The organism is Saccharopolyspora sp. NPDC002376 (assembly GCF_053593195.1).
The window spans coordinates 1-44,144 of record NZ_JBSFBZ010000061.1 but is presented as its reverse complement, the minus strand read 5'-3'; the positions used below and the strand labels follow the sequence as shown (position 1 = coordinate 44,144).

40 protein-coding genes are annotated in these 44,144 nt (G+C 67.3%); 20 read left to right on the top strand and 20 right to left on the bottom strand.

What is annotated here, in order from left to right:
* Positions 1 to 53: 53 nt before the first annotated feature.
* The 4 genes from ACWCO2_RS30580 to ACWCO2_RS30565 all read left to right on the top strand — a co-directional run bounded on the left by ACWCO2_RS30580 (position 54) and on the right by ACWCO2_RS30565 (position 5,626).
* On the top strand, positions 54 to 1,226 hold the full coding sequence (locus tag ACWCO2_RS30580) for an MFS transporter (protein ID WP_450131259.1): 1,173 nt from the start codon (positions 54 to 56) through the stop codon (positions 1,224 to 1,226).
* 230 nt (positions 1,227 to 1,456) lie between these two features.
* Complete coding sequence (locus tag ACWCO2_RS30575) at positions 1,457 to 2,527, top strand: mannonate dehydratase (protein WP_450131256.1); 1,071 nt, start codon at positions 1,457 to 1,459, stop codon at positions 2,525 to 2,527.
* Positions 2,528 to 2,906: 379 nt separating this feature from the next.
* On the top strand, positions 2,907 to 4,178 hold the full coding sequence (locus tag ACWCO2_RS30570) for an aspartate aminotransferase family protein (protein ID WP_450131255.1): 1,272 nt from the start codon (positions 2,907 to 2,909) through the stop codon (positions 4,176 to 4,178).
* A 251-nt stretch (positions 4,179 to 4,429) separates the two neighbouring features.
* The gene (locus tag ACWCO2_RS30565) at positions 4,430 to 5,626 is read left to right on the top strand and encodes an ATP-binding protein (RefSeq protein WP_450131254.1); all 1,197 of its coding nucleotides are present in this window, start codon (positions 4,430 to 4,432) and stop codon (positions 5,624 to 5,626) included.
* A 74-nt stretch (positions 5,627 to 5,700) separates the two neighbouring features.
* Here ACWCO2_RS30565 and ACWCO2_RS30560 read toward each other — a convergent pair whose 3' ends face one another.
* The 6 genes from ACWCO2_RS30560 to ACWCO2_RS30535 all read right to left on the bottom strand — a co-directional run bounded on the left by ACWCO2_RS30560 (position 5,701) and on the right by ACWCO2_RS30535 (position 11,508).
* Entirely contained in the window at positions 5,701 to 8,067 is a 2,367-nt protein-coding gene (locus ACWCO2_RS30560; protein WP_450131253.1) for an ATP-binding cassette domain-containing protein, read from the bottom strand.
* Positions 8,068 to 8,376: 309 nt separating this feature from the next.
* Entirely contained in the window at positions 8,377 to 8,787 is a 411-nt protein-coding gene (locus ACWCO2_RS30555) for a VOC family protein (RefSeq protein WP_450131252.1), read from the bottom strand.
* Between the two features lie 10 nt (positions 8,788 to 8,797).
* A complete protein-coding gene (locus ACWCO2_RS30550; protein WP_450131251.1) occupies positions 8,798 to 9,235 on the bottom strand; it encodes a helix-turn-helix transcriptional regulator in 438 nt (145 codons plus the stop codon).
* A gap of 86 nt (positions 9,236 to 9,321) precedes the next feature.
* The gene (locus ACWCO2_RS30545; RefSeq protein ID WP_450131250.1) at positions 9,322 to 10,479 is read right to left on the bottom strand and encodes an epoxide hydrolase family protein; all 1,158 of its coding nucleotides are present in this window, start codon (positions 10,477 to 10,479) and stop codon (positions 9,322 to 9,324) included.
* 174 nt (positions 10,480 to 10,653) lie between these two features.
* Positions 10,654 to 10,803, bottom strand: a complete 150-nt coding sequence (locus ACWCO2_RS30540) for a hypothetical protein (protein ID WP_450131249.1) — start codon at positions 10,801 to 10,803, stop codon at positions 10,654 to 10,656.
* Positions 10,804 to 10,875: 72 nt separating this feature from the next.
* Entirely contained in the window at positions 10,876 to 11,508 is a 633-nt protein-coding gene (locus ACWCO2_RS30535; protein ID WP_450131248.1) for an NAD(P)-dependent oxidoreductase, read from the bottom strand.
* An 81-nt stretch (positions 11,509 to 11,589) separates the two neighbouring features.
* On the opposite strand from ACWCO2_RS30535, the gene ACWCO2_RS30530 reads away from it, so the two are divergent.
* Entirely contained in the window at positions 11,590 to 12,165 is a 576-nt protein-coding gene (locus ACWCO2_RS30530; RefSeq protein ID WP_450131247.1) for a TetR/AcrR family transcriptional regulator, read from the top strand.
* 159 nt (positions 12,166 to 12,324) lie between these two features.
* Here the strand turns inward: ACWCO2_RS30530 and ACWCO2_RS30525 are convergent, their stop codons facing one another.
* The 3 genes from ACWCO2_RS30525 to ACWCO2_RS30515 form a co-directional block, all read right to left on the bottom strand.
* Positions 12,325 to 13,584 (bottom strand): amidohydrolase, encoded by a 1,260-nt coding sequence (locus tag ACWCO2_RS30525; RefSeq protein WP_450131246.1) that lies wholly within the window; start codon positions 13,582 to 13,584, stop codon positions 12,325 to 12,327.
* Positions 13,585 to 13,767: 183 nt separating this feature from the next.
* Entirely contained in the window at positions 13,768 to 16,590 is a 2,823-nt protein-coding gene (locus ACWCO2_RS30520) for a penicillin acylase family protein (protein ID WP_450131245.1), read from the bottom strand.
* Positions 16,591 to 16,692: 102 nt separating this feature from the next.
* Positions 16,693 to 17,766 (bottom strand): LysR family transcriptional regulator, encoded by a 1,074-nt coding sequence (locus ACWCO2_RS30515; RefSeq protein ID WP_450131244.1) that lies wholly within the window; start codon positions 17,764 to 17,766, stop codon positions 16,693 to 16,695.
* A 513-nt stretch (positions 17,767 to 18,279) separates the two neighbouring features.
* On the opposite strand from ACWCO2_RS30515, the gene ACWCO2_RS30510 reads away from it, so the two are divergent.
* Positions 18,280 to 18,861: a hypothetical protein gene (locus ACWCO2_RS30510; protein ID WP_450131243.1), complete on the top strand. Its 582-nt coding sequence runs from the start codon at positions 18,280 to 18,282 to the stop codon at positions 18,859 to 18,861.
* A gap of 86 nt (positions 18,862 to 18,947) precedes the next feature.
* Here ACWCO2_RS30510 and ACWCO2_RS30505 read toward each other — a convergent pair whose 3' ends face one another.
* Positions 18,948 to 19,811, bottom strand: coding sequence for a fumarylacetoacetate hydrolase family protein (locus ACWCO2_RS30505; RefSeq protein WP_450131242.1), 864 nt, complete (start codon positions 19,809 to 19,811; stop codon positions 18,948 to 18,950).
* A 216-nt stretch (positions 19,812 to 20,027) separates the two neighbouring features.
* Complete coding sequence (locus ACWCO2_RS30500; RefSeq protein WP_450131241.1) at positions 20,028 to 20,489, bottom strand: MarR family winged helix-turn-helix transcriptional regulator; 462 nt, start codon at positions 20,487 to 20,489, stop codon at positions 20,028 to 20,030.
* Between the two features lie 76 nt (positions 20,490 to 20,565).
* Here ACWCO2_RS30500 and ACWCO2_RS30495 point away from each other — a divergent pair, with 76 nt between their 5' ends.
* Positions 20,566 to 21,330, top strand: coding sequence for a dioxygenase family protein (locus ACWCO2_RS30495; protein ID WP_450131240.1), 765 nt, complete (start codon positions 20,566 to 20,568; stop codon positions 21,328 to 21,330).
* 6 nt (positions 21,331 to 21,336) lie between these two features.
* On the opposite strand, the gene ACWCO2_RS30490 is transcribed toward ACWCO2_RS30495, so the two are convergent.
* Positions 21,337 to 22,125, bottom strand: coding sequence for an IclR family transcriptional regulator (locus ACWCO2_RS30490; protein ID WP_450131239.1), 789 nt, complete (start codon positions 22,123 to 22,125; stop codon positions 21,337 to 21,339).
* A gap of 148 nt (positions 22,126 to 22,273) precedes the next feature.
* Between ACWCO2_RS30490 and ileS the strand changes: the two genes are divergently transcribed.
* The gene (gene ileS, locus ACWCO2_RS30485; RefSeq protein ID WP_450131238.1) at positions 22,274 to 25,399 is read left to right on the top strand and encodes an isoleucine--tRNA ligase; all 3,126 of its coding nucleotides are present in this window, start codon (positions 22,274 to 22,276) and stop codon (positions 25,397 to 25,399) included.
* Between the two features lie 313 nt (positions 25,400 to 25,712).
* Here ileS and ACWCO2_RS30480 read toward each other — a convergent pair whose 3' ends face one another.
* The 3 genes from ACWCO2_RS30480 to ACWCO2_RS30470 form a co-directional block, all read right to left on the bottom strand.
* On the bottom strand, positions 25,713 to 26,522 hold the full coding sequence (locus ACWCO2_RS30480; protein ID WP_450131237.1) for a S1 family peptidase: 810 nt from the start codon (positions 26,520 to 26,522) through the stop codon (positions 25,713 to 25,715).
* Positions 26,523 to 27,132: 610 nt separating this feature from the next.
* Positions 27,133 to 27,792, bottom strand: a complete 660-nt coding sequence (locus ACWCO2_RS30475; RefSeq protein ID WP_450131236.1) for a response regulator — start codon at positions 27,790 to 27,792, stop codon at positions 27,133 to 27,135.
* Positions 27,785 to 29,047, bottom strand: coding sequence for a sensor histidine kinase (locus tag ACWCO2_RS30470; protein WP_450131235.1), 1,263 nt, complete (start codon positions 29,045 to 29,047; stop codon positions 27,785 to 27,787). The genes ACWCO2_RS30475 and ACWCO2_RS30470 overlap by 8 nt, the downstream gene beginning before the upstream one ends.
* Positions 29,048 to 29,257: 210 nt before the next feature.
* On the opposite strand from ACWCO2_RS30470, the gene ACWCO2_RS30465 reads away from it, so the two are divergent.
* From ACWCO2_RS30465 to ACWCO2_RS30455, 3 genes are all read left to right on the top strand, one after another.
* Entirely contained in the window at positions 29,258 to 30,721 is a 1,464-nt protein-coding gene (locus ACWCO2_RS30465) for an ArnT family glycosyltransferase (RefSeq protein WP_450131234.1), read from the top strand.
* 79 nt (positions 30,722 to 30,800) lie between these two features.
* Positions 30,801 to 31,307: a PH domain-containing protein gene (locus ACWCO2_RS30460; protein ID WP_450131233.1), complete on the top strand. Its 507-nt coding sequence runs from the start codon at positions 30,801 to 30,803 to the stop codon at positions 31,305 to 31,307.
* Entirely contained in the window at positions 31,304 to 32,806 is a 1,503-nt protein-coding gene (locus ACWCO2_RS30455; RefSeq protein WP_450131232.1) for a PH domain-containing protein, read from the top strand. Before ACWCO2_RS30460 ends, ACWCO2_RS30455 begins: the two co-directional genes overlap by 4 nt.
* Before the next feature lie 180 nt (positions 32,807 to 32,986).
* Here ACWCO2_RS30455 and ACWCO2_RS30450 read toward each other — a convergent pair whose 3' ends face one another.
* The gene (locus ACWCO2_RS30450) at positions 32,987 to 33,181 is read right to left on the bottom strand and encodes a DUF397 domain-containing protein (protein WP_450131231.1); all 195 of its coding nucleotides are present in this window, start codon (positions 33,179 to 33,181) and stop codon (positions 32,987 to 32,989) included.
* Positions 33,182 to 34,030, bottom strand: a complete 849-nt coding sequence (locus tag ACWCO2_RS30445; RefSeq protein WP_450131230.1) for a helix-turn-helix domain-containing protein — start codon at positions 34,028 to 34,030, stop codon at positions 33,182 to 33,184.
* A 711-nt stretch (positions 34,031 to 34,741) separates the two neighbouring features.
* Between ACWCO2_RS30445 and ACWCO2_RS30440 the strand changes: the two genes are divergently transcribed.
* Complete coding sequence (locus ACWCO2_RS30440; protein ID WP_450131229.1) at positions 34,742 to 35,785, top strand: hypothetical protein; 1,044 nt, start codon at positions 34,742 to 34,744, stop codon at positions 35,783 to 35,785.
* 71 nt (positions 35,786 to 35,856) lie between these two features.
* Here ACWCO2_RS30440 and ACWCO2_RS30435 read toward each other — a convergent pair whose 3' ends face one another.
* A complete protein-coding gene (locus ACWCO2_RS30435; protein ID WP_450131228.1) occupies positions 35,857 to 37,590 on the bottom strand; it encodes a pyruvate dehydrogenase in 1,734 nt (577 codons plus the stop codon).
* Between the two features lie 226 nt (positions 37,591 to 37,816).
* Here ACWCO2_RS30435 and ACWCO2_RS30430 point away from each other — a divergent pair, with 226 nt between their 5' ends.
* Together ACWCO2_RS30430 and bcp are read left to right on the top strand one after the other, a co-directional pair.
* Positions 37,817 to 37,984: a hypothetical protein gene (locus ACWCO2_RS30430; protein WP_450131227.1), complete on the top strand. Its 168-nt coding sequence runs from the start codon at positions 37,817 to 37,819 to the stop codon at positions 37,982 to 37,984.
* A 52-nt stretch (positions 37,985 to 38,036) separates the two neighbouring features.
* Positions 38,037 to 38,510 (top strand): thioredoxin-dependent thiol peroxidase, encoded by a 474-nt coding sequence (gene bcp, locus ACWCO2_RS30425; RefSeq protein WP_450131226.1) that lies wholly within the window; start codon positions 38,037 to 38,039, stop codon positions 38,508 to 38,510.
* A gap of 264 nt (positions 38,511 to 38,774) precedes the next feature.
* Here bcp and ACWCO2_RS30420 read toward each other — a convergent pair whose 3' ends face one another.
* Positions 38,775 to 39,533 (bottom strand): sulfite exporter TauE/SafE family protein, encoded by a 759-nt coding sequence (locus tag ACWCO2_RS30420; protein WP_450131225.1) that lies wholly within the window; start codon positions 39,531 to 39,533, stop codon positions 38,775 to 38,777.
* A 136-nt stretch (positions 39,534 to 39,669) separates the two neighbouring features.
* Here ACWCO2_RS30420 and ACWCO2_RS30415 point away from each other — a divergent pair, with 136 nt between their 5' ends.
* From ACWCO2_RS30415 to ACWCO2_RS30405, 3 genes are all read left to right on the top strand, one after another.
* Positions 39,670 to 41,097 (top strand): carotenoid oxygenase family protein, encoded by a 1,428-nt coding sequence (locus ACWCO2_RS30415; protein ID WP_450131224.1) that lies wholly within the window; start codon positions 39,670 to 39,672, stop codon positions 41,095 to 41,097.
* A gap of 67 nt (positions 41,098 to 41,164) precedes the next feature.
* On the top strand, positions 41,165 to 41,989 hold the full coding sequence (locus tag ACWCO2_RS30410; RefSeq protein WP_450131223.1) for an NACHT N-terminal Helical domain 1-containing protein: 825 nt from the start codon (positions 41,165 to 41,167) through the stop codon (positions 41,987 to 41,989).
* The gene (locus ACWCO2_RS30405; protein ID WP_450131222.1) at positions 41,970 to 42,455 is read left to right on the top strand and encodes an SMI1/KNR4 family protein; all 486 of its coding nucleotides are present in this window, start codon (positions 41,970 to 41,972) and stop codon (positions 42,453 to 42,455) included. Before ACWCO2_RS30410 ends, ACWCO2_RS30405 begins: the two co-directional genes overlap by 20 nt.
* Positions 42,456 to 42,617: 162 nt before the next feature.
* On the opposite strand, the gene ACWCO2_RS30400 is transcribed toward ACWCO2_RS30405, so the two are convergent.
* Positions 42,618 to 42,830: a hypothetical protein gene (locus ACWCO2_RS30400; RefSeq protein ID WP_450131258.1), complete on the bottom strand. Its 213-nt coding sequence runs from the start codon at positions 42,828 to 42,830 to the stop codon at positions 42,618 to 42,620.
* A 409-nt stretch (positions 42,831 to 43,239) separates the two neighbouring features.
* Here ACWCO2_RS30400 and ACWCO2_RS30395 point away from each other — a divergent pair, with 409 nt between their 5' ends.
* From ACWCO2_RS30395 to ACWCO2_RS30385, 3 genes are read left to right on the top strand one after another with little or no spacing between them, the layout of a single operon-like run.
* The gene (locus ACWCO2_RS30395) at positions 43,240 to 43,617 is read left to right on the top strand and encodes a DUF5753 domain-containing protein (protein ID WP_450131221.1); all 378 of its coding nucleotides are present in this window, start codon (positions 43,240 to 43,242) and stop codon (positions 43,615 to 43,617) included.
* On the top strand, positions 43,590 to 43,787 hold the full coding sequence (locus ACWCO2_RS30390; RefSeq protein ID WP_450131257.1) for a Scr1 family TA system antitoxin-like transcriptional regulator: 198 nt from the start codon (positions 43,590 to 43,592) through the stop codon (positions 43,785 to 43,787). Before ACWCO2_RS30395 ends, ACWCO2_RS30390 begins: the two co-directional genes overlap by 28 nt.
* Positions 43,788 to 43,802: 15 nt before the next feature.
* On the top strand, positions 43,803 to 44,003 hold the full coding sequence (locus ACWCO2_RS30385; protein ID WP_450131220.1) for a DUF397 domain-containing protein: 201 nt from the start codon (positions 43,803 to 43,805) through the stop codon (positions 44,001 to 44,003).
* Positions 44,004 to 44,144: the final 141 nt, after the last annotated feature.

The window sequence follows — 44,144 nt, the reverse complement described above, 5'->3', positions numbered from 1 at the left end:
GACGCCCCGCGAAGTCCACAACGAGTACCTGAACCGGCGGCAAGCAGCATGAAATAGCTATCAAGGAAGCTGTCCGGAAAACGCGAGGCGGCCCAGGCCTCGTTCTCGGACTGTTCTTTCTTACCTACGCCATCGGCCAACTCCCGGTCGGCGCGCTGATCGACCGGGTTGGCGCGAAGCGAATGTTCGCCGTTGGCGGCCTCCTGTGGAGTGCCGCGACGATGGCGACCGCGTTCGTGCGCGGCCCGGGCAGCCTCGCCGCGGCTCGGCTGGCGTTGGGCGCCGGTGAGGCCCCGGGCTACCCGGCGTCCGCGAAGGTCGTTTCGAACTGGTTCCCGCGCCACGAACGTGGCTTCGCCAACAGTATTTGGGATAGCGGTGCCAGGGTCGGCACCGCACTCACCCTTCCGGTGGTGGCGTTTCTGATCGCGTCGTACAACTGGCGCGTGGCGTTCGTCGTGACGGGCGCGCTCGGGCTGGTGTGGGTGTTCGTCTGGGTGAAGCTGTATCGAGAGCCCCGGCAACATCCCAAGATCACCGAGGCCGAACTGGAATACATCACCGCAGGTGGAGCACGACTGGACGACGCCGATCCGTCCGAACAACCGGTGCGTTGGCGTGACCTGTTCCGCTACCGGACGGTGTGGGGGATGATGCTCGGGTTCTTCTGCCTGGCCTACGTCATCTACTTCTTCATCACCTGGTTTCCGAGCTATCTCGTGCAAGAACGCGGCTTCGATCTGCTCAAGTTGGGCATCTACGGTGCGCTGCCGGGGATCTTCGCGATCGGTGGCAGCCTGCTAGGTGGGTTCACCTCGGACTGGCTGGTTCGCCGTGGCTGGAGTATCAACCGTGCTCGAAAGACCTGCCTCGTCGGTGGCCTGCTGTGCTCGTCCGTGGTCGCGCTGGCGGTGTTCGTACCGTCGGCGTGGAGCGCATTGGCCCTGCTGTCGTTCTCATACTCCAGCCTGGCTTTCGCCGGTGCGAGCCTCGCCTGCTTGCCGGCGGACGTCGCACCGCGAGCGGGGCAGGTTTCCTCGCTGGCGGGCATTCAGAACTTCGCGTCGAATATCGCCGGATTCAGTGGTTCCTTCATCACCGGTCTACTGGTGTCGGTGAGTGGTTCCTACGTCGTACCGTTGATCGTTTCGGGTGCTATCGCCGTCGTCGGCGCACTCTGTTTCGGGGTGGTCATTCGACGCGTAGAACCGCTCGGAATTCGGTAGTGGCCGTGCTCATGGCTGTCACCGTCGGCTCTCACACCACTCGGTGCCGTCACCGGCGGCAACGGGCTCGGGCGCCGCCGGTGACCGGCCGAGTGCCCAGATCGCCGACCGGATGTGCTTGGTCATGGCGGACCGCGCCTGTCGACTGGAGCGGGCTTCGATGGCAGCGGCAGGCTCGCGGCGGCCGAACGTATCCAGCGGAACTCATGGCGAGAGATTGGGGAATTGGCGTGAAGATTGGGCTCGGTCTGTACCAGCACATGTTGACTTCGGAAAACCTCAAGTTCGCTCGGCAGGCCGGCGCGACGCATATCGTCGCCCACTTGGTCGACTACTTCAGCGCGGGGCCGCGGATTCCCGCGTCCGTCTCACGAGAATCCGGCTGGGGTCCGACGCGAAGGGTCGGCAAACCGTGGACTCTCGATGAGATCGAAGGGGTCAAGTCGTTGGTTGAAGCCGAGGGACTCACCCTGCACGCGATCGAAAACCTCGACCCGGGTCATTGGCACGATGTCTTACTCGGCGGCCCGTACCGCGATGAACAGCTCGACCAGGTGCTGGAGAGCATTCGTCTCCTTGGTCAGGCCGGCATACCGTGTCTCGGCTACAACTTCAGCCTCGCCGGTGTCTGGGGGCACGTCACCGGCCCGTTCGCCCGTGGCGGCGCCGAGTCGATCGGTTTCGACGCCGAAAAGGTCCGGGAGCAGCCGGAGATTCCGCGGGGCCAGGTATGGAACATGACCTACGACGACTCATGCGGAGACGAGACGATCGGTGCCGTCGACGCGGACACCATGTGGGCACGGCTGTTGGCGTTCCTCGACTCGGCCGTCCCGGTCGCGGAAGCGGCCGGCGTGCGGCTCTGTGCTCATCCCGAGGACCCGCCAATGCCGCGGTTGCGCAACATCGCCCGGGTACTGACCAGCCAGGACGCCTTACAGCGTCTGGTTGATCATCGGCCAAGCCGCAGCAACAGTCTGGAGTTCTGCCAAGGCACCGTCTCGGAGATGCCGGATGTTGACGTGTACGACGCGATCGCCACCTTCTCCCGGCAGGACCGCATCGGCTACGTCCACTTCCGCAATGTCGTCGGCAAGCTTCCGCGATATCGCGAGGTCTTCATCGACGAAGGCGACGTCGACATGTTCCGGGCCCTGCGGACCTACGCCGAGAACGGCTATGACGGCGTGTTCATCCCGGACCACACCCCGCAGCTGAGCTGCGCCGCTCCCTGGCACGCGGGGATGGCCTACGCCCTGGGCTATCTGCGTGCCGCGATGCGTGCGGTCGACGCGATCTGACGATTCGATGGCTATCGGTTCCTCGCGCCCCGTCAGTTCAGCCGACAACGCGATGATCAGCGGGTATCAATCGTCCGTATAGGACTTTCCGGAACAGGTTCCTGGCTCAACGGCATACGGCTACGAAGGGGCACCTGCCACGCGCTATTGCTGGAACCCTTGCTTCTGCTCCTGCGGGAGCCCGCACCACCATAGGTCGCTGCTCTCGTAGGCCTGCCAGCCCCAGCGTTCGATCACCTCGTCCACAGTCACCCTGAACGGAACTGATGATCGCCATGCTGACAGTAGTAGCGAAACAAATGGCGCTAGGTTCTTACCACCATCGCCGCGCACGAACTGGTGGTGGACGCGCGGTCCTCGGCGTCCGTAGGTTCGGGCCATGTTGGACGACACTGCACAGCACTTGATCCGCTACTCGGGGCGTGGGGGCTTCAGCCCTGAGGTCATCGACCGGGCCTCGGGGACCACTGTGGTCACCGAGGACGGGCGGGAGCTGCTCGACTTCACTTCTGGGCAGATGAGCGCGATCCTCGGACATTCGCATCCGGAGATCGTCGCGACGATCCGGACGCAGGCCGAGCGGCTCGACCACCTCTACAGCGGGATGTTGAGCCGGCCGGTGCTCGAGCTCGCCGAGCGGCTCGCGGGGACGTTGCCCGCTCCGCTGGACAAGGCGATGTTCCTGTCCACCGGGGCGGAGGCGAACGAGGCCGCGATTCGGATGGCCAAGCTGGTCACCGGCAAGTACGAGGTCGTCTCGTTCGCCCGGTCCTGGCACGGGATGACGCAGGCCGCCGCGAACGCCACTTACAGCGCCGGGCGCTCCGGGTACGGGCCCGCCGCTCCCGGCAACTTCGCGCTGCCGGTCCCCGACCGGTTCCGGCCCGACATCGTCGACGCCGACGGGAACCTGGATTGGCACCGTCAGCTCGACCTCGGCTTCACCATGATCGACGCCCAGTCGGTCGGCAGCCTCGCGGCCTGCATCGTCGAGCCGATCCTGAGCAGCGGCGGCGTCATCGACCTGCCGCCGGGATACCTGGCCGCGCTGCGGGACAAGTGCCACGAGCGGGGCATGCTGCTGATCCTCGACGAGGCCCAGACCGGCCTGTGCCGCACCGGCGATTGGTACGCCTTCGAGCGTGACGGCGTCGTCCCGGACATCATCACCCTGTCCAAGACGCTCGGCGCCGGACTGCCGCTCGCAGCCGTGCTGACCAGTGCGGAGATCGAGCAGCAGGCGCACGAACGCGGGTTCCTGTTCTTCACCACGCACGTCAACGACCCGCTCCCAGCAGCCGTCGGCAACACCGTCCTGGACGTGCTGACCCGAGACGGTCTCGACGCCAGGGCCCGCGAGCTCGGCGACCGGCTCAGCGGTGGGCTGAAGGAGCTCGCCAGGACTCACACGGTGATCGGTGACGTCCGCGGTCGCGGCCTGCTGGTCGGCCTGGAGCTGGTCACCGACGGGGCCGACGAGCTCGGCGCCGCCGTCACCAAGCGGTGCGCCGAGCTCGGCCTGCACATGAACATCGTGCAGTTCCCGGGCATGGGCGGAACGTTCCGCATCGCCCCGCCGCTGACCGCCGCGGAGTCCGAGATCGACCGAGGCCTGGAGATCCTCGACAAGGCCCTGACCGACCGGGCCTGATCGTTGTGCACCAGGGGTCCGGGCGGCCTGTCCCCTGGTGCACCGCCCACCCTTCGGGCCAGCACATCCGACTCCCGACGCCACTTGATCATGTGCAAACGCGATATCGAACCGTGTGCAAACGTGATATTCGATCATGTGCAAGTGTGATATCGGATCGTGTGCAAAAGTGATAACGTCCAGGTGTGACGGGGTATAAGCCACGAATCGTTGACCGCATCGTGCGGGGTTCTCTGGAGACGTTTGGTGCAGTGGTCCTTCAAGGGCCGCGCGCTGTCGGCAAGACGACCACTGGACTGCAGGTCGCCGCGAGCAGCATCCGCCTCGATTCCTCACCGGAGCTGGCAGCTCTGGCTGAAACCTCGCCCCGCACCGTTCTGTCAGGCGACGCACCTAGGCTTCTCGACGAGTGGCAGCTCGCGCCAGTTCTGTGGAACGCCGTGCGGCACGAGGTTGACCAACGGGCAGTACCCGGCCAGTTCATCCTGACCGGCTCGGCGACTCCACCTGACGACATCACCCGGCACAGCGGTGCTGGCAGGTTCCGCCGAGCGACGCTGCGCCCCATGACCCTTGCCGAGAGCGGGGAGAGCATCGCCGCTTTCACCCTCGCCGACCTGTTCGACGGTGTCGCAATCGGCGGGTTCGGCGGCCCAACGGTTGAGGACTACGCAGACCTGGTGGTGCGCGGCGGCTGGCCTGCGCTCGTTGCGCAGCCCACCCGTTCAGCGCACGACTACCTCACCAGCTATCTGGACGACGTCGCACGCGTCGATCTGGCCGAAGCTGGCGTCAGCGTCGACCCGATGCGGGTAAGCGCCCTCATCAGGGCGCTCGCGCGGAACGTGTCCACCGAGATCTCAGCCAGCGAACTCAGCAAGGAGGCGGAGATCGGCGAAGCGGGCTCCGGGGTGTTGTCAGCGCAGGCCGTCCGCAAGTACCTGGATGCGCTGTCCCGCGTGTTCGTCGTTGAGGAACAGCCGGCCTGGACCACCCACTTGCGGTCGAAGATCCGGCTGCGGACAGCACCCAAGTGGCACTTCATCGACCCGTCACTGGCCGCCGCGGCATTGGGGGCCAGCCGACGAGCACTCCTGGACGACCTCAATGCCCTGGGCCTGCTCTTCGAGTCGATGTGCATCCGCGACCTGCGCGCGCATGCGGATCAACTGGGCGGAGCGGTCTATCACTATCGGGATGGATCTGGGCTCGAGGTCGACGCCATCGTCGAGCTGAGCGACGGCCGCTGGGCTGCTTTCGAGATCAAGATGGGTGGCGCCAAGAACATCGACAAAGCCGCCGCCAATCTCACCGCTCTGGCGGGCAAGGTCTCCGAGAAGAGGTCCGGCCAACTCTCGTCGCTCAACGTCCTCACCGCGGGAAATACCAGCTACACGCGGGCAGATGGAGTCAACGTCGTGGCTCTCGGGCATCTCGGCATCGCCTGACCCGGACGATGGAAGGCGTGCCCTACTCGGCGGGCACGCCTTCGCTATGCTCGATCATCGTCGCCACTACGCAGTCACGCGTCGGCGTACTCCGCCAGGTGCTCGCCGGTGAGGGTCGAGCGGTCCTTGACCAGGTCTGCCGGCGTGCCCTCGAAGACCACCCGACCACCGTCGTGACCTGCGCCGGGACCGAGATCGATGATCCAGTCCGCGTGCGCCATGACCGCCTGGTGGTGCTCGATCACGATCACCGACTTGCCCGCGTCGACGAGCCGGTCCAGCAGCGCGAGCAACTGCTCGACGTCGGCGAGGTGCAGCCCGGTGGTCGGCTCGTCGAGGACGTAGACGCCGCCCTTCTCCGACATGTGCGTGGCCAGCTTGACCCTCTGCCGCTCGCCGCCGGACAGCGTGCTCAGCGGCTGGCCGAGACGAAGGTAGCCGAGCCCGACATCGGTGAGGCGCCGCAGGATCTTGTGCGCCGCCAGGATTCGGCTCTCCCCGTCGCTGAAGAACTCCTCGGCCTGCGCCACCGACATCGCGAGCACCTCGCTGATGTCCTTGCCCCCGAGCTTGTACTCCAGCACCGCGGACTGGAACCGCTTGCCCTCGCACTCCTCGCAGGTGGTCGCCACCCCGGCCATCATCGCCAGGTCGGTGTAGATGATGCCCGCGCCGTTGCAGCCGGGGCAGGCGCCCTCCGAATTCGCGCTGAACAGCGCCGGTTTCACGCCGTTGGCTTTGGCGAAGGCCTTGCGGATCGGGTCGAGCATGCCGGTGTAGGTCGCCGGGTTGCTGCGTCGCGAGCCGCGGATCGCGGTCTGGTCCACCTCGATCACCCCGGCGTCGCGTGGGATCGAACCGCGCACGAGCGAACTCTTGCCAGATCCCGCGACCCCGGTGATCACGCACAGCACCCCGAGCGGGACGTCGACGTCGACGTCCCGCAGGTTGTGGGCGTTCGCGCCGCGGATCTCCAACTCACCGCTGGGTTCGCGCACCTGCGCCTTGAGCTTGGTCCGGTCCTCCAGGTGCCGACCGGTCACGGTGTCGCTGGCCCGCAGCCCCTCGACGTCGCCCTCGAAGCAGACCGTGCCGCCCGCGGTCCCGGCACCGGGCCCCAGGTCGACGACGTGGTCGGCGATGGCGATCGTCTGCGGCTTGTGCTCGACGACGAGCACCGTGTTCCCCTTGTCCCGCAATCGAAGCAGCAGATCGTTCATCCGCTGGATGTCGTGCGGGTGCAGGCCGATGGTGGGCTCGTCGAAGACGTAGGTGACGTCGGTCAGCGAGGACCCGAGGTGCCGGATCATCTTGGTGCGCTGCGCCTCGCCGCCCGACAGCGTCCCGGACGGGCGGTCCAGCGAGAGGTAACCGAGGCCGATCTCCACGAACGAGTCGAGGGTCTGCTGCAAGTTCTCCAGCAGCGGCCCCACCGACTTGTCGTCGAGGCCGCGGGTCCACTCGGCCAGGTCGCTGATCTGCATCGCGCACGCGTCGGCGATGTTGATCCCGGCGATCTTCGACGACCGCGCGGTCTCGCTGAGCCGGGTGCCGCCGCATTCCGGGCAGTCGGTGAAGGTGATCGCCCGGTCCACGAACGCCCGGACGTGCGGCTGCATCGACTCGCGGTCCTTGGACAGCATCGACTTCTGCAGCTTCGGGATCAGGCCCTCGTAGGTGAGGTTGATGCCCTCGACCTTGATCTTGGTCGGTTCCTTGTGGAGCAGGTCGTGCAGCTCTTTCTTCGTGAACTTCCGGATCGGCTTGTCCGGGTCGAAGAAACCGCAGCCGCCGTAGATCCGGCCGTACCAGCCGTCCGCGCTGTAGCCGGGGACCTTGAACGGCCCCTCGTTGATCGACTTGGTGTCGTCGTAGAGCTCGGCGAGGTCGAAGTCGCTGACCTGGCCCCGACCCTCGCAGTTCGGGCACATGCCGCCGAGGACGCTGAACTCGCGCCGCTCCTTCACGGTCTTGCCGCCGCGCTCGAACTTGACCGCCCCGGCCCCGCTGACCGAAGCAACGTTGAACGAGAAGGCCTGCGGCGAACCGATGTGCGGCTTGCCGAGCCGGCTGAACAGGATGCGCAGCATCGCATTGGCGTCGGTGGCAGTGCCGACCGTGGATCGCGGGTCGCTGCCCATCCGCTCCTGGTCGACGATGATCGCGGTGGTCAGCCCGTCGAGCACGTCGACGTCGGGCCGCGACAGCGTCGGCATGAAGCCCTGCACGAAGGCGCTGTAGGTCTCGTTGATCATCCGCTGCGACTCGGCGGCGATCGTGCCGAACACCAGCGAGCTCTTGCCCGAACCGGAGACCCCGGTGAACACCGTCAGTCGACGCTTCGGGATCTCGACGCTGACGTCCTTGAGGTTGTTCACCCGCGCACCGTGCACGCGGATCAGGTCATGGCTGTCAGCGACTTGCAGCGCGGACTTGCTCATCGGTGTCTCCATCTGTTCGCGGAACCCGCAGTCTCATCCATCGAACCAGCCGGTTCGGAGTACCGGCCAGCAGCCCGTCTTCGATCCTTGTTTCGGTCTTCGTCTTTGAAACGCCGAAGGCGTTTAGCCCACCCCCGCAACTCGCACCGCCGCGGGTTCTCAGACTGTGCCCGCCCGACTTGGGCTCTTGGCGAGGACAGCCCTTTTGCCGTGTATTTGGCATACATAAAAAAGGGATCCCGCAGCCAGGCGGCGTCTGAGGTTCCGCCACCCGCACCGCCACGCAAATTGAGGATGGAAACAGGTTTTTCAGCGCAGCTCGTTGATTCGGATCAGGTTGCCCGCTGGGTCGCGGACTGCGCAGTCACGTCGGCCGTAGGGCTGTTCGGTGGGTTCCTGGACGATCTCCGCGTTGCCGGTCTGCAGCTTCTCGAACGTGCCGTCGAGATCCGGGGTGGCCAGGTTGATCATGGCGAAGGTGCCCTTGGCCATCATCTCGGCGATGGTGCGGCGCTCGTCGTCGGTGATGCCGGGGCTGGCGGCCGGAGGGTACAGCACGATCGACGTGCCCGGCTGCCCCGGCGGGCCGACCGTGATCCAGTGCATGCCGCCGTAGCCGACGTCGTTGCGGACCTCGAAGCCGAGGGTGTCCCGGTAGAAGGCCAGCGTGGCCTCGGGGTCCTCGTGCGGGAGGAAGGCTTCGGAAATCGTGATGTTCATGCTGGCAACGCTAGGGCTGGCCGGGCGCCCGCGCTTCTCGATTCCTGATCGGTCTGGTGACCTGCTTGGCCACGCAGGACGGCATCCCCGCGGTCGCCTCCGCCGCCTCGCGCCGGTAGCGGCTGGGCGACATGCCGACCAGCTCGGTGAAGCGGGTGCTGAAGGTGCCCAGCGACGAGCAGCCGACCTCGAAGCAGACGTCGGTGACGCTGAGGTCTCCGCGCCGCAGCAACGCCATCGCACGCTCGATGCGCCGCGTCATGAGGTAGCTGTAGGGCGATTCGCCGTAGGCCCGCCGGAACTGCCGGCTGAGGTGTCCGGCGGACATGCCGACGCCCCGGGCGAGCGCCTCGACGTCCAGCGGCTGGGCGTACTCCCGGTCGATCCGATCACGAACCCGACGCAGCAGCGCGAGATCGCGAAGCTGCACATCGGATGCACTGGTCACCCCCGAAATCCTGCCACTCCTCCCCACCTCGCCCAACCCGATCGGAGCAACACCACTTCGACATCGAACGGGAGTTCGGCCATGGGTCAGCGGAGCTTGCGGAAGAACGTGCGGACGTCCTCGACCAGGGCTTCCGGCGCCTCCATCGACAGGAAGTGCCCGCCTTCGCCCAGCTCGGTCCAGTGCACGACGTGGTGGTCGCGCTCCGCCCAGCGGCGGATGGTCACGTCGTGGGCGGACACCAGCACACCGGTCGGCACCGTCCCGCGCTGCGGCGCCCAGTCACCGCCGCTCCAGTCGGCTGCGGAGATCTCCTCGTAGTAGATCTGCGCTGCCGAGGCCGCTGTGCCGGTCAGCCAGTAGAGCGTGACGTCAGTGAGGATGCGGTCGCGGTCGACGGCGTCCTCGGGCAGTCCGTCCGCAGGCTCGGTTAGCTCCTTGAACTTCTCCACGATCCACGCCAGCTGACCGACCGGTGAGTCGTGCAGACCGTAGGCCACGGTCTGCGGCCGCTTGGCGTTGCACTGCAGGTATCCGTCGTTGAAGTTCTGCATCGAGTCCCAGCGCTGCTGCTCGACCTCGGTGAGCCCGTCCAGCTCGCCCTCGACCCCGGCCGGGAACGTGAGCAGCGCATTGAGGTGGATGCCCAGCACCCGCTCCGGATCCTGCTGCCCGAGCTGCGGACCGACCCACGCACCGGCGTCATAGCCCTGTACACCGAACCGCTCGTAACCGAGCTGCGCCATGAGCTGCAGCAAGATCCCAGCCATCCGCGCCGCGTTCATCCCCGGACCGGCCAGCGGCGTGGAGAAGCCGAAGCCGGGAAGCGACGGAATCACCAGGTGGAAGGCATCCGCCGGATCGCCGGCGTGCGCTCGCGGATCGCTCAGCGGGCCGATCACGTCGAGGAAGTCGACCACCCCGCCCGGCCAGCCGTGCAGCAGCAGCATCGGCGTGGCGTCCGGTTCCGGCGAGCGCACGTGGAGGAAGTGCAGGTTCTGGCCGTCTACGGTGGCGGTGAACTGCGGGTGCTCGTTCAGCTCCGCCTCGTGCGCCCGCCAGTCGTAACCGGTGCGCCAGTATTCGACGAGCTCCTTCAGGTAGTCCACCGGAACGCCCCGGCTCCACCCGACCCCGGGCAGCTCGTCCGGCCACCGGGTGTTGGCCAACCTGCCCCGGAGGTCGTCCAACTGAGCGTGCGGAACGTCAATGCGGAAGGGGCGAATGCTTGCTGTGCTCGGCATGCCCGGAACGCTACGAACCTTCCAGGACAGCTCCGGTCCTCCATCGCCCCTGTTCCAGTGCCTGTTTTTGATCCTTTGCCTTTGACGCGCCGAAGGCGCATAGCTCCCTCGACGCTTGCACCGCCGCGGGTTCTGACCGCTGGCTGTTATGGGCAAAACTGACACCCCAGCTCACTAGCCGACAGTGAAGTGCTTGGCGTCGCCCGGATTCTCCAACTCGTCGAGGACCGCCACGGCGAGATCCTCCACGGAAATCCGGGATGCGCCGTCGGAATCGGGGTGCCCGCGCTGGACGGCTTCGGTGGTCACGTGCGAGCCGACCATGCGGTGGCTCCGACGATGACGATATTCATGCGGCTTTAGCTGAATTCTGTTGTGTGCCTTGGACTTCCGACGTCAGTTGGCGATGGCGATCGCGGTGCGGATCGAGGTGTTGTCGGCCAGGTTTCGGAGGATGCAGTCAGCCAGGTCTGCGCGGGAGACCTTGTTGCCGCCGCGGACGGTTCGGTCGACGGCAGTGCGGTAGCGGCCGGTGCGCGGGCCTTTGGTGAGCATCGGCGGGCGGAGGATCGTCCAGTCCGCGCCGCTGGCCCGCACGACCTCCTCCATGTGCCCCATGTCGGTCCACGGGTGCTTCAGGAAGCGCCACAGGATCGGCTTGACCAGGTGCTTGGTCAGCGCACCGTCGCCTTCGGTGATCATGCCGCTGTTGCTGACCACCAGGAACCGGCGGACTTCAGCCTCGTCCAACGCCTTGAGGATGCTGGCTGTGCTGTCGGTCTGCACCGTCGTCGGCCCCTTCACGTTGGACGAGCCGATCGCCGAGATGACGGCGTCCCGACCGGCGATGTGCGGGCGTATGTCCGCCGGATCCATGACGTCGGCGCGGACTACCGTCAGCTCCGGGTGCTTGAAGGTCACCTTCGCCGGGTCCCGCACCACCGCCGTGACCTGATAACCAGCCGCGCAGGCCTGCTCGATCAGCTGCTTCCCAGTGCCGCCGGTTGCGCCGAAGATCGTGATCCGCATCGTTCCACCCCTTGGTTGGTGAGTGCTTACTAACTACTATAGTTAGCGAGCACTCACCAACTTGTCAACGGAGGGGCCGCCGTGGGAACCCGCGACCGGATGCTCGACGCCGCCGCGCACGTGATGCGCACGCGCGGCCTGGCCCGCGCCACCACCAAGGAGATCGCCAAGGAGTCCGGTTTCTCGGAAGCCGCGCTGTACAAGCACTTCCGCGACAAGACCGACCTGTTCCTCGCGGTGCTCCAGGAACGCGTTCCGGGCAACCTCCGCGCTCTGCTCACCGGTCTGCCCGAACGCGCCGGACGCGGAGAACTGCGAGCCGTCCTGGAGAAGGTCACGACCGAAGCGATCGAGTTCTACACCGAAACGTTCCCGATGGGAGCCTCGGTGTTCTCCGAGCCGACGCTGCTCTCCGCCCACCGCGAAGTCCTGCGGGAACGAGGCATGGGCCCGCACGTGATCCGCGAATCCCTCGCGGCCTACCTCGCAGCCGAGCAGCAGGCGGGAGCGCTCAAGCGGGACGTGGATCCGGAATCAGCAGCAGCACTCCTGCTCGGCGCCTGCTTCCAAAGCGCCTTCCTGACCCACTTCACCGACACCCCCAACCCAACCCCGGACAACCTCGTCCAAACCCTCCTCGAACCCCTGATCAGCTGACCGGAAACAACTACGGCCGCCCGGTCCGGGCGGCCGTAGGACTTGCTGTACTTCGTACAACCATTGCTCATTGGCTCTTGGCCCGTAGCTCGAGCCGACGCCAAGCGAAACTCGATTGCACGTGGTTCCTCGCGAGATCACGCCCTCCCGGTTCCTGTGTCAGCGGGTGCTGAGCCAGGTGAGGGATGCTGTGGTCATCGCGGTGATGCCGGTGGTCATGGTTGGTTCGATCACCGGGGCGAAGAACGGAGAGTGGTTGGACGGGACGTCCCGGCTGAGGGTGCCCGCTTCGCGGGCCGCCAGGTACTTGCCCCGCTCGACGCCGCCGAAGAACCAGTAGCAGGTCGGCACGCCGGCTTCCGTGCCGAACAGACCGACGTCCTCGCTGCCGGTCACCGGGTCGATCGCCAACACCCGCTCCGCGCCGAGCTGCTCGCGCATCCCCTTCGCCGTCCGCTCGGTCGCTTCCTGGTCGTTGACCAGCACCGGAAAGTCCGCGAGCCGCTCGAACTCCGGTTCCTTCTCGGCCCCGGACGCCGCTGCCTCGGCGCGCACGATGCGCTTGACCGCCTCGATCACCCGCTCGCGGACCTTCTCGTCGAAGCTGCGGATGTTGACCCGGAGTTCGGCCTGGTCCGGGATGATGTTGTCCTTCGTGCCCGCACGGATCGAACCGACCGTGACCACGGCCGTGTCGCGGCCGGAGACCTCGCGGGAGACCACGGTCTGCAAGCGCATCACCGTCGCGGAGGCCATCACCACCGGGTCGATGGCGTTCTCCGGCTGCGAGCCGTGCGCTCCGCGCCCGAACATGGTGATCTTCAGCCCGTCGGCCGCCGACATGCTGGGACCGCTGACCATGCCCACGGTGCCGGCCGGGAACGGGAAGACGTGCTGGCCCAGGCAGACGTCCGGTTTCGGGAAGCGGTCCAGGAAACCGTCGTCGAGCATGGCCCGCGCCCCGCCGCCGATCTCCTCCGCCGGCTGGAACACCGCCACGATCGTGCCGGACCACTGCTCGCGGGAGTTGACCAGCAGGTCGAGGGCGCCGAGCTGGCAGGTGACATGCATGTCGTGGCCGCAGGCGTGCATCACCGGCACGTCGTTGCCGTCCAGATCGGTGCCGCGCTGCGTGCTGGCGTAGTCGAGCCCGGTCTGCTCCTGCACCGGCAGCGCGTCGAAGTCCGCGCGCAGCAGCACCGTCGGGCCGTCACCGTTGCGGAGCACGCCCACAACACCCGTGCGCCCCACGCCCGTGGTCACTTCCAGGCCGAGCTGCTCCAGGCGCCGCGCGACCTCGGTAGCGGTGCGGTGCTCCGCGAAGGAGAGCTCGGGATGGGCGTGCAAGTCCTTGTAGAGCCCGGTGAGATCGTCCCGGATGTCGCCGATCCGCCCCAGCACAGCACCCAGATCGCCCACAGCAACCTCCCCAACATCGACACCGCGATGCTCCCACGCAACCTCACCGGCCACAGAAGAGCAAGGCTGAGACCAACTACCCCACAACGACTTCCAGAACCACGTTCCGCCTGCTAGGCACCCGTGAGTCTTTTGCGTCGCCGCAGCAACCCAAAAGACTCACGAGCCATGACCAGGCAGAACTCAGCGGTGGGCGGGGAACTCGACGACCTGCTGGTAGGTGGGTCGGTTCTGCCAGCTGATCTTGTCCTGGGCGATGCCGCCGATCTTGCTGTGGATCACCGCGTCCGCGCACCACTGGTCGCCGGGCTCGCAGTCCGCATCGCCCGGGTAGGTCTGGCCCGCCGGGGTTTCCGCTGCCTGGCGCAGGGTGTCCAGCAGCATCGAGCGGCACGCCGCCGGGTCACCGCCACCGCACAGCGGTTCGCCGAACCCGCCTGGCACCTGATCGCCCAGCGCTGCGCGGACGTCCTTGGACACCTGCCCGTACCAGCCGTACTGGAACGACGAGCCCTGGTGGCCCTGGCCGACGTGCAGCCCAGGTTCGCCGTTCTGCCAACCCGAGGGTGACTCGTTGATCTGCATCATCCCGGTCAGCGCGTCGTAAGCCGGGGCGCCCAGCGACGGCTCGAACTGGCCGCGCACCAGCAGCGGCCACCACGCGTCCAGCAGTTCGATCGCTTCGGCGTGCGCGTAGTGGCGGCTGCCCGGTTCGGTCTCGACCCGCCTGCCGCCGTCGGCCAGCCAGGTCCGGAGCTGGTCGACCAGCGCTGCGGTCTCGGGGTCGGTGATCGGTTCGCGGTCGATCAGGCGCAGCAGGTCCGGCAGCACCCGTTCAGCGCGCAAGTCGGTCACGCCCGCTTCGGCCATCGCCTGCGTCAGCGTCACGCGGTTGAACTTGCCGCCCGCTTCGATGCGTTCGCGGACCCGGGAGTCGAGCAGGTCGCCGCGCTGCACCGCGTTCTTCTCCGCCCGGGCGCCCGCAGTTCCCGGCGCCTGCTTGTTGTTCCAGCTGGTGTAGTAGTCCTGGTTGATCGAGTTCGGGTGCTGGTCGAACCGGGTGTAGCTGGCGGTGTTGTCGGCCGGGTTCCAGCCGTCCCACTCGTAGGCCGGGTCGCCGGCGATCGGCATGCTCGGGTCGACCACCGGTTTGCGCACCACGTTCGCGCCGGAGTTGAAGTAGGCGGTGTCGGTGGCGTCGGCGTAGAACCAGTTGAAGGTGTAGTTGACGTCGTGCGCCGCGCGCTGGAAGTCCTGCGCCGAGGTGATCGCGCCCGGGTCGTTGAACTCCTGGAACCCGATGATCGAGTCCACCTCGTGCAGGAACGTCGAGCGCGCCAGGGCGAACGCGACCGGCTTGCCGTCGACGGTGGCCCGGTGGGTCACGGGGCCATAGCTGGTCCGGAACGACACCAACCGGTAGGAGCCTTCGGGAGTGCTGTCACCGAGATTCGGCTTCCAGGCGTTCTCGCGCTCGACCGTCTGCATCGGCACGCACTCACCGCGGAACCGGTACGCGTTGGAGTCGACCGTGGCCGGACTTCCATCCGGTTCGCACAGCTCGACGGCGTAGGTGTCGATCAGGTCCTGGGACGCGGTGGTGGCACTCCAGGCGTAGTCCTGGCCACGCCCCAGCAAGGTGTAGAAGCTCAGCCCGGCGAACGAGGCGCCCTTGGACGAGATCCCCGGCCCCTGCAGCTCTTGCAAGGTCAGCAGCTGCGGCGAGAAGTAACCGGTCTGCGGTCCGAACACTGCCACCGGGTGGCCGCTCTCGGTGTGCGCGCCGGAAACGACGAGCGCGTTGGACATGCCGCGCGGTTCACCCATCCCCTCCGGGACCACGCCGTCGTCGAAGATGCCGCGCAGGCTTTCCACCGGATCATCGGTGGTCGGCGGCGGGTTGCTGCTCTCCGCCCGGGCGGCCGGTTCCGAGGGCTGAGCCGCCGAGCCGGTGGGGTCGAAGACGAGCTGCTGCTCGACCACCGAACCGGGATCCGGCAGCACCACGCCCTCCGGGTTCTCCGGCGCCTCACCGTACGGGAACGTCTGTCCATCATGGATGGTGCTGATCGCTTCTGGATCGTTCTCGGCGCGGAACGCCGCCCAGATCTCCTCACCGCGCTCCGGACCGAACCGCTCGTGCAGCGACATCCGGGCGACCGCGTTCTGCACCTCGTTGCCGCCACCCCCGCCGAACTGGGCACCGACCAGCGAGGCCAGCGTGACCAGGTCGGTCAGCTTGAAGGGCTCGATGCGGCCTTCGTTGGTGATCGCATCGACCTGCCCGGTGGCCACGTACTCGCCGGGGAAGTAACGCCCCTGGTACGACTGCTCGACGTAGGCGTTGATTCCGTCCACATAGGACTGCGCATCCTCGAGCGCCCGCCGGCCGCGCTCACCCTGCGAGGCAACGGAGTCGATCTGCTGCTGCAACTCCTGCTCGGTGTAGGGCGAAGCCGCGAAGAACTGCTGCTCCAGCTGCCGATTCGACGGCGCACCACCGGCGAACGGCGTCACCTCGCCACGCCCGGCCCGGCGCATCACGTCCATCAGGAACAGCTTGTCCTCGGCGGCGGCGTAGCCCGCGCCGAACGCGGTGCCCGAGCGCGTGGTCCCGTAGATGTGCGGGATGCCCGCGGTCTTGTCCCGGACGACGGTGACGTCCTCGCGCGGCTGGTAGGTCTTCTCGACGTCGTCGGGCCGCACGCCGAAGGAGTTGTCGTTGAAGAACTCCTCGATCGTGCCCGTCGTCAGCTTCGAGTAGCCGCCGACGAGCGCGTCGTACTTCGCCATCTGGTCGTCGGAGTGCGGCGGGCGGACGCCCAGCAGCATGTGCGCGACGAGTTCGGCGAAGGTGGCGTTGCCGTTCTGGCCGGGTGGGAGGACGTGGTGGCACTGCTCGCGACAGTAGTCCGGCACAGGGTCCGGTTCAGCCGAGGCGGGCGGCGCGACCAGCAGGGATGCGGTCGCGGCCGCGGCTGCAAGGGCGGCAGTGGGACGCAGCATGCCAGGTCCTCTCGGTCGATCTTCGCGACCCAGACGCTAGCCACCGCGCACCGAATTTGAAAGACATTCACGTTCACCTTGCCCCGAACGGCGCATCGGACGTCAAGACGCCACCGCAGGCCGGTGCTCACCGCGCTTCCACTTGGCGTTCTCGAGTTCCAGTGCCCGCCAAAGCAGGTTCAGGGGATGGTCGGCGCCGTAGCTCTGCCGCTCGCCGCGCCGGGTGAAAGCCCCCACCAGCACGTGCATCTTCGGTCCCACGTCGTTGACCAGGTCAACTGTGCGCAGCCCTCGACCCTCCGGTAATCGCCCGTCGTCGGCCGCCTCCCCGACCCCGCGGGTGACGATCATGCAGCCGTGCAGCAGTTCCGAGCGCAGCAGGTCGAATCCGTAGCGCACGTCGTCGATCTCCGCGGCGATGTCGAGCTTCTCGCGGTAGTCGGAACCGAACCAACCGCGCAGGAATCCGGAGATCAGCCCGCTGGCCGGGATGACCAGCGGCAGCGAGTGCAGCTGGCTGGCGAGCATCGGCCGGTTCGGCAACTGTTCCACGGACAAGTTCGTCACCAAGCTCAGCCCGCTGCGCCGCCACTCCAGCACGTCCACATCGGCCAGCGCGTTCTCGTTTCCCCCGACCAGCACGCTGCCGCAGACCAGATCCGCCTGCTTCGTCCGCAATGCACCGATCAGCTCGCGAGTTCGCAAGTGCGTCACCCGCAACTCCACGCCGTGCTCGGCGAATTCCTTCGCGACGTGCTCTCCGGCATTGGCGAGAAACCCGAGAGTGAACCGAGTGGTGCCGACAGTAATCGTTTCGCCACGCAGTCGTCGCGATTCGTGCACGCCGTCGAGCCAGTCGCGCAACGTGTTCCGCGCGATCTCCACGAAGGCCTCTCCGGAATCGGTGAAGAGCACGTTCTTCCCGCGCCCCTGCTTGATCACCAGCGGTTCACCGCACAGCTGCTTGAAGTTCCGGTTCAGCGTGTCGATCTGCTTCTGCACGCTGGACTGCTCGCGCCCCAGCGAACGCGCTGCCGCCAGCGCCGTTCCGACCTCGTGCACCAGCACCAACGTGCGCAACTGGTCCATCGTGGTGTCGAGCAGAGCTCCTGGGGATTCGAGCAATCGACTGCGCAGGTCGCTCGCGGACAGACTGGCGGTTCCGACTAACGGCACGGCATGCAACCTTTCGGTCTCCTCCTATTGCGCCGAAGTGTAGTGCGCCGAACTGATCCACACTCCAGCACAAATGATCTGCGGAATTCTTCTGCGAATCGCTGGAAATCCCTGCGACAGCGGTGCAATGATCTGCTTCGTCCCCAACGGCGGTCCTTCCGTGACCGCCCCGGTTCGGTTAGACCGATCGGCGTATTCGGGGCAGTTCGCACTATCGCAGGTACGCGGATGCGTGAGCCGCTGCCTGCCCCGGAGAGGATTCGCAGCACCATGTGCAGCACCACCGTCGTGCCGCCCCCCCTGGCGCGACGTCGAACAACGGCTTCCTGCGCAGCGCGTGGGCCCGCACTGCGCAAGTCGTGGATCGCCGACGGCGCGCGGTGGCCACCCCGGCCACCAGCTCGGCGATCCGCACGAACACCCCGGCCGCCGGGAGCGGCCAACTCCGGTGCCGGTGCCGCAGATCCTCTCGACACCCCCTTTTCTCATTCCCTGGCAAGGAGAAACCCAGTCGTGACGTACCAACAGACCGCTCCCCCGCAGTTGGCCCCGGTCAGCTTAAAGCGCCCCGGCACGCTGCTGGCGTTCGTCATCGCCGGTGCGGTGTCGGCGCTTTCCGGCATCGCGGCCGCGATCCACATGATCGCCGGCGGCACGGCACTGGCCGAGCAGTACGCGACGGACCTGATCAGCGCCGATCCCGAGTCGATGGGCATCGACGAGCTGCTGTCGTTGACCGGTGGTGAATCCTCCGGCGACGCCATCGAAACCCTCAAGAGCATGGGCTTCTGGGACGACATCATCGCCGCGGCCAGCACGGAGATGATGCTGAAGTCGATCGTCGTGCTGGTCTTCGTGCTCCCGCTGCTGCTGTTCACGCTGCTGGCCATGAATGGTGCGACCTGGGCGCGCGTCCTGGTCACCATCTTCGCTGTGCTCTCGCTGCTGCCGCACCTGATCCTGGGTATCGCGGTCGGCCTGCCGATCGAGCAAGGCCTCGGCTTCCTCGGCATGGCGACGGCGGTGCTCGCGATCGTCCTCGCCTGGCTTCCGGCGAACGGCCGCTACGCGAAGGCCCGCAAGTTCGCGGCCTGACCCAAAGGCCAGCGTCGCCCTGGGGGTCGACACTGGATATACGAACGGCCCGGCGCTCTTCCGAGAGTGCCGGGCCGTTCCACGCGTCAGGCCGACTTCAGCTGCAAGCGCTGGCGGCCCAGGCCGTCGATCTCCAGCTCCAGCACGTCACCGGCCGCCAAGTACGGGAACTTCCCGGACATCGCCACGCCTTCCGGGGTTCCGGTGTTGACCAGGTCGCCCGGCTCCAGCGTCATGTACTGCGAGAGGTGCCGGACGATCTCGGCGACGCCGAAGATCATGTCCGCGGTGTTGGAGTCCTGGCGGACCTCGCCGTTGACCCACGTCCGCAACCGCAGCGCCTGCGGATCGGCGACCTCGTCGGCGGGCACCAGCCACGGCCCGATCGGGTTGAAGGTCTCGGCGCACTTGCCCTTGGACCACTGCCCGCCCGAGTGCTCCTTCTGGAAGGCGCGCTCGGAAACGTCGTTGGCCACCACGTATCCGGCGATGCAGTCCAGCGCCTCTTCCGCGCTTTCCAGGTAGCGGGCCCGGCGACCGATCACCACGCCGAGCTCGACCTCCCAGTCGACCTGCTCGGCACCGCGCGGGATCAGCACCTCGTCGTTCGGTCCGACGACCGTGTTCGGGTGCTTGAAGAACAGGATCGGCACTTCGGGCGGCGCCGAACCGGACTCGGCGGCGTGCGCGGCGTAGTTCTGGCCGATGCACAGCACGGCCATCGGCCGCGCGATCGGCGCACCCACCCGCAGGCCGCTGCCGTCCCCGGCATCGTCGACGGCGGGCAGCTCACCGGCGGCCAGCGCTTCCCGAGTCCGCTGGACGCCGCCACCGGCCAGGAACGGCCCGTCCACATCCGCGGTGATCGGGCGCAGATCGAACAGCCGGCCCTGGTCGTCTGCCACGTGCGGTTGCTCAGCCCCGACGGGGCCCAATCGCAGGAACCTCATCTCACTCCTTCGTCTCGACACGTGCTGCCGAGACGTCACCAGCAAGGCCGGGTGCGGCCAGCGCGGCTCAGCAGCCCTACGACCTTCCACTGGAAGACGCGCCGAAGCAAGACCCGTCCGGGGGCCGAAATCGGCTATGCGCCTGTGGCGCATGCGACCCTCACCGCACGGTGCCGGTCGTGCTTCGCGGTCGCAGGCCAGACAGGATGAAAAGGCTCAGCCGGACTTGCGCAGGTGGCGGGTGACTTCGCCGAGGCCGGCCGCGACGGCGCGCAGCTGATCGCGGTCGAGCACGTCGATTAGGTTCGCGCGCACCACTTCGACGTGCCCGGGCGCCGCCGCGCGCAGCTTCTCCCGGCCGGCGTCGGTCAGCAGCGCGTTGACCCCGCGGTCGTCGGACTCGCAGGTGCGACGCCGCACCAGACCGGCCTTCTCCAGCTGGGTGACCTGGTAGGTCAGGCCGCTCTTCGAGGTCACCACCAGCTGGGCGAGCTCGGTCATGCGCAGCTCGCCGCCGGGCGCCGCGGACAGCCGGACCAGGATCTCGTACTGCGGGTGGGACAGCCCGACCTGCTCGCGCAGCTGCTGCTCGACCTTGCGGGCGACCAGGTTGCTCGCCTCCACGAAGGCGTTCCAGGTCGCCATCTCCTCGTCGTCCAGCCAGCGCGGTTCAGCCATGCCCCGAGCCTAGCTTGTTCAAATTTGAACGACCAGCTATGGTCGAGGTAGTTCAAATTCGAACGAGGAGGTCGTGATGACCAGGATGCCCACCCTGTACCTCAGCCACGGCGCCCCACCGCTGGCCGACGACCCGCAGTGGCCGGGCCAGCTCGCCGACTGGTCGGCCCAGCTGCCGAAACCGAAGGCGATCCTGATCATCTCGGCGCACTGGGAAGAGGCCCCGCTGGCCATCGGCGCCACCAGCACCGTTCCGCTGGTCTACGACTTCTGGGGCTTTCCCGCGCACTACTACACCGTCCAGTACGCCGCCCCCGCCGCACCGGAACTGGCCGACCGGGTGCGCGCCCTGCTCCGCGGCCCGGACACCCCGGTGCACGACATCCCGGACCGCGGCCTCGACCACGGGGCCTACGTGCCGCTGGTGGAGATGTACCCGGACGCCGACGTGCCCGTGCTGCAGATCTCGATGCCGACGCTCGAACCGGAACGGCTGATGCACCTGGGCCGGGCGCTGGAACCGCTGCGCGACGAGGGCGTGCTGATCGTGGGCAGCGGATTCTTCACCCACAACCTCTCGGCGCTGCGCGAACCGGGCACGCCGAGCTGGTCGGTGGAGTTCGACGACTGGGGACGGCAGGCGCTCGAGGCCAACGACGTCGACTCCCTGCTGGACTTCCGGCACAAGGCCCCGGCAGGACAGCTCGCACACCCCCGCACGGAGCACTTCGCCCCGCTGTTCGTCACGCTCGGCGCAGCAGGCAACGACCTCACCGCGCAACGAGTGGCCATCGACGGCTTCTGGATGGGTCTGGCCAAACGCTCAGTCCAGTTCGGCTGAGCCGGATCAGCTGCGGAGCTGCCGCTCGATCGATTCGACCACTTTGGACAGTGGATCTCGGGTGTCCTCGGTCCAGTTCGGGCCGCAGCGGGGCGTCGGCGCCGACACCGACAGCGCGGCGACCACCGCACCGGAGTGGTCGTGCACCGGCATCGCCACGCAGCGGCAGCCGACGATGTACTCCTCGTCGTCAACCGCGTAACCGCGACTACGGGCCTCCTGGACCTCGGCCAGCAGCTCCGGCAGCTCGCTCACAGTGTTCGCGGTGAAGCGTTCCAGCTCCACTCCCCGGTAGCGGCGCGCCAGCTCGTCCTGCGGCAGACCGGTCAGCAGCGCTTTGCCCAGACCGTCCGCGTGCGCGGGCAACCGCATGCCCACAGCGGACACCAGTTTCATCGGCTGGGGCGACTCGGCGATGGCGATGTAGACGTTCTCGATGCCGTCCAGGCGGGACAGCTGCACCGTCTCCCCGGTCTCCTGCGCGAGCCGTTCCATCAGCGGCAGCGCCAGGCCGACGATGTCGCGGTGCCCGGTGTAGCCCTGGCCGACGGTCCACGCCTTGAGCCCGAGCCCGTAGGTGCGGGTGGTCTGGTCGAACTCGGCGAACCCGCGGTGCACCAGGGTGCCGAGCAACCCGTGCACGCTGGACAGCGGGAGCCGCAGCGTCTCGGCGATGTCGCTGAGCCGGTGCCGCCCGCGGGCGAGCAGTTCAAGGATGACCAGCGCGCGGTCGGCGGACTTGACCACGTTGGGCCCGCTGCCCGCTGGTTCACCCGTGGCCGGTTCCGACTTCACCCGACTTTCCTCCTCCACCGCATCGACTCCTGCGGCCTACTGAACAGTACAGCGGGCGCGTGGCAGCCGCGCAGTTCCTCCACGCGGCTCAACCGGGCGGTTTCGCGCTCGTGGTGTAGGCGGGCCCGCGCGGTGTGAGCATGTGGAGATGGAGCAGCCCGGATCTCCGTTCCGCCCGCTCGAGCCCACGATCGACCTGCCCGCGATGGAGCGGCGGCTCATCGAGTGGTGGCATGCGCACGAGGTGTTCGAACGCAGCCTGGCTCAGACCGCCGACGGCCCGCGCTGGGTGTTCTACGAAGGCCCGCCCACCGCCAACGGGGTGCCCGGCACGCACCACGTCGAAGCGCGGGTGTTCAAGGACGTCTTCCCGCGGTTCAAGACGATGAAGGGCTGCAACGTGCCGCGCCGCGGCGGGTGGGACTGCCACGGACTGCCCGTGGAGCTCGCCGTCGAGAAGGAACTCGGCATCAGCGGCAAGCCCGACATCGAGCGGATCGGCATCGCCGAGTTCAACGCGCGCTGCCGAGCCTCGGTGCAGCGCTACGTCGGCGAGTTCGAGACCGTCACGCGGCGGATGGGCTACTGGATCGACCTGTCCGCCGCGTACTGGACGATGTCGCCGGACTACGTCGACAGCGTGTGGTGGGCGCTGAAGCGGATCTTCGACGCGGGCCTGCTGGTCGAGGACTACCGGGTGGCCCCGTACTGCCCTCGGGACCAGACAACTCTGTCGGACCACGAGGTCGCCCAGGGCTACGAACCGGCGCACGACCCGTCGGTGTTCGTGCGGTTCCCCCTGGACGAGCCACTCGCCGGGCACCACGACGTCGACGTGCTGATCTGGACGACCACCCCGTGGACACTGGTGTCCAACACCGCCGTCGCGGTGCATCCGGCAGTGGACTACCAGGTGGTGCGCACCGTCGAGGGCACCTTCGTGGTGGCCGAACCGCTGGTCGAATCGGTGCTCGGAACCGACGGCGAGGTGCTTGCGACCTTGCCGGGCACCTCGTTGGCAGGACTGCGCTACCGGCGCCCGTTCGATCTGGTGGACATCCCGGACGCGCACCGCGTGGTGCTCGCCGAGTACGTCTCCACCGAGGACGGCACCGGACTGGTGCACCAAGCTCCCGCTTTCGGCGCCGACGACCTCGCGGTCTGCCGCGAGAACGGCCTGCCAGTGGTGAACCCGGTCGGGACCGACGGCCGGTTCAACGCCGACGTCGGGTTGGTCGGCGGGATGTTCTTCAAGGACGCCGATGCGGTGCTGATCGAAGCCCTCCAGCACCGCGGTCTCCTGCTGCGCTACAACACCTTCGAGCACCAGTACCCGCACTGCTGGCGCTGCCACACGCCGCTGCTGTACTACGCGCAGCTGTCCTGGTACATCCGGACCACCGCGATCCGCGAGGCCCTGCAGCGCGAGAACGAGCGCACCGACTGGTATCCCGAGCACGTCAAGCACGGTCGTTACGGGGACTGGCTGAACAACAACGTGGACTGGGCGCTGTCCCGGACGCGCTACTGGGGTACGCCGCTGCCGCTGTGGCGGTGCCCGGACGGCCACGTCACGCCGATCGGTTCCCGCAGCGAGCTGGGCGAGCGGACCGGCCAGGACCTCACCGAGCTCGACCCGCACCGGCCGCACCTCGACGAGATCGAATTCCCCTGCCCCACCTGCGGGAAGTCCGCCGCGAGGGTGCCCGAGGTGGTCGACGCGTGGTTCGACTCCGGTTCGATGCCCTTCGCCCAGCTCGGCTACCCGCACCAGCAGGGCAGCGTCGCGGAACTCGCCCGCAGCTACCCGGCTCAGTACATCTGCGAGGCCATCGACCAGACCCGCGGCTGGTTCTACACGCTCATGGCGATCGGCACGCTGCTGTTCGACCGCTCGGCCTACGAGACCGTCGTCTGCCTGGGACACATCGTGGCCGAGGACGGCCGCAAGATGAGCAAGCACCTCGGCAACGTGCTGGAACCGCTGCCGCTGATGGAGGAGCACGGCGCGGATGCGCTGCGATGGTTCATGCTCTGCTCGGGATCGCCCTGGTCAGCACGCCGCGTCGGGCACGCACCGCTGCGCGAGATCGTTCGCAAGGTACTGCTGACCTACTGGAACACCGCGTCGTTCTTCAGCCGCTACGCCGCGCTGGTGGACTGGATCCCGGCCGACGCCTCGCCGCCCGAGCAACGCCCGGTGCTGGATCGCTGGGTGCTGGCGCAGCTCCACCGGCTGGCCGCGGAGGTGGACGCGCGGCTGGAGGACTACGACACGGCCGGTGCCGGCCGGGCGCTGGCGGAGTTCGTCGACTACCTGTCGAACTGGTACGTCCGCCGCTCGCGGCAGCGCTTCTGGGACGGCGACCCCAACGCCCTGCGCACCCTCTACGACTGCTTGGACGTGCTGACCAGACTGCTCGCGCCGTTCGTGCCGTTCATCGCCGAGCAGGTCTGGCAGGACGTAGTCCGCCCAGGAGCCCCGGATTCGCCGGAGTCGGTACACCTGGCGACCTGGCCTCGCGCGGACCTCCGTCTCGTCGACGACCGACTCCTGTCCCTTGTGGACATCGAACGCCAGTTGGTGGAAGCGGGCCGGGCGGCGCGCAAGAGCAGCAGGATCAAGGTGCGGCAGCCGCTGGGCCGGGCGCTCGTCAGCGCATCGCTACCGCCCGAACTGATCGCCGATCTCGCCGACGAGCTCAACGTGCGTCGCATCGAACCGCTGGAATCGGCGGGCGAAGTGCTGGACGTTTCGGTCAAACCGAACTTCCGCGCGCTGGGCAGCCGATTCGGCAACCGCACCCAGCAAGCGGCGGCCGCGGTCACCGCCGCAAACCCCGCCGAACTGGCCCGCGACCTGCGCACTGGCACCGCAACAATCGAGGTGGACGGCCAACTCGAACCGCTGACCAGCGAAGATGTGTTCATCAGCGAAGTGCCGCGAACCGGATGGGTGGTCGAGTCCCAGCGCGACGTGACCATCGCCCTGGACACCTCGATCACCCCGGAACTCGAACGAGCCGGCCTCGCCCGCGAGGTGATCCGCTTCGTTCAGGACTGCCGCAAGCAGGACGGACTCGACATCACCGACCGAATCACCCTGCACTGGCGCGCCACCGGCGAGCTCCGCGAGGCACTGCTCCACCACGCCGAGGAGATCGCCGCCGCAGTCCTGGCCACCTCCATCACCGAATCACCCTCCCCCGCACCAGATTCCACCGAACACACCGACCCGTCCCTGGACCTGAAGATCTGGCTCCGCCCGCAGTGACCGATCATCCGAACCGTCGAACCGTGGGAGTGTCGGGGTCCGCATGCCGGCGCCTGTGGACAAGTCCCCTCGCCTGTGGAGAAAATTCGCAATTTCAATGGAAATCAGACGTCTGACTTCCATTGAGCGTTTTTCCGCAGCCAGGCGGCGTCTGAGGTTCCGCCACCCGCACCGCCACGCAAAACGAGCCTGGAAAAACCTCATTGAAATTGCGTGTCCCCGAGCGGAACCCGGGGCGGGGAGCCAGGTTCGGGACGTCGAAAAGCGAAGAGGCCGCGGGGGTTTCCCGCGGCCTCTTCGTCAGGTGGTTCGGTCAGCGAGTGGCCGACGAACCGATCTGCTCCTGGATCTCGTCGTGGTAGGCGCCGACGCGGGAGTAGACACCGGGCTTGCCCGGACGGGCGCAGCCCTCACCCCACGATGTGACACCGATCAGCTTGTTGTCCACCACCAGCGGGCCACCGGAGTCGCCCTGGCAGGAGTCGATGCCGCCTTCCGGCACACCGGCGCAGACCATCGAGTCCGGGCTGTACTCGCCGTAGGCACCCTTGCAGGTGTCGTCGGAGGTCACCGGCGCGACGGCCTTCTGCAGGTGGTCCGCCTGCTGGCCGCCCTCGGTGGTGTTGCCCCAGCCGAGGATGGTCGCCTGGGAGTCCGGCGCGTAACCGGCGTCGTCAGCGGTGGCCAGCTCGATCGGGGCCTCCTGCACCGGCGCCTCGAGCGTCAGCACCGAGACGTCGAAGCCCTGGGTGGCGTCCTGGTACTCCGGGTGCACCCAGATGTTGGTGACCTTCGAGACGGTCCCGTCCTGGGAGCTCATCTCGGTGCGGCCGCTGACCACGTTGATCTCCTCCGGCTTCGAGCCGGTGGTGCAGTGCGCCGCGGTGAGCACCTTGTCCGGGGCCACCAGCGAGCCACCGCAGAACTGCTGACCTTCCGGGGTGACCAGCGCGACGGTGAACGGGTAGTCGGCGATGTCGGCGTCCTCGCCACCGACGACGTAGGGGTTGACGTCCGTCGGCTGCGCGGGCTGCGCCTGCGCGACGGAAGCCGCGGAAAGGGCTGCGACGGCGATCGCGGTGACTCCGGCGAACCGGGCCAGGCGACGTGGGGCATCGACCATCGTGTTCTCCTCGTGTGCGGAAATCGGCCGCTGCACACCAAACTCGGTGGCCTGCCTCCACCGACCGGTTACACACAGCGACGAACTCGAATCGAACGATATAGGCGGCGGCACCGACCGGGAAGGATCGGAATTTGCCGTTTTAACCAGTCCGACAAGGCGTTTCGCCAGTTCAGCTGCTGGACAACCGGGCGACACCGATGCGTCAATTCACCGTTCGCGTTGCGGCGCAACCGAAATCAGCAACAGTCCGAAGCGGACGCTTCCCGGAAAGAAGCGTCCCCGGCGCACCCCGAACTGCGCCGGGGACGCCCCCAACCGCGGCCGGACCCCTCCGACCGGTGGTGCCATCGATCCCCGAACCGATGGCAGGCGCGCTCCGAGGCCCCGACCGCCTCGTGCGGAACGCGCTGCCTCTGGTGTATCTGATTTCTGGTGGAATATTCCAGGGCCAATCGGTGGAGCTTGCCTCCATTGATCGTTCAATCTCTCGGCCTAGCCCGCTGACCGAATGCGAACCGAACGGTCTCGGCAGGCCCGGGAGTTCACGAGGTCGGACCTATTCGACCGCCACCCGGGTGAACCCCGGTGAGATCACGCACCCGGAGGCTCAGCGCGGCACCAATCCGGCGTCGTAGGCGAGCAGTCCGGCCTGCAGCCGGTTCGAGCAGGTCAGCTTCACCAGCAGCCGGGACACGTAGCTCTTCACCGTCGCCTCGGACAGGTACAGCCGCTCGGCGATCTGCGCGTTCGACAGCCCGCGCCCCAAGCAGGTCAGCACCTCGACCTCGCGCTCGGTCAGCTCCCGAACCAGCTCGACGGCCCGATGCCGAGTGCTCTGCTCGTCGCCCGACGCCGCCAGCAGCCGCTTCTTCGCTTCCTGGGACAGCACGGTGTGCCCGTCGGCCGCCACCCGCACCAGTCCGATGAGGTCCCCCGGCGGTGTCGACTTGACCAGGAACCCGGCGGCCCCGGCGCGCAGGGCGCGCAGCACGTACTTGTCGGCGTCGAACGTGGTCAGCGCGACCACCGCAGGCGGTTCGGGCAGCTTGCAGATGCGCTCGATGGCGGTCAGCCCGTCGACGCCGGGCATCCGCAGGTCCATCAGCACCACGCGCGGCCGGTGCCGCACCACGGACTCGACCGCCGCCGCCCCGTCCTGCGCGTCGTCGACGACCTCGATGTCCGGCGCCGAACCGAGGATGGTGCGGAGGTGCGCGCAGACCATCGGCTCGTCGTCGACCACCACGACCCGGATGGGCTCACTCATCGCCGTCCGCCTCCCCGGTTGGCACGTACGCCGGGAGTATCACATCGACCTCGAACGCGCCCTCGGCAACAGGTCCGGCCCGGAACGTGCCACCGACCAGCTCGACCCGCTGCTGCAGTCCGAGCAGCCCCGTTCCGGAGCCGCTGTCGGCCAGGTCCGGCGCCGCCCGGTCCGGTGGCTCGGTGTTGCGGACCACCAAGCGCAACCGGTCGTCGCTGTGCAGCAGGCGCACGCTCACCCGGGAGCCGAACGCGTGCTTGTGCACGTTGGTCAGCGCTTCCTGCACCACGCGGTAGGCGGTTCGACCGACTGCGGCGGACACCGCCCGCGGATCACCGTCCACAGTGAACTCCACCGGCACTCCGACCGATTCGGACTGCCCGATCAGCTCGGCGAAGTCCGGCAGATCAGCCGGCGGGGCGACCTCGAGGTGCTCCTCCCGCTCGGCCGAACCGCGCCGCAGCACCCCGACCAGGTCGCGCAGCTCCTCCAGCGCCTCGCAACCGCTGCTGCGCAGTTCCTCCGCGGCCTGGCGGATCTCCGGATCCTTCGCCGCCACTCCCAACGCTCCGGCCTGCAGCACCATGAGGCTTACCCGGTGCGTGACCACGTCGTGCATCTCGGTGGCCAGATGGGTCCGCTCGTCCGCCCGCGCTTGCTCTGCCAGCAGCTCCTGCTCCCGCTCTGCGCGCTCCGCCCGTTCCCGCAGTGCGCTCACCAGTCGGCGGCGCGCGCTCACGTAGAGCCCGAGGAGCGCCGGGAAGACGGTCCACATGACGCCCCCGACAACGGCATCGCTCGCCGGGTCGCCCCACGGCCGGACGCTGACCAGCGCGGTGATGCTGATCAGATCCCAGGCGAAGAACTTCCACGGGCGGCCCGAGGTGTAGACGACGGCGGCGTAGACCGCCCACGGCGTCTGCCCGGGCAGCCACGGGTCGGACTCCTGGTTGATGAACAGCAGCGGTCCTGGTCCGAACTCGACCATCAGCGGCTGCAGGAGCGCCAGCGCCGTGACGAGCGACATGAGAACGATCGGGTAGCGCCGCCGCGCCAGCAGCGCGACGTCCAGGCACGTCATGATCACGTCGTTCAGCCAGAGCCCGCCGATCCAGTCGTACGCCTCTGGCGAGGTGTCGGAGGGGTACATCACGAGCATCACGCGGCCGAGCAGAATCAGTCCGAGCACGAGCGCCACGTCGAACGCGGCCTCGCGCTTGTCGTTCCACAGCAGCCGCCACAGCGGGCGCTTCACCTGGAACACGGTAGACAACGACACGCGGTAAATCGGCCGGAAACCACCCGTCGTCGAACGAGGCCTAGACGAAAGTTGCACCGGCCCTGGCGAGGAGACGACTTTCGCCTCCTGCACGCCCTACCAAGCGCAGTGTTCTCCCGGGACCGTCCCCGGCTTGAATGGATCCAGTCCTCGCCGGAACACCTTGGGGGAACCATGAAATCCGCCGTGCTCGAACCGCAACCCCGGCCGCCGGTCGAATCCCGGTTGCGGCCGCTGGCCAAGTGGCCGGTGCTCACCATCGCCGGCCTGGTCGCCGTCGCGCACCTCGTGATGAGCGCGCTCGGCGACTACTGGATCGACGAGGTCTACATGCTCGCGGCGGGCAAGTACCACCTGGACTGGGGGTACGTCGACCAGCCGCCGCTCGCGCCGCTGATCGCGGCGGCGATGGACTGGATCGCACCGGGCTCGATGGTCGTGCTGCGCCTGCCAGCGGTGTTGGCGACCGCCGCAGCGGTCGTGATGTGCGCGCTGCTCGCCCGCGAGTTCGGCGGGGACCGCCGGGCGCAGGTGCTCGCCGCCGGCGCCGGTGCGACCGGGATGTGGATCGCGCTGGTCGGCCACTGGGTCACCCCGTACACCTTCGAACCGCTGCAGTGGCTGGTGCTCAGCTGGCTGCTGGTGCGCTGGATCCGGCTGCGCGAGCAGGGCGACGGCGACGACCGGCTGCTGCTGGTGTTCGGGCTCGTCCTCGGTGTGGCGATGCAAACGAAGTTCCAGGTGGCGATCCTGTGCGCGGCGCTGCTGATCAGCGTGCTGCTGGTGGGGTCGCGCGACATCCTGCGCCGCCCGATGTTCTGGGGCGGGGTCGGCATCGCGCTCGTGATCGCCGCGCCCACGGTGCTGTGGCAGGCCCAGCACGGCTGGCCGCAGTTGCAGATGGGTGTGGTCGTGGCCGAAGAATCCCCCCTGCTGTCCGGCGGCCGCAGCGGCACCGCCATCACGCTGGTGCTCCACGCTGGCGTCGCAGGTGCGGCGCTGTTCCTGATCGGACTGTGGAAGCTGTTCCGCTCAGCTGAACTGCGGCCGTACCGGTTCTTCGCGGTCGCCTCGATCCTGATGTACGCCTTCTTCGTCGCCACCGCCGCGCGCCCCTACTACTTGATCGGGATGTACGGCGTGGCGATCGCGGCCGGGCTGGTGGCGCTGCAGCGCCGCCGGGAGGCCAAACCGTCCCGCTGGGGGTGGACGGCTTGGTTCCCCTACGCGGTGTCCGTGGCGCTGGCCGGTTACATGATGTGGGCCTCCACGTTGATAGCGAGCTCCTTCGGCATGCCAACCTCCGCCGCGCTCGCCCGCGACACCTCAGCCGCGTTCACCGCGCTGCCACCGGAGCAGCAGGCGCACACCGCGGTGGTGGGTCACAACTACATCGTCGCGTCCATGCTGGAAGTCAAACGGACGCGATACGAACTTCCGGAGACCTACAGCCCGCACCGGGGCTACGGCTACTTCGGCCCACCCGACGAGCAGGTCGACTCCGTGGTGTTCGTCGGAGACCCCGCAGGAATTCGCCAGCACTTCACCAACGTGCGGAAGATCAAGGACGGAAACCTCTCGATCTGGCTCTGCACGGGCAAGATCGGAACCTGGGCCCAGATCTGGCCCCAGCTCCAGACGCTGTCGTAGGGCGTCGTGGCCCTCGAACGACCCGTGCACGCTGCAAGAATGGTCGTCGCAGCCAGCCGACCGCAGGAAAGGACCGACCGTGGCCGATGCGAACACCACCGGACTCCGGCTCCGCCCACCGCACAATCGCGTAGAACGCCGTGCGATCGGCTGGTGGACGGTGCAGGCCCTGGTCCTCGTCGTCCCGGCGCTGTTCGCGCTGGCTGTGGCCGCGGCACTCATCCCGCCCGCGCAGCCCTGGCTGCTGCTGGCGCTGGTGGTGGTCGCCGTGCTCGGGGTGCCCTACGTGCTGGTCATGCCGCAGTGGCGGTTCCGGGTGCACCGCTGGGAGATCACCGATGACGCGGTCTACACGGCGGCGGGCTGGCTGCGCCAGGAGTGGCGGATCGCGCCGATGTCACGCATCCAGACCGTCGACACCGTGCGAGGTCCGCTGCAGCAGCTGTTCAACCTCTCCAGCGTCACCGTGACCACGGCCTCCGCAGCGGGGCCGCTGACGATCGACGGATTGGACCGGGACACCGCCCGGGCGGTCGTCGAGCAGCTGACCGTCACCACCCAGGCGACGCCGGGAGATGCGACATGAGCACCGTGATCGACGGGCATTGGCGCCGCCAAGACCCCAAGACGATCGCCGCCATGGCCGTGCTGGTGCTGGCACCGATGGTGCCGGCCATCGCGATCATGGCGATCTCCAGCGTCCCCTTCAGCGCGATCCTGATCACGGCGGGGCTGTGGATGGCAGCCGGACTGGTGTTCGCCGGTCTGTCGGCCCTCGACTGGTGGTTCGCCTGGTACCGCATCACCCCGGAGCACTTCGAGCTGCGCAAGGGCGCCATCACGCGGAACCACCGCTCGATCCCGCGCGATCGGATCCGCAGCGTCGACCTCACCGCCAGCCTGAGCCACCGCGTCTTCGGCGTCATGGCAGTGAAGGTCGGCACCGGCGGCCAGGCCGGTGACAGCAGCGAGCTGAAGCTCGACGCGATCTCCAGCGAGCACGCCGAATCACTGCGTCAGGAACTGCTGTTCGGCGATTCGTCCACTGTGGTTGATGAGAACATTCCGGCCCCGGAGTCCAGCAGCACGCTCGCACGGCTCAATCCCGCGTGGCTGGCCTACTCCTCGCTGTCGGTGGGGCTGGCGCTGATCGTCTGGGGCGCGATCGGCTCCGCCATCGGATCGTTCAGCGAACTGCTGAAGGCCACCGGGGTCTTCAACGCCATCGGCGCAGCCGTGCTGGCGACTTCGCTGTGGCTGGTCATCGCGGTCGGTGCCGCGCTCTCGCTGGCCGTCACCGTGCTCGGCTCTTTCGTGCTGTCGCTGGAGATGTGGTGGGGATTCCGGCTGAGCCGGGAGCGCGGGGACACCCTGCAGGTCAAGCGCGGCCTGCTCACCACCCGCTCGGTCTCGCTGGAAGAACGGCGACTGCGCGGGATCGAGCTGGTGGAACCACTGCTGCTGCGCTGGGCCGGCGGCGCCCGGCTGCACGCGGTGGCCACCGGTCTGAACCAGAAGAAGGCAGAGAACCAACCGGACAACAAGACGTTGCTGCCACCAGCTCCCCGCTCCGTGGCGCACCGAGCTTCGGCAGCGGTGCTGCGCGAACCACAGCCACCGTCACAGGTCCCACTGCGACGGCACCCACGAGCGGCGCTGCGACGACGCATCAACTGGGCGCTGATGTCCGCAACACCGTTCTTGATCGCAGCAGTCGTGACGGCGATGTACGGCTGGCTCCCAGTGCCGTTGGCGATCGCTGTGGGCGTCGCCGCCGTCCTGGTGTTCCTGGGATTCGCAGTGGACGCCTACCGCAATCTCGGCCACCAGCTGACCGACCGACACCTGATCACCCGCAACGGCAGCGGGATCCGGCGCACAGTCGTCCTGGAACGCGACGGGGTGATCGGCTGGAAGATGAGCCGCACCGTGTTCCAGCGGCGGTCGGGCCTCATGACGGTCGGCGCGACGACCGCAGCGGGCAACAGCATCTACGAAGTGCACGACGTCGCCGAAGCCGAAGGCCTGGCTCTGGCCGACGAAGCCCTCCCAGGACTTCTCAGGCCGTTCCTGGAACGGCGCTGAGCGAAGAGGCCAGTGCGGAACGACTTGCGCAGCAGTGCGAGGAGCGGAACTCAGTGCCCACCAGGACTTCTGAGGTTCCGCTCCCCGCACCACCACCCAAAACGCGCCGAAAAGGCCTCGACGAGTGCGTCACCGAGCGGGGAGACTCGGGAGCGCACTCACGAACGCACGACGTCGAGCTCAGCGAGCGTCGAAGTCGCCGTGCTTGAGGCCGCTGACGAACTCGAGCCAGCGCTGCGGCGCAACGGTGATCTGCCCGGCAGATCTGTTCTTGGTATCGCGCACGCCGACGCAGTCAGCTCCGAAGCCGACCTCGACGCACTGACCCTGACCTTGGGTACGCGTGCTGGTGCGCCAGTCGGTGATATTCACCATTTACAACTCTCCTATGCGTTGTTGCATTAGTTCTACGGAACCGTCCGGATCTACCGCATGCGCGCGCAAATGGTCCATCATCGTGACGTAGTTCGACAGCTCTACCTCGCGCTCGAGGTAGAGCCCGCCCACGTGGGTCTCCAGATAAACCACGCCCGGGTCGATGTGATTCGAGTAGCGCAGGATGACGAACGGTCCGGCCTGCGCCGGATGGGCCCCCGCGTCCAATGGCATCACCTGCAGGGTCACGTGCGGCAACTGCACGAGTTTCAACAGGTGTTCCAGCTGCCGGCGGAGCACACCGGGTCCGCCGACCCGCCTGCGCAGGGCGGCTTCTCCCACCACCGCCCACAGCTCCAGCGGGTTGTCCCCCACCACCCGCTGCTGCCGTTGGATGCGCAGATCGACCCGCCGGCCGATCTCCGATTCATCGGCCCTGATCAGGGTCGCTTTCGTGATCGCATGCGCGTACTCACGCGTCTGGAGCAGTCCAGGAATGGCCTCGGCCTCGTAGGTGTGGATGGAGGACGCTTCCGCCTCCAAACCCACGTAGGTCTCGTACCACTCGGGCAGGACATCGCTGTAGGAATGCCACCAACCCCGTTTGCGGGCGTCGCGCGCGAGGTTGATCAGCTGATCCCGCTCGCACCCCTCCACCCTGTAGAAGTCCAGCAGCGCCGAGACGTCGCCGACCGACGGAGATCGCTTCGCGGTTTCGAACCGCCCGATCTTGGCCTGCGTGCAGCCGAGATGTCCGGCGGCCTGCTGTTGAGTGACCTCCGCATGCGCCCGCAGTCGCCGCAGCTCAGCGGCGAGGCGACGGCGACGCACCGTGGGACTGACTGTCATAATCCCCATCCTGCCCGGAGGTCCACACTGAGTCACCAACGCATCACCCTCACGGCATCCGGTCCACTAGCCCGCTCCGGCCGATCCGGTGGGCACCGATGCACATCGGATAGTGGCCGAAGATGGTTACGTACCTCCCCTCAAACGAGGCACCATCGCCGAAATGGAGTACACCCACCCGGGTTCGAAATCAATGGCGGGAACCGGCTAATACCAGCGAGAACAACGCAAACGCTGGCATATTCCCAAGCCAAACCCCCCAACAGCCGATTTCAAATCCTGATAATCGACGAACTCGGAGCAGCGACCAGCGAGGCGCCACCAGCACACCCACGCCCGGTTTCCCGGCGGTTATGGACAAAACGGCCATCCGACACGCCGGGGCGCCACGCCGTGCTCGCGGAAGCGCCCGTAGCACTGGTTGCTACGAGCCAATCCGATTCGTCCCACTCGCCACGCAGGACAACACCATCCGCGCGATACCCTCCACAGGTCCCCGATGAGCTGTGGCAGGATCGACAGCGCGTTCAGATCAGTCCACCCCGATCGACAGGACGCAGCGGGCCGCACACGCGTCAAACAGGCTTGTGTCCACAGTAGACATGGCATTTTCCGCAACGAGACCGCCTAGGCGCTCATAGAATCCAGCCGCAGTCACCAAAATGGATTACACGCAGGCCAACTGGATCGATTGACCGGAGGATCAGGGCAATGGTGGGGCGAACGGCGCGGATGTTGGCTGAGGCCTACGACGAGGCCTCCGCGCCTGGTTTCAGATATTGGGAATCCGCCGCTGTGGAGGTGGTGGTCCGCCATGGATCCCGAAGCGATGCGGAGGCGTTGCTGCCGATCTTCCTGGCGAATCCGGAAGAACGAGCGGAGCTGGTGCGGGTGTTCGCCCGGCACGGCGACATCGCATTGGCGCAACGTCTCATGGCGGAGTGCGTGGACGCTGGTGAGCTGCGGACCGGAGTGCCGCCGGAAGTTCTTCGCGCGCTGGGAATCCTCGGTCTCGAACGTGCCGAGCAGTTGCTGTGGGCGCAGGCGACGGCTCCTGACTACGAAACTGGCCTGCACGCGGCACTGGGACTGCTGCATCTGCACTGTCACGATCTGCGCGAGGAGATCGCACGAACCCTGGCGCAGTACGAGGGGCAGTCGTTCTTCCCCGAATTCCTCCCGGTTCTGGCAGCGCGGACGCAGGATCCGTCCTGGCTGCAGCGGCTCGTGGCCTGGGGCGAGCAAAGTGCGTCGACGGACTGCAACGGCGGTCTCATCCTCGGCATCGCGCTGCACGGCGAGGCGGCCGAGGCCGAATTCCGGCGCCTGCTGTGGGATCTGCGTTGGGAGGCCGACGGTGACGGCACGGGCTCCGACTACTGGGCCTACGTCGGCTGCCGGATGCTGGGGCTGGGCCTCGCGGAGCTGCGCGCGGAAGTCCGCGAGGTCACCGATCCGGCCGACGCGCGCCACCGCATCGCTGTTCTCCTCATGTTGGCACGCCACTGGTCCAGGCGGACCTGGCCGGCGCTGACCGCAGCGGCCGAACCGCGCGAGTCCTACCGGGAGATTCGCGAGCTGTTGTTCGACTGGTCCACCCCGCACCGCGACGACTCGCTGACCGGCTGGGCCGCGGACCTGCTCGGACACGACGACCGGCTGCTGCCCGGGCTGTACGAGCTGGAAGCCGAGCTGAACCTGCGGATGCACCACGAAATCGAGCAGGCCGAACTAGCGCAGCCCACCGGCCCGTGAACCGCCGCCAGGTGTCCGGTCAGTTATGGGCAAAACTGACACCCGGCAGGACACACCGTCGGTTTCCGCGCTCAGGGGCGCGGCACGTTGCGAAGGTTGCTGCGGGCCAGCTGGATCATCTTGCCCACCCCACCGGACAACACCGTCCTGCTCACCGCGAGCGCGAAACCCTTCACCTGGTCCCCAGTGATCCGCGGCGGGATCGACAGCGCGTTCGGGTCGGTCACCACGTCCACCAGTGCAGGTCCCGGCCGCCGCAGCGCATCTGCCAACGCCTCGCGCACATCACCCGGGTTCTCCACCCGCACCGAGTGGATTCCCGCCGCTGCGGCGATCGCGGCGAAGTCGACGTGGTCGTGGTCGGTGCCGAAGTCGGGCAGACCGTCCACGAGCATCTCCAGCTTCACCATGCCCAGCGAGGAGTTGTTGAACACCACGACCTTCACCGGCAGCCGGTGGGTGCGCAGGCTCAGCAGGTCACCGAGCAGCATGGCCAGTCCGCCATCCCCTGACATCGAGATGACCTGCCGCTCCGGCTCGGAGATCTGCGCGCCGATGGCCTGCGGCAGCGCGTTGGCCATCGAACCGTGCACGAAGGACCCGAGCACCCGCCGCTGCCCGTTCGGCGTGATGTAGCGCGCTGCCCACACGTTGCACATCCCGGTGTCCACAGTGAACACCGCGTCCTCCGCAGCGAGGTCGTCGAGCACGTCGGCGACGAATTCCGGGTGGATCGGCACCTGGGTCTCGACGTTGCGCGTGTAGGCGTCGACGACCCGCTCCAGCTGCCCGGCGTGCTCGCGCAACATCCGGTCCAGGTAGGAGCGGTCTGTCTTCTGCTGGACGTGCGGCAGAACCGCGCGGATGGTTTCGGCGACGTCGCCGTGCACGGCCAGGTCCAGCACCGTGCGCCGTCCCAGGTGCGCCGGTTCGATGTCGACCTGCACGGTGTTGGCCTGCGGCAGGAAGTTGTCGTACGGGAAGTCGGTGCCCAGCAGCACCACCAGGTCGGCGCGGTGCATCGCGTCGTAACAAGCGCCGTAGCCGAGCAGGCCGCTCATGCCCACGTCGAAGGGGTTGTCGTACTGGATCCACTCCTTGCCGCGCAGGGCGTGCCCGACCGGCGCGTTCACCCGCGCGGCCAGCTCCATGACCTCCTGGTGCGCGCCGCGCGTTCCCGCCCCGCAGAAGAACATCGGCCGCTCGGCCCGGTTCAGCTTCTCCGCCAGCGCGAGCAGCTGGTCCTCCGACGGCACGACCGTGGGCGGCTCGCACTCGATGATCCCCAGGGCATTGGACGGGGCGACGGGCTTCTCGGCGACATCACCAGGCAGCACCAGCACGGCAGCGCCGCGGCGACCGGACGCGGTCTGGATGGCGGTGCGCAGCAGCCGCGGCATCTGCTCGGGCTGCGAGAGCATCTCGCAGAAGTGGCTGCACTCGTTGAACAGCTCCTCGGGGTGGGTCTCCTGGAAGAACCCGGTGCCGATCTGCGCGGACGGGATGTGCGAGGCCAGCGCCAGCACCGGCGCCCCGCTGCGGTGCGCGTCGAACAGGCCGTTGATCAGGTGCAGGTTGCCGGGCCCGCAGCTGCCCGCACAGACCGCGAGCCGTCCGGTCATCTGGGCTTCGGCCCCGGCCGCGAACGCAGCGGCCTCCTCGTGGCGCACGTGCACCCACTCGATGCCCTCGGTGCGCCGCACGGCGTCCACCACGGGGTTGAGGCTGTCCCCGACGATGCCGTAGATGCGCCGGACACCGGCCTGCACGAGCACTTCGATGAGCTGATCAGCGACTGTGGGCATGGCGGAGTCCTCCGGGGCGGTCGTCGGGGCTGGCCACCCACCCGTCTACGCGCGGCGCACGGCACCCGCAACTCCAGTCCCGATCACTCGACCGGTGGACATCGGTAACGATTCGGGCGAATCTCCCGATATCACGGTTGATCGAAGAACCTCTCACCGGTCCGGGCCCCGAAGGCGCGCGCCCACCGGGCAGGTTCGAATCCACTTCTGCCGGAAGGAAATCGCGGTGTCCATCCGCTTCTTCACCACTTGTGCGCTGGCGCTGACCGCTTCGGCGGTCGCCGGGCTGCTGGTCGGCGGGTACATCGCGGCAGGCGATCAACCACCGGCGGCGACGCCCCAGGTCGCGCACATCGCCCCGGCCGCCGGCGGCGCCGGACTGCCGGGGCAGTGACGTCGCTCCACCGAGCGGGACCACGTCGGCGGTATCGGCTAGCGTCGGGTGCATGAGCGAACAGAATCGACTCTCGATCGGCGACAAGGCACCCGAGTTCTCGCTGCTGGACGCCGACGGCAACACCGTCTCGCTGAACGACTACCGCGGCCGGTCCGTCGTGGTGTACTTCTACCCCGCCGCCAGCACCCCGGGCTGCACCAAGGAGGCCTGCGACTTCCGGGACAGCCTCGCGGTGCTCAACGACGCCGGCTTCGACGTCCTCGGTGTCTCCCCGGACAAGCCGGCCAAGCTGGCCGCCTTCCGCGACGCGGAAGGCCTGACCTTCCCGCTGCTGGCCGACGAGGACAAGTCGGTCATGACCGCGTGGGGCGCCTTCGGCGAGAAGAAGAACTACGGCAAGGTCGTGCAGGGCGTGATCCGCTCGACGTTCGTGGTCGACGCCGACGGCAAGATCGCCAATGCCCTGTACAACGTCAAGGCCACCGGCCACGTCGAGCGGCTCCGCAAGGACCTCGGAGTCTGACCTGACAGCAAGGGCACCGACCCGGCCGGTGCCCCCGATCCCCTCCAGGGACCACCCAAATTTCCCTAAATTTGGAGCCCCAAAGCGCTCAGCCCACGCCACCGCAGTGCCTTCCAAATTTCCCTAAAATTGGGAACCCACACGGCGCGACCTGCGGTTTCAGTGCCGAGCATCCCAAATTTCCCTAAAATTGGAACCCCCGTCAGGCGCTCGCTCCGTCGGAGGGGCTTCCAAATTTCCCTAAATTTGGAATCCCCCGCAGGGTCAGTCGAGGAACATGTAGATCGCTACGCCTGCGGCGATGGCCACCACCAGGTAGCGGAGCAGATTCGCGGGGAGCTTCTGGGCGATCTTGCCGCCTACGTATCCGCCCAGCACTGTGGTGGGCACCAGCGTCAGCACCGCCACCCAGTCAACCGGTGCGATCAGCGCGTAGATGACCAAGGTCACCGAGCTGCCGATCATGCCCAGCCAGCTCTTGAGCGCGTTCAGCCGGCGCATCGAGTCGGTCGCGGCCAGCACCAGGATCGCGATCAGGACGACGCTGCGCGCCCCGCCGAAGTAGCCACCGTAGATCGAGGCGAAGAAGATTCCGACGGTCAGCAGGACCGTGCGGTCCGGGGCGTTCTCGTCGGGCGTGCCGAGCCACTTGCGAATGATGTTCTGGAAGGCCATCAGCAGCGCCGACAGCGCGATCAGCGCGGGCACCACGGCATCGAAGACCTTGCCCGGCAGGATCATCAGCAGCACGCAGCCCAACGCCGAGCCGACCGCCGCGGCCACCGAGGTCAGCCACAGCCGCCGCGGGGTGCCTCTGAGGTCGTCGTGCTGGCCGATCGCGGCCCCGACGAACCCGGGCCCCTGGGCCACCGAGTTGGTCACGTTGGCGACCAGCGGCGGCATCCCGGTCGCCAGCAGCGCCGGGAAGACCAGCAGGGATCCGCCGCCGGCCACCGCGTTGATCGCGCCGGAGAGGAATCCGACGACGACTAGCAGGACCAGCTCGAGCCATTCGGTCAACACGACCAACGAAGCTAGCCCCCGCAACGACGCCAGTCCCCGCTGGGGCGATCGGCATCACATCAGCCCGAACGGTTGCTCCGCGTTCCGTAACGACGTTATGGTTCTATAACGTCGTTACCGAACGCTGGAGGTCTCCATGAGCAACCCGTTCGCACAGGGCAACTACGCGCCGGTCACGCAGGAGCACACCTGCACGGACCTCCCGGTGATCGGCCGGATCCCGGACCACCTCGACGGCCGCTACCTGCGCAACGGCCCGAACCCGACCGCCGAGATCGACCCCGACACCTACAACTGGTTCATGGGCGACGGCATGGTGCACGGCATCCGCCTCCGCGACGGCAAGGCGGAGTGGTACCGCAACCGCTGGATCCGCTCGCCGCACGTCAGCCGGGCGTTCGGCGAACCGCTACGCCCCCGCAACCCGCGCGCGGGCCTGGACCTGCTCGGCGCCAACACCAACGTCATCGGCCACGCCGGCCGCACGCTCGCCCTGGTCGAAGCCGGCGCGGCGAACTACGAGCTGACCGACGAGCTCGACACCGTCGGCCCGTGCGACTTCGACGGCACGCTGCCCGGCGGCTACACAGCCCATCCCAAGCGCGACCCGAAAACCGGTGAACTGCACGCGGTTTCGTACTTCTTCGGCCGGGGCAACACCGTCCAGTACTCGGTCATCGGCGCGGACGGCCGGGCCAAGCGGACGGTGGACGTCGAGGTCGGCGGCAGCCCGATGATGCACGACTTCTCGCTGACCGAGAACCACGTGGTGTTCTACGACCTCCCGGTGACCTTCAACGCCCAGCAAGTCACCGCGACCATCGCCCCGAGCTGGCTGCGCCGCCCCGCCCAGCTCGTCCTCTCCGCGCTGATCGGCCGCATCCAGATCCCGGACCCTGTCACCGCCCGGATGGCCCGCTTCACCCCTGCCAACCGCGGCTTCCCGTACCGCTGGAACCCCGGCTACCAGGCGCGCATCGGAGTCATGCCGCGCACCGGCGGCCCGCGCGACGTGCGCTGGTTCGACGTCGGCGCCTGCTACGTCTTCCACCCGCTCAACGCCTACGACACCGAAGACGGCATCGTGCTGGACGTGGTGCGGCACGCGAAGGTCTTCGACGCGGACCTGCACGGCCCGTCCGAGGGCGCCCCGACGCTGGACCGCTGGACGGTGGACTTCAAGACCGGTCGGGTCCGCGAAGAACGCCTGGACGACCGCGACCAGGAATTCCCGCGCGTGGACGAACGCCGGGTCGGCAAGAAGCACCGCTACGGCTATTCGGTCGGCGGCGACACCCTCTTCAAGCACGACCTGACGACGGGCAAGACCGAAACCCGCAGCTTCGGCGAGGGAAACCAGGTCGGCGAGTTCGTCTTCGAACCGAACACCCCGGACTCACCCGAGGACGACGGAGTCCTGATGGGCCTCCGCTACTCAGCAGCCGAACAACGAAGCGACCTCCTGCTCCTCGACGCGGAAACCCTCGAAACAGCAGCCGAAGTCCAACTCCCCGACCGAGTCCCCAACGGCTTCCACGGCAACTGGGTCCCGACCGAGAACTGACCCATGGCTTGCCCACCGACAACCGAATCCGTCAAGATCCCATTCGAAGTCTGTCTGAGGGGATCGCATGTCCGGACTCGAAACTGCCTTCTTCCGCGTCGGGGGCGCAGTGGTCAAGCGCGCGGCAACGACCTGGCTGACCAGTAAGAAGACCGAGAACCGCCGAGGCGCGGACATGTCGGAACTGATCGCCCTGCGCTTCGCCGGGCTCCGTAAACACGACCACAACAACCTTCGTCGCAAACTCGACGAAGTCGGCGAGATTGCCGGTGAACGGCTCGAAGAAGTCTGCGCACGGGAGTTCTCCGAAAAACTCGAGGACAACGAACGAATCGCAGCGCTGGATGCGGTGGTCGACGTAATCGATGACGCTGACCTCTCTGACACAACGCTATTCGACACCGATCTCGATCCGATCGAGCTGGCCAAGAAGGTCAGACAACAGGTCCCGAACGCCCCTTCCCGAGCCGGACTGAGCGAACCCGCCCGAGCTCTGTTCGAGCGGGCCCTAGACCTCTGCTGCGTCCAGCTGGTGCACCTGGTTCGCGAACTCCCTGAGTTCGGTTCCCGCGTGTCCGAGGAATCCCTGCGCCGTGCAACTTCGATCCTCTCCAGCATCGAAGAAGTCTTGGACCAACTCCCAGTAGCGAGTCTCGACGCTCCCGATGGAACGAGCCACGACGACCCGTTCCGGCATCGCTACCGTGATCAACGACGTTTGTCGTTGTCTGCCAACACCTTTGGTCACCCGCGCAAACGCAGGAAGCGGATTTCGCATTTCCTGCCGACATTTGCGGGTAATTGTTGGCAATATGTTGGCAACCTCTCCCCTGCTCCCACCTCACACGCTCGGCGGCAGAAGAGGGCGAGTCTTGGCCGGCGCGCTCGATGACGGCGGACGCCCCGCGGTGCGGATCCGGGATACTTGCGCGGTGTGGAAAAACAAGATCAGCCGCTGGACGGACGCCGCTAGCTTCAATCCGCCCGCCGTCACGGCGGCGCTTCGAGACTGTGAGCGCGCGTTGGGGCAGCGGCTGCCCCGTGAGCTCGCCGAACTGCTCCTGGAGAGCGACGGTGTGGAAGGCGAGTACGGTCTCGGACTCATTTGGCCAGTCGAACGGATCAAGAACGACAACCTCGCCTTCCGGGCCAACCCCGACTTCGCCTCCCTGTACATGCCATTCGACCCGCTGCTGTTCTTCGCCGACGCGGGCACTGGCGACCAGTTCGCGTTCGTTATGCGCGACAGGCCCGCTGAGGTGTTCTTCTGGGACCACGAGACGGATAGCCGAAAGTGGGTCGCCCCAAGCCTCGGCACATACTTGGAGTGGTGGCTGGGCGGACGAATTACCCTGTAGCGGATCACACGGCGGCACCCTCATCTGGGCATGAACGGAAATTCGCCCGTGTTTAGAGACGACGTCCTGAAGATTCATCCGGACTTAGAGGCCTTCTCCGGGGTCTTTGCAGCCGGACCACAGCCCGCAAGGCGGGGCGTGTGCAAAGTTGATCTGTCTGGTTTAGGTCGTTTCGGGCTGTAGGTTCAGGAGTCGTTCGGGTCTGCGGTTGCCGGCGCGGAGTGCGGGGCAGATGTGGGTGGCTCCGTGCTGGTGGTGCAGGGTGATCGCGGTGTTGCGGAGGATCGCGAAGTTCTGGGGTGCGTTGCCGGTGCGGGCCCGGTGGCGGTCTTCGTCGAAGGCGACGTCACGGATCAGGTGCAGGCGGTTCTCGATCGCCCCATGGCCCTGGATGAGTTCCGCCAGGTCAGCTGGGGTGGCGGCGGTGGGTGGCAGGTCGTCAGGTAGCAGGCTGTCTCGATGCTGGCAGGCTTATCTTTCGGTCGGCGCCAGCGCCGGATCCGGAGTGCCTGCCGGGCATTCAGCAACTCCGGCCGAAGGCCCTCGTCCAGGACAAGGACTTTCAGACTTCTGGCAACTCGCCATTAACCGGCTACCCACAGCTCCGAGTCGAAGATCAGGAAGATCGAGCTCGGAGACGTGCCGACCAAGCGGGCCGAGCTCGATGCCCTGCTGAACGTCGCAGGAAGACATCGACGAGGTCAAAACCCTTGCGAAGGGCGCGAATCAACGAGGTTGGTGGCAGTCCTACCGCAGCGCAGTACCCCGATGGTTCCGGCGTTACGTGGGCCTCGAGTCAGCAGCTGTGGAGATCCGGACCTTCGAAACAGAGCTCATTCCAGGTCTGCTTCAAACGCAGTCCTACACGACCGCGATCATCGAAGCGCTGAATCCCGAACTCTCCAGCGAAGAACGCGACCGGCAGGTCAAGGTCCGAGCGGAGCGACAGTCGCGACTGCTGCACGACAGCCAGACCCGCCTGCTGGCAGTCGTCAGCGAGGGCGCGATCCGACGCGTCGTCGGCGGACCCGAGACCATGCGCGAACAACTCCACTTCCTGCTCGAGGCCAGGAGTCCAGCGAAGCTCGAAGTCCAGGTCATCCCGAACGACGCCGGAGCACATCCCGCAACCGGATTCCCGTTAGGTTTCCGAACGACGTAGCGCCCACGCTGGCCTACGCGGAAAGCCTCACATCTGCCGCTTATCACGATCGCCAAGCAGACGTCGACACCTATACCCTCACGTTTGACCGCTTGCGGGCCGCAGCCTTGAGCCCCTCGGCCAGCGCAGCCCTGCTGGAGCAGGTGGCCAGCGAGTTGGAGAGTGTCTGATGAAAGGCGCGCGGCATGCACGAGTTGGACCGCGCCATCTGGCGTAAGAGCAGCCGGAGTGGAGGGAACGGGGGCAACTGCGTCGAGGTCGGGTTCGGCTTCGACGCCGTCGGCATCCGGGACACCAAGGACCGCGACGGTGGGCACTTGGCCGTTGCTCCTGCCCGGTGGCAGGCGTTTCTGCGCGCTGTCAAAGACGGCGCGCTCGACGCCTGAGCCGCAGGATCCGGAAATGAGTGAAGGGCACCTTTGACCGGCTATGCCCGGATCCACCGAGCTGGTTTTGGCGTGGGGTTGTTGATCAAGATCTGTGGGTGTTGATCAACGATCCTGGTGGTGGGTGTGCGGGGTCTGCCG

Coding starts and splice junctions, on each gene's coding strand:
- ACWCO2_RS30385 (WP_450131220.1), top strand. CDS start 43,803: ATGCACGAGTTGGACCGCGCCATCTGGCGTAAGAGCAGCCGGAGTGGA.
- ACWCO2_RS30410 (WP_450131223.1), top strand. CDS start 41,165: ATGTCCGGACTCGAAACTGCCTTCTTCCGCGTCGGGGGCGCAGTGGTC.
- ACWCO2_RS30445 (WP_450131230.1), bottom strand. CDS start 34,030: ATGACAGTCAGTCCCACGGTGCGTCGCCGTCGCCTCGCCGCTGAGCTG.
- ACWCO2_RS30415 (WP_450131224.1), top strand. CDS start 39,670: ATGAGCAACCCGTTCGCACAGGGCAACTACGCGCCGGTCACGCAGGAG.
- ACWCO2_RS30440 (WP_450131229.1), top strand. CDS start 34,742: ATGGTGGGGCGAACGGCGCGGATGTTGGCTGAGGCCTACGACGAGGCC.
- ACWCO2_RS30475 (WP_450131236.1), bottom strand. CDS start 27,792: ATGAGTGAGCCCATCCGGGTCGTGGTGGTCGACGACGAGCCGATGGTC.
- ACWCO2_RS30505 (WP_450131242.1), bottom strand. CDS start 19,811: ATGAGGTTCCTGCGATTGGGCCCCGTCGGGGCTGAGCAACCGCACGTG.
- ACWCO2_RS30535 (WP_450131248.1), bottom strand. CDS start 11,508: ATGCGGATCACGATCTTCGGCGCAACCGGCGGCACTGGGAAGCAGCTG.
- ACWCO2_RS30560 (WP_450131253.1), bottom strand. CDS start 8,067: ATGAGCAAGTCCGCGCTGCAAGTCGCTGACAGCCATGACCTGATCCGC.
- ACWCO2_RS30455 (WP_450131232.1), top strand. CDS start 31,304: ATGAGCACCGTGATCGACGGGCATTGGCGCCGCCAAGACCCCAAGACG.
- ACWCO2_RS30500 (WP_450131241.1), bottom strand. CDS start 20,489: ATGGCTGAACCGCGCTGGCTGGACGACGAGGAGATGGCGACCTGGAAC.
- bcp (WP_450131226.1), top strand. CDS start 38,037: ATGAGCGAACAGAATCGACTCTCGATCGGCGACAAGGCACCCGAGTTC.
- ACWCO2_RS30555 (WP_450131252.1), bottom strand. CDS start 8,787: ATGAACATCACGATTTCCGAAGCCTTCCTCCCGCACGAGGACCCCGAG.
- ACWCO2_RS30480 (WP_450131237.1), bottom strand. CDS start 26,522: ATGGTCGATGCCCCACGTCGCCTGGCCCGGTTCGCCGGAGTCACCGCG.
- ACWCO2_RS30520 (WP_450131245.1), bottom strand. CDS start 16,590: ATGCTGCGTCCCACTGCCGCCCTTGCAGCCGCGGCCGCGACCGCATCC.
- ACWCO2_RS30450 (WP_450131231.1), bottom strand. CDS start 33,181: ATGGTGAATATCACCGACTGGCGCACCAGCACGCGTACCCAAGGTCAG.
- ileS (WP_450131238.1), top strand. CDS start 22,274: ATGGAGCAGCCCGGATCTCCGTTCCGCCCGCTCGAGCCCACGATCGAC.
- ACWCO2_RS30435 (WP_450131228.1), bottom strand. CDS start 37,590: ATGCCCACAGTCGCTGATCAGCTCATCGAAGTGCTCGTGCAGGCCGGT.
- ACWCO2_RS30570 (WP_450131255.1), top strand. CDS start 2,907: ATGTTGGACGACACTGCACAGCACTTGATCCGCTACTCGGGGCGTGGG.
- ACWCO2_RS30545 (WP_450131250.1), bottom strand. CDS start 10,479: ATGCCGAGCACAGCAAGCATTCGCCCCTTCCGCATTGACGTTCCGCAC.
- ACWCO2_RS30540 (WP_450131249.1), bottom strand. CDS start 10,803: ATGGTCGGCTCGCACGTGACCACCGAAGCCGTCCAGCGCGGGCACCCC.
- ACWCO2_RS30495 (WP_450131240.1), top strand. CDS start 20,566: ATGACCAGGATGCCCACCCTGTACCTCAGCCACGGCGCCCCACCGCTG.